The 44,253-nt window shown below is 69.0% G+C and carries 30 protein-coding genes and 1 pseudogene; 12 read left to right on the forward strand and 19 right to left on the reverse strand.

The features are described 5' to 3' along the window. Positions 1 to 49: 49 nt before the first annotated feature. From H9X80_RS07265 to H9X80_RS07280, 4 genes are all read right to left on the reverse strand, one after another. Complete coding sequence (locus H9X80_RS07265; protein ID WP_204793684.1) at positions 50 to 3,166, reverse strand: ABC transporter permease; 3,117 nt, start codon at positions 3,164 to 3,166, stop codon at positions 50 to 52. A 5-nt stretch (positions 3,167 to 3,171) separates the two neighbouring features. Next, positions 3,172 to 3,852 (reverse strand): ABC transporter ATP-binding protein, encoded by a 681-nt coding sequence (locus H9X80_RS07270; RefSeq protein ID WP_204793685.1) that lies wholly within the window; start codon positions 3,850 to 3,852, stop codon positions 3,172 to 3,174. A 638-nt stretch (positions 3,853 to 4,490) separates the two neighbouring features. Beyond that, on the reverse strand, positions 4,491 to 5,543 hold the full coding sequence (locus H9X80_RS07275) for an ATP-binding protein (RefSeq protein ID WP_204793686.1): 1,053 nt from the start codon (positions 5,541 to 5,543) through the stop codon (positions 4,491 to 4,493). 15 nt (positions 5,544 to 5,558) lie between these two features. Continuing rightward, entirely contained in the window at positions 5,559 to 6,248 is a 690-nt protein-coding gene (locus H9X80_RS07280) for a response regulator transcription factor (RefSeq protein WP_204793687.1), read from the reverse strand. 269 nt (positions 6,249 to 6,517) lie between these two features. Between H9X80_RS07280 and H9X80_RS07285 the strand changes: the two genes are divergently transcribed. Beyond that, a complete protein-coding gene (locus H9X80_RS07285; protein WP_204793688.1) occupies positions 6,518 to 8,329 on the forward strand; it encodes a carbon starvation CstA family protein in 1,812 nt (603 codons plus the stop codon). A gap of 261 nt (positions 8,330 to 8,590) precedes the next feature. Here the strand turns inward: H9X80_RS07285 and H9X80_RS07290 are convergent, their stop codons facing one another. The 3 genes from H9X80_RS07290 to H9X80_RS07300 form a co-directional block, all read right to left on the reverse strand. Beyond that, entirely contained in the window at positions 8,591 to 10,018 is a 1,428-nt protein-coding gene (locus H9X80_RS07290) for a TrpB-like pyridoxal phosphate-dependent enzyme (protein WP_204793689.1), read from the reverse strand. 304 nt (positions 10,019 to 10,322) lie between these two features. Next, positions 10,323 to 10,988, reverse strand: coding sequence for a M48 family metallopeptidase (locus H9X80_RS07295; protein WP_204793690.1), 666 nt, complete (start codon positions 10,986 to 10,988; stop codon positions 10,323 to 10,325). A gap of 22 nt (positions 10,989 to 11,010) precedes the next feature. Next, on the reverse strand, positions 11,011 to 12,186 hold the full coding sequence (locus tag H9X80_RS07300) for an amidohydrolase (RefSeq protein WP_204793691.1): 1,176 nt from the start codon (positions 12,184 to 12,186) through the stop codon (positions 11,011 to 11,013). Between the two features lie 199 nt (positions 12,187 to 12,385). On the opposite strand from H9X80_RS07300, the gene H9X80_RS07305 reads away from it, so the two are divergent. Continuing rightward, a complete protein-coding gene (locus tag H9X80_RS07305) occupies positions 12,386 to 13,816 on the forward strand; it encodes an FtsX-like permease family protein (protein WP_204793692.1) in 1,431 nt (476 codons plus the stop codon). Here the strand turns inward: H9X80_RS07305 and H9X80_RS07310 are convergent. The 6 genes from H9X80_RS07310 to H9X80_RS09380 form a co-directional block, all read right to left on the reverse strand. Then, positions 13,794 to 14,114: a YbjQ family protein gene (locus H9X80_RS07310; RefSeq protein WP_204793693.1), complete on the reverse strand. Its 321-nt coding sequence runs from the start codon at positions 14,112 to 14,114 to the stop codon at positions 13,794 to 13,796. The two genes, H9X80_RS07305 and H9X80_RS07310, sit on opposite strands and share 23 nt — an antisense overlap. A gap of 29 nt (positions 14,115 to 14,143) precedes the next feature. Further along, positions 14,144 to 15,229 carry a sensor histidine kinase gene (locus H9X80_RS07315; RefSeq protein ID WP_239471795.1) on the reverse strand — a complete coding sequence of 362 codons (1,086 nt, stop codon included), beginning with the start codon at positions 15,227 to 15,229 and terminating at the stop codon, positions 14,144 to 14,146. Then, on the reverse strand, positions 15,226 to 16,056 hold the full coding sequence (locus H9X80_RS07320; RefSeq protein ID WP_204793694.1) for a hypothetical protein: 831 nt from the start codon (positions 16,054 to 16,056) through the stop codon (positions 15,226 to 15,228). Before H9X80_RS07320 ends, H9X80_RS07315 begins: the two co-directional genes overlap by 4 nt. Then, positions 16,053 to 16,850: a hypothetical protein gene (locus H9X80_RS07325; protein ID WP_204793695.1), complete on the reverse strand. Its 798-nt coding sequence runs from the start codon at positions 16,848 to 16,850 to the stop codon at positions 16,053 to 16,055. Before H9X80_RS07325 ends, H9X80_RS07320 begins: the two co-directional genes overlap by 4 nt. Further along, entirely contained in the window at positions 16,850 to 17,824 is a 975-nt protein-coding gene (locus H9X80_RS07330) for an ATP-binding cassette domain-containing protein (RefSeq protein ID WP_204793696.1), read from the reverse strand. Before H9X80_RS07330 ends, H9X80_RS07325 begins: the two co-directional genes overlap by 1 nt. A 216-nt stretch (positions 17,825 to 18,040) precedes the next feature. Further along, complete coding sequence (locus H9X80_RS09380) at positions 18,041 to 18,754, reverse strand: response regulator (protein WP_204793697.1); 714 nt, start codon at positions 18,752 to 18,754, stop codon at positions 18,041 to 18,043. Positions 18,755 to 19,300: 546 nt separating this feature from the next. Between H9X80_RS09380 and H9X80_RS07340 the strand changes: the two genes are divergently transcribed. The 6 genes and pseudogenes from H9X80_RS07340 (at position 19,301) to H9X80_RS07360 (ending at position 30,328) form a co-directional block, all read left to right on the forward strand. Further along, positions 19,301 to 22,558, forward strand: a complete 3,258-nt coding sequence (locus H9X80_RS07340; RefSeq protein ID WP_204793698.1) for an ABC transporter ATP-binding protein/permease — start codon at positions 19,301 to 19,303, stop codon at positions 22,556 to 22,558. A 1-nt stretch (position 22,559) separates the two neighbouring features. Continuing rightward, entirely contained in the window at positions 22,560 to 26,054 is a 3,495-nt protein-coding gene (locus H9X80_RS09385) for an FtsX-like permease family protein (RefSeq protein WP_204793699.1), read from the forward strand. Positions 26,055 to 26,173: 119 nt separating this feature from the next. After that, positions 26,174 to 26,295: pseudogene (locus H9X80_RS09280) on the forward strand (recombinase family protein); the annotation flags it as partial. Positions 26,296 to 26,325: 30 nt separating this feature from the next. Next, a complete protein-coding gene (locus H9X80_RS09160; protein WP_342590892.1) occupies positions 26,326 to 26,574 on the forward strand; it encodes a hypothetical protein in 249 nt (82 codons plus the stop codon). Between the two features lie 409 nt (positions 26,575 to 26,983). Then, complete coding sequence (locus tag H9X80_RS07355) at positions 26,984 to 29,641, forward strand: InlB B-repeat-containing protein (protein WP_204793700.1); 2,658 nt, start codon at positions 26,984 to 26,986, stop codon at positions 29,639 to 29,641. Between the two features lie 243 nt (positions 29,642 to 29,884). Then, the gene (locus tag H9X80_RS07360) at positions 29,885 to 30,328 is read left to right on the forward strand and encodes a hypothetical protein (protein ID WP_204793701.1); all 444 of its coding nucleotides are present in this window, start codon (positions 29,885 to 29,887) and stop codon (positions 30,326 to 30,328) included. Positions 30,329 to 30,356: 28 nt separating this feature from the next. Here H9X80_RS07360 and H9X80_RS07365 read toward each other — a convergent pair whose 3' ends face one another. The 3 genes from H9X80_RS07365 to H9X80_RS07375 all read right to left on the reverse strand — a co-directional run bounded on the left by H9X80_RS07365 (position 30,357) and on the right by H9X80_RS07375 (position 34,820). Continuing rightward, positions 30,357 to 31,052, reverse strand: a complete 696-nt coding sequence (locus H9X80_RS07365) for an HAD family hydrolase (RefSeq protein ID WP_204793702.1) — start codon at positions 31,050 to 31,052, stop codon at positions 30,357 to 30,359. Next, on the reverse strand, positions 31,049 to 33,457 hold the full coding sequence (locus H9X80_RS07370) for a tetratricopeptide repeat protein (protein ID WP_204793703.1): 2,409 nt from the start codon (positions 33,455 to 33,457) through the stop codon (positions 31,049 to 31,051). Before H9X80_RS07370 ends, H9X80_RS07365 begins: the two co-directional genes overlap by 4 nt. A gap of 70 nt (positions 33,458 to 33,527) precedes the next feature. Continuing rightward, complete coding sequence (locus tag H9X80_RS07375; protein WP_204793704.1) at positions 33,528 to 34,820, reverse strand: DUF1015 domain-containing protein; 1,293 nt, start codon at positions 34,818 to 34,820, stop codon at positions 33,528 to 33,530. Between the two features lie 567 nt (positions 34,821 to 35,387). Between H9X80_RS07375 and H9X80_RS07380 the strand changes: the two genes are divergently transcribed. From H9X80_RS07380 to H9X80_RS07395, 4 genes are all read left to right on the forward strand, one after another. Continuing rightward, entirely contained in the window at positions 35,388 to 36,059 is a 672-nt protein-coding gene (locus H9X80_RS07380; RefSeq protein WP_204793705.1) for an HAD family hydrolase, read from the forward strand. A gap of 151 nt (positions 36,060 to 36,210) precedes the next feature. Continuing rightward, positions 36,211 to 36,570 carry a phasin family protein gene (locus H9X80_RS07385; protein WP_204793706.1) on the forward strand — a complete coding sequence of 120 codons (360 nt, stop codon included), beginning with the start codon at positions 36,211 to 36,213 and terminating at the stop codon, positions 36,568 to 36,570. A gap of 9 nt (positions 36,571 to 36,579) precedes the next feature. Then, complete coding sequence (locus tag H9X80_RS07390) at positions 36,580 to 38,460, forward strand: ABC1 kinase family protein (protein WP_342590894.1); 1,881 nt, start codon at positions 36,580 to 36,582, stop codon at positions 38,458 to 38,460. Positions 38,461 to 38,707: 247 nt separating this feature from the next. Further along, complete coding sequence (locus H9X80_RS07395) at positions 38,708 to 39,301, forward strand: HdeD family acid-resistance protein (RefSeq protein ID WP_204793707.1); 594 nt, start codon at positions 38,708 to 38,710, stop codon at positions 39,299 to 39,301. A gap of 253 nt (positions 39,302 to 39,554) precedes the next feature. Here the strand turns inward: H9X80_RS07395 and H9X80_RS07400 are convergent, their stop codons facing one another. From H9X80_RS07400 to H9X80_RS07410, 3 genes are read right to left on the reverse strand one after another with little or no spacing between them, the layout of a single operon-like run. Continuing rightward, positions 39,555 to 41,489, reverse strand: a complete 1,935-nt coding sequence (locus H9X80_RS07400) for an ABC transporter ATP-binding protein (RefSeq protein ID WP_204793708.1) — start codon at positions 41,487 to 41,489, stop codon at positions 39,555 to 39,557. Continuing rightward, positions 41,479 to 43,254: an ABC transporter ATP-binding protein gene (locus H9X80_RS07405; RefSeq protein WP_239471805.1), complete on the reverse strand. Its 1,776-nt coding sequence runs from the start codon at positions 43,252 to 43,254 to the stop codon at positions 41,479 to 41,481. The genes H9X80_RS07400 and H9X80_RS07405 overlap by 11 nt, the downstream gene beginning before the upstream one ends. A 53-nt stretch (positions 43,255 to 43,307) precedes the next feature. Continuing rightward, the gene (locus tag H9X80_RS07410) at positions 43,308 to 43,805 is read right to left on the reverse strand and encodes a MarR family winged helix-turn-helix transcriptional regulator (protein WP_204793710.1); all 498 of its coding nucleotides are present in this window, start codon (positions 43,803 to 43,805) and stop codon (positions 43,308 to 43,310) included. Positions 43,806 to 44,253 lie beyond the last annotated feature (448 nt).

The following is a 44,253-nucleotide window of genomic DNA, read 5'->3' on the forward strand; positions in this document are numbered from 1 at the left end:
GCCCGGGGCGGGTCAAGGGGTGCCCGAGGGACGAGCCCCTGGCCTTGACTCACAATGCCTCGGTGCGCAGGGCCTCCACAAGGTTGAGCGCATGCGTCTTGTGGAGCGCGTATCCGGCGCTCGCGGCGAGCACGGCAACCACCACGGCAAACGCGAGCGCCACGTGCCCCCACGGCATGTCGAGGACGAGCGTCGAGAAGGACGAGCTCAGCGCCCAGAAGAGCCCAACGTTCACCACGGCAGCCAGCGCCACGCCGCCCAAAAGGCCCTTCACCGCGAAGTCTGCGCACTCGAGGAAGATCATGCGGCGAAACGCCCGCCGCCCCATGCCGGCCGACTGCAGCGCCGCGAACTCGCGCGTGCGCAGCATGAGGCCGGACGCGATGGTGTTGAAGACGTTGGCCACCGCGATCGCCATCGTGATCGCGACGAAGCAGTAGAGGAAGACGCGCACGGTGAAGTCCATCGCGCGTGCCTGGCGCGTGCTCTCGGCGATGTTGTTGCTGCCACCGAGCTCGAGGTCGTCCCGCGCGTCGATGATGGCCTCGGCCGCCTCGACCGTCGCCTCCTCGTCGGCATCCGCCGCGAAGCTCGCGAGGTAGCGCGTGTAGCCGTTTGCGGTGAGGGCGGCGCAGGCGTCGTCTGAGGCCAGCACCGCGGCGAGCGGCATCACGAGCACGAGGCGGTTGGTGTCGCCCATCTCGCGCGTACCGAGGGGGAAGTCGTCGCCGAGCTCGTCGGTCGCGGCTGCCACCGGCACCTCCAGGCTGGCGAGCCCCGCCTCCTCCGCCGGCTTGAAGCCCTCATCGCCGGTCTCGGGGTCGAGCGTGATGATGCCGAGGCCTCGCTCGGCGTCCCAGTCGAGCCACTGGTCGTCGGTGAGGTCCGCAGGTGGGGCGAGTAGCTCGAGCGAACCCGGCGCACCCGTGAGGGGCGCCACGCTGCCGTAGCTTCCCGACGTGGTGACGCTCGCCCGGTTGAGGACCACGCAGGCGAGGCTTGCGGGGTCGGCCTCCGCGCCGGTGAACCCCAGCCGCCCGGCGAGCGCGGCCCAGGTCCCGTCATCTACGAGGCAGACGAGCGCGGAGCCCCAGCCGTCCCGCCCGAGCGCGAAGCCGCCCATCGAGCCGCGCATCGACTCGTCGAAGGCGTCGATGCCGTCCCAGTTGACGCATGCCGGGTCAAGACGGACGCTTGCGCCCACCTGAGACGTGCCGTAGGCCCGCGCAACGCCGCTCACGCCCGAGAGCTCGTCGACCACGTCCTGCAGCTCGTCGGTGAGGGGGTTCTCGCGCAGGTCGGCGAGGTCGCGCCCGGCACTCGTACCGGAGGCGAGGCTCGCGTAGAGCTCGAGGTCCGCCGCGCCGCCGGTGTTGAGGTAGCTCGTGGCGCCGGTGAGGTAGTCGGAGACGAGCCCGGCGGTCACGAGCAGCGCGATCGATACCGCGAGCGATACCACGGCCACGCGGCTCTTGCTCGCCGAGACGGCGAGCGTGCGGCGGGCGAGAAACGCGGGCATGCCGCCGAGCCGTGCCGCCAGGCCGCGCGGGCGGCGCCCGTCGGCGGAGAGATCGTCCATCGCGTCGCGGCGGTGCCGGAACACGCGGCGAAGCCGTCTGCTTGGGCGTACGTCGCGCGCGCCGCGGATGGCGTCTACGGCAGAGACGCGCCCCGCGCGCACCGCGGGCACGAAGGCGCTGAGCAGGAGCGTGAGCGCCGTGAGGACGACGGCGAGCACGAGGTCGCTCGCGCGCAGCGCGAGCCCCACGCTGACGCCCGCGCCCACGATGGCGCTCCAGCCGTCGGCCGTGAGCGCAAAGACCGCGGCGGCCCCGCCCACGCCGAGCACGAGCCCCAGGGGTATGCCGAGCGCGCCGAGCACGGCGGCCTCGGTGTAGACGGTGCGCCTGAGCTGGCGGCGACTCGCGCCGAGCGAGGACAGCAGGCCGAACTGCCGCGTGCGCTCCGAGATGGAGATCGTGAACGCGTTGGAGATGAGCGAGACGGCCGCCACGACGATCACGGCGGCGAGCACGGCCGCGAACTGCCCGAGGCTGTCGAAGATTGCGCGGCTGTTGTCGAGGCCCTGGTACATGAGCAGGCTGTCGTTGGTGCGGTAGCCGTCCACGCCGATGCCCGCGAGCATGTCGGCGATCTCGGAGGTGCTCGCGAAGCCGGTGGTCGAGAAGAACGCGGTGCTGATCTCGTCGCCGGAGGCGGTGGCCGCCGGCTCGTCCGGGCAGACCAGGGCGGCGTCTCCCAGGTTGTAGGTGATCTCGACGAAGCCGACCACGGTGTGGGTGCGCGGGGCGCCCACGTCGGCAAGGGACTCCGAGGCGTTGCTCACGGTCGCCCGGAAGACGCCGTCCTCGCCCTGCTCGTACTCGAGGTCGCCGGAGACGTAGGATCCCGAGGGGAGGGCGACTCCGCCCGTCGCGAGCGTCCGACGCCCGAGTGCGAGTGTGACGGTGCTCCCAAGCTCGAGATCGCCGTCCGAGCTCGCGCCGGCCGCCACGCCCGGCAGCGCCGAGTCCGCGTCCTGACCGAGCGTCCGCCCGCGCAGGTAGTCCGGCAGCGCGATCTCGCCGGGAGACTCCGGCAGGCGGCCCTCGGTCACCTCGGGCGTGCGCACGACATCGTAGGCGTCGTCGCCCGCCGCGTGCGCGGTACCGTCCTGCTCTTGGGGCAGCGTGAGCACGCCGAGAAAGACGCCGCTGTCCGCTGCGCTGTCGGCGGGGAGTGCCGCGGCGCCGAGGTCGCGCCACGTGGCCAGCCGGTCGAGCTTCTCGCCGGCTGCCGTGCGTAGCTCGTCGAGCTTCTTGGGGTCTGTGTAGTCAAAGCTCACCTGCCAGACGCCGTCCTGCGCCTGCCTCTGAGTGACGAGCGCGGAGCGCAGGCTCGTGACGCTGGCGAGCACGGCCGTGAGCAGCCCGCACGCGAGCGCCACGCCCACCACCGTGACCGTGGTGCGCACGCGGTTGGCCGCGAGCGAGCGCAGCGTGAAGCGGGTGAACACGTTGCCGCGGGGCACGGCGGCTGCGGGGGCGCCGGCCGTGCCGGCACGCGGGTCCTTCTCGCCGCGCGCGTGGCGCCCGCGGCCCTCGCGCCGGACCCCGTGGTCCTTCTCGCCGCGCGGGTTCTTCTCGTCGTGGAAGTGCCTGGCCATGCCGCTCACCTCGCCCTCGTGTCGGACGCCACGTGGCCGTCCTCGAGCGCGATCACGCGGTCGGCCGTGAGCGCGATCTCCTCGTCGTGCGTGATTACGACGAGCGTCTGACCGAGCTCCTTGTTGGAGCGGCGCAGGAGGGCCATGATGTCGGCGGAGTTTTTGGAGTCGAGGTTGCCGGTGGGCTCGTCGGCGAGCACCACGGCCGGCGCGTTCATGAGGGCGCGCCCGATGGCCACGCGCTGCTGCTGGCCGCCGGAGAGCTGGTTGGGCAGGTGGTGCTCGCGACCGGTGAGGCCGAGCGTGCGGATGAGGCCCGTGAGCCGGCGTTCGTTGACGGCGCGGCCGTCCATGAGCACGGGCAGGCACATGTTCTCCACCACGTCGAGCACCGGTACGAGGTTGTAGAACTGATACACGAGGCCGACCTCGCGGCGGCGGAAGACCGCAAGCTGCTCGTCGGTGCGCTGGAAGACGTCCTCCCCGTTGAGGTACACGGTGCCGGAGGTCGGCCGGTCCACGCCGCCAATCAGGTGCAAAAGTGTCGACTTGCCGGAGCCGGAGCTGCCGATGATGGCCAGGAACTCGCCGGCCGCCACGGTGAAGCTCACGTCGTCGAGCGCGCGGACGGCGGTGTCGCCCGCGCCGTAGGTCTTGGTCAGGTGCTCGATTCTCAGGATGTCCATGGTGCCTCCCTGAACGGGGCCTTCTCTCGATTCTATGGTGGGGGAGCGCCCCTGCGCGGACGTGACACGCGAGTGACGAATCTGTCAGGCGGGCGGGGCGGCGGCTGGGCGGCAACTCGCGCGAAGTTACGTTCTTCTCGCCGTTCTTGCTTTTCTCGCTTTTCGCGCCTGAAGCGTGATTTCCAGCGAGCCGCCAGCTGGCACCTCGCTCGAAGTCACGTTTTCCGTGCCAAAAGTGTGACTTCCAGCAAGCTCGCGAATGACGACTCGTCCGTTGTCACGCTTTCTGTGCCGAAATCGTGACAACCAGCGAGGCGATACGTGGCAGCTCGCTCAAAGTAACGCTCTTCTTGCCGGAAGCGTGACAACCAGCGAGCTGGCGAATGACGACTCGTCCGTTGTCACGCTTCCGCACCAAAAGCGTGACAATCAGCGAGGCGATACGTGGCAACTCTCTCGAAGTCACGTTTTTCTCGCCGGAAGCGTGATTTTCAGCGAGCCGACAGCTGGCAACTCGCGCAAAGTCACGTTTGGGAGGCGGAAAGCGTGACTTTGCGCGAGCCGGCGAGAAGAACCACACGGCGAGAAGCACCGTACGCCGAGAAGAACCACGCGCCAAGCCGAGCTCTCAGCCGCCGCTAGACCACCGCGCTGAAGAACGCGATGTCGAACCGCGCGCCGCCGTCGGGGGCGTTGCCCGCCCGGATCTGGCCGCCCTGCGCGGTGACGAGGCTCTGCGCGAGCGCCAGGCCGATTCCCACGCCGCCCGGGTCGACCTCGGACGCCGCCGTACCCGCCCCCGTCGCTCCGGCCGCCCCGCCGCGGTAGAACCGCTCGAAGACGTGCGGCAGGTCCTCGGGCGCGATGCCGCCGCCCGTGTCCTCCACGCGCACGCGGAAGGCGAGCGCGTCCTGCCACGCCCGCACGCGCACGCACCCGCCGGCCGGGGTGTGCTCCAGGCAGTTCTTGAGTACGTTCTCCAGCGCCTCGGCCGTCCAGGAGAGGTCCCCCTCGAAGCCGGCGCCCGCCTCCACGTCCCGCTTGAGCGTCACGTCCGCGAGGTCGAAGGCCACCGCCAGCGGCTCGGCGGCCCGCTCCACGAGCTCGCCGGCGTCCACGCGGGCGCGCGCGAAGCTCACCACGCCCGCGTCGATGCGCGCGAGCTTGAGCAGCGAGGCCACGAGCCACTCCACGCGTCCCTCGAGGCGCTCCATCGTGCGCAGCCGCGCAAGCTGGCCGTCGCGCCCTCCCTCGGCGGCAAGCTCGCGCCTCACGAGCGCCGTCATGAGCGCCAGGGAGGTGAGCGGGGTCTTGAGCTGGTGCGAGATGTCCGCCAGCGCGTCCGCCAGCGCGTTCTTCTCGCGCTCGAGGTCCTCGTTGGCAAGCGTCAGGCGGCTGCGCATCTTGTCGAGCTCGGAGGCCAGGATCGCGAGCTCGCCCTCGCGCATGCGCTCGAAGCTCACGTCGCGCGCCCCGTGCAGGACGTCGTCGATCTGCGCCGCGAGCCGCGCGAGCGCCCGGTAGCGCGCCCGGGTGAAGGCCAGCGCCACGAGCGCGCACGCCGCCGCCGTCAGCGCCACGGCCGCCGCCGCGGCGGGCCCCAGTGCAAGGCCGGACGCCAGCGCCCCGGCGGCCCCCACGGCGAGAAGCGCCAAGAGCTGCAGCCTGACCTCGCGGTTTCGCGTGAGCACGCCTCGCCTCGCCCCCTAGCCCTGCGCCCGGTAGCCCAGGCCCCGCACGGTCACGATGAGCGCGGGCGAGGCCGGGTCGTCCTCCAGCTTGTCGCGGAGGCGCTTGATGTAGACGGAGAGCGTGTTCTCCTCCACGTAGGCGCCGGCGTCGTCCCAGAGGGCCTCGCGCATCATGTCGCGCGTGACCAGACGGCCGCGGTTCTTGGCAAAGAGGAGGAGCAGCCGGTACTCGAGCGCGGAGAGCGCCACCTCGCGGCCGTCCTTCTCCACGTGGGCGCGGTCCGGGTCTATCTGCACGCTCCCTAGGCGCAGCACCGCGCGCTCCGGCCGGGCGCGGCGGATGGCGGCCCGCACGCGCGCCACGAGCTCGCGCGGGCGGAAGGGCTTGGCCACGTAGTCGTCCGCGCCCATGGCGAGCCCGGTCACGGTGTTGAGCTCGTCGTCGGCGGCAGTGAGGAAGATCACCGGGACCTCGGGCGTGGCGTGCTTGATGGCGTTGCAGACGGCAAAGCCGTTGCCCTCGGCCAGCGTAAGGTCCACGAGGGCGAGCGCGTAGTCGGCGTGCGGGGCGCAGGCCAGCTCGACGGCGCCGGCCTGGGTGGGGGAGGCGTCCACGACGAAGCCCTCGTTGGCCAGGAGCTCGGAGAGCCCCTCCACGATGAGCGGGTCGTCCTCCGCGAGTAGGATCCGCAGCATGGTCGGCATGGTCGCTCCTTTCCTTGTCCACGAGTATACGGGGCGCCGCCCGAGCCCGCCGTGACGCTTTCGTCACGCGGCGGCGCGCAGGCCGGACCGGCCGGCTGTCCCGTCCAGCCCCGCATATCCGTTGAACTCGGCGAGCGGACGGTTCTTCTCGGCAAAGGGGTAAACGGCGTGTTTCCACGCGGTTATCGGATGGCAACTGTGGCGATGCCGTGGAGCCAGGAGGCGCATTATGTCACCGTGTCAACATCTGACTGCAAGAAAGGATCGACATGAACGGAATCGTCATCGTGCTCTTCGCGGCCGTGGTGCTCGTGGCCGGGTACGCGCTCTACGGCCGCTGGCTGGCCAAGAGCTGGGGCGTGGACGCCGACGCCATCACCCCGGCGCGGCGCATGGAGGACGGCAAGAACTTCTCGCCGGCCTCGTGCTTCACCGCGTTCTCCCACCAGTTCAGCTCCATCTGCGGCGCGGGCCCCGTCACGGGCACCATCGCCGCAATGATGTTCGGCTGGCTGCCGGTGCTGCTGTGGGTGCTCGTGGGCGGCATCTTCTTCGGCGCCGTGCATGACTTCGGCGCGCTCTACGCCTCCGTCAAGAACAACGGCAAGTCGCTCGCCCAGCTCATCGAGAAGTACATCGGCCACACCGGCCGCAAGCTCTTCCTGATCTTCAGCTGGCTCTTCACGATCATCGTGATCGCTGCCTTCGTGGACATGGTCGCCGGCACCTTCCAGGCCACCTTCGGCGCCGACGGTGCCGTTGACGTGGCGAAGTCCTACGCCGGCGGCGCGGCGGGCACGATCTCGATCCTGTTCACCTTCGTGGCTATCGCCTTCGGCTGGGCGAGCCGCCGCTTCGGCCTCTCCGGCCTGCCGCAGCTGGTCCTGGCCGTGGTGCTCTTCGTGCTCATGTTTGCCGTGGGCATGCAGCTTCCGCTCTACCTGAGCAAGTACGGCTGGTTCGCCGTCATCGCCATCTACCTGCTCTTTGCCGCGGCCATGCCCATCCAGACCCTCAAGCAGCCGCGCGACTACCTCACCTCGATCATGATGATCGTGATGATCGTGTGCGCCGTGGTGGGCGTCTTCGTGCTCGGCGCCAACGGCCAGGCCCAGATGACCGCCCCGATGGTCGCCGACATCGGCGCGCTGGCCGACAAGGGCAGCTACATCTTCCCGCTGCTGTTCGTCTCCGTGGCGTGCGGCGCGCTCTCCGGCTTCCACAGCCTCGTCTCCACCAACACCTCCTCCAAGCAGGTGTCCAACGAGAAGGACATGCTGCCGGTGGGCTACGGCGCGATGGTCGCCGAGTCGTTCGTGGGCGTGCTGGCCATCGTCTTTGCCGCCATCATGTTCTCCGACCTCAACACCGCCGGCACCGGCGCGCTCAACAACGGCGTCGCCGCGACCCCGTTCCAGATCTTCTCGCAGGGCGTCGCCCGCGGCATGACCGCCTTTGGCGTCGACTCCACGCTGGCCACCGTGTTCATGACCATGTGCGTCTCCGCGCTGGCGCTCACCTCCGTGGACGCCGTGGCGCGCATCGGCCGCCTCTCCTTCCAGGAGTTCTTCGCCAAGGGTGACGACGCCGCCGAGGACGTCGAGTCCGAGAGCACCGGCGCCGCCAAGTTCTTCTCCAACACCTGGGTCGCCACCGTGGTGACGCTGCTTCTGGGCTTCGCGCTCGCCTTTGGCGGCTACAACAACATCTGGCCGCTCTTCGGCGCCTCCAACCAGCTGCTCGGCGGCATGACCATGATCGCGCTGGCCGTGTTCTGCAAGTGCACCGGCCGCAAGGGCTGGATGCTCTACGTGCCCGTGGCGTTCCTGCTGGTGTGCACCTTCACGTCCCTGGTGCAGAGCATCATCGGCTGCGTGAACGCGCTCGCGACGGGCGGCGCGGCGGTCATCGCCACCTCCGGCCTGCAGCTCGTCTTTGCGATTCTCATCGTGATCCTGGGCATCTTCGTGGCCTACCACTGCCTGCGCGAGCTCTTCACCAAGCAGTCCGGCTCCATCCCCGATGAGGAGCCCGAGTGGTCCGAGCTCGGCCGCGAGCACTGCGGCACCGAGGCCAAGTAGCTTCGCGGTCTCGTTCGTCTGATCGGCTTGGAAGGGCCGCCGCATCCCGAGGTGGGGTGCGGCGGCCCTTTGGTTTTCGAGGTTCTTCTCGCCGGCTTTGACGGGTCAGGCCCGGAGGTCGCGCACCGCTTCCGGACGGTTCATCAGCGGGAAGTGTCCAGAAACGGTGCGTGGGCAGACGGGCGCACCGTTTCCGGACGAACCTGGCGAGAAGAACGTCCGAAAACGGTGCGGCCCAACCCGAGTCGCGCCGCCCGCGCGCTACGCCAGCCCGCCGGCCTCCTGGATCCCCGGCACGGCGGGAATTGTGGCAAAGCCGCGCTCGAGCTCCTCGTCGGAGGGCACGTGGTCCTCCATCTCGCCGCGGTTGAACTTGTCGTAGGCCACCATGTCGAAGTAGCCGGTGCCCGTGAGGCCAAAGAGGATCGTCTTGGCCTCGCCGGTCTCGCGGCACTTCTCGGCCTCGCGCATGGCCACGAGGATCGCGTGTGCGCTCTCGGGCGCCGGCAGGATGGTCTCGAGCTTGGCGAAGCGCTCTGCCGCCGCAAAGACGTCGGTCTGCAGCACGGCCTCGGCGTCGAGGTAGCCGTCGTGGTGCAGCTTGGAGACGATCGGGCTCATGCCGTGGTAGCGGAGGCCGCCCGCGTGGTCGGGGCTCGGGATGAAGCCGTTGCCGAGGGTGTACATCTTGCAGAGCGGGCAGGTCTGGCCCGTGTCGGCGAAGTCGTAGGCGTAGCGCCCGCGCGTGAGCGAGGGGCAGCTCGCGGGCTCCACGGCGATGAAGCGCGTGTCGGGGTGCACCCCGGTAAGCTTGTCGCGCATGAAAGGCGCGATGAGGCCGCCGAGGTTGGAGCCGCCGCCCGCGCAGCCAATCACGATGTCCGGGTACTCGCCGAGCTCGCGCAGGGCCTCGTAGCTCTCAAGCCCGATGATCGACTGGTGCAGGACCACCTGGTTGAGGACGCTGCCCAGCTGGTAGCGGCCGCGGTTCTCCGGCACGTGCAGCGCGCGCTCCACGGCCTCCGAGATCGCGGTGCCGAGGGACCCGGACGCGTCCTCGGGGTGCTCGGCGAGCATGCGCCGGCCGACCTCGGTGGAGTCGCTCGGCGAGGGCGTCACGTTGGCGCCGAAGGTCTCCATGATGTTGCGGCGGAACGGCTTCTGCTCGTAGGAGCAGCGGACCATGAAGACGTCGAGGTCGAGGTGGTAGTGGGCGGCCGCCTCGGCGAGCGCGGTGCCCCACTGGCCCGCGCCCGTCTCGGTGGTGATCGTGGAGAGCCCCTGCTCGTGGGCGTAGTAGGCCTGCGCGAGCGCCGAGTTCAGCTTGTGTGAGCCGCTCGTGTTGTTGCCCTCGAACTTGTAGAAGATCTTGGCGGGCGTGCCCAGCGCGCGCTCGAGGTTGTACGCGCGGCAGAGCGGGCTCGGCCGGTAGACCTTGTACATCTCGAGCACCCCCGCCGGGATGTCGAAGTACGGCGTCTCGTCGTCGAGCTCCTGGTCGACAAGCTTGTCGGCAAAGACCGGCGCGAGGTCCGCATGCGTGGCCACGGCCCCGTTGGGCAGGCGGATGGGGTCGGGCTTCTCGGGCATGTCGGCGCGCAGGTTGTACCAACGCTTGGGGATCTGGTCCTCGTTGAGGTAGAGGCGGTAGGGCTCGGTGGCGTGCGTGGTGGTCTGAACGTCGCTCATGGCTTTTCCTTTCGTGGGCGGAGAGCGGACGGTCCGTGTCTGGGCGGGGGAGTGGCCGGGTCCCGCGCCCGCCGCCTGCGCGGCACAAGAAAAGGGCCCCCGGAACTGAGTCCGAGGGCCCGATGTGTGCACGTAGGTGGCCTGGTCAGTCCGGGATGAGGGTCGTCCTTGTCCACCACCACGCGCGAGCGCCGGCAAGCGCCGAGGCGCTGAGGGCTGCGATGCGCGGGCTGTAGGTCATGGGACAACTGCCTCCTTCTGGACTGGTTGCGCTGCACTCTACCGGGGAAACGTTTCCGGCATGTTACGAATCTGCTAAAGAACCGCTTGCCAGCGATTTGGGGTCCGCTCGCAGGAGGGCGCGCGCCCCGCGCTCGTCAGGGTAGGCGCCGGCGAGAAGAACGTGGAAGCGCGCGTTGTGGCTCGGCTCCCGGAGGTGCGTGAGCTCGTGGGCGACCACGTAGTCGAGACAGGTGGGCGGGTAGGCGGCCAGGCGCACGTTCACGCGGATGTGCCCGGTGGCCGGGGTGCACGACCCCCAGCGGGAGGACATGGCCCGCAGCTGCCAGGCACTCGCGTGCACGCCGAGCGCGGCCTCCATGCGGGCCGCGACCTCGGGGAGGCGGGCGGCGAGCTCGCGGCGGTAGAGCTCGTCGGGGGCGGCGCCGGCGGGGAGCTCCACGAGGCTGCCCCAGAGCGGCACGCGGCCGTCCGGCGCCGGGTCCGTTGCCGCCGCCCGCCGGCCTACGCGCTCGCGCAGCCAGGCCTCGTGCGCGTCCAGGAAGCGCTGCGCCTCGTCGAGCGGACAGCGAAGCGGCACGGAGAGGTGTGCCGAGCCGTCCGCGCGCACGCGCAGGTTGAGGCGGCGCACGTGCTTGCGCTCCGCCTCGACGGGCACGCCGTCGGGCCCGCCGGCAAGGAGGGTCCCGAGCGGCCGGCCGCCGCGCGCCGCACGTTCTTCTCGCCCCATCGACCGCACGTCTCGGGGGAGCCTACGCCTCGGCCACGCGCACGCCGTCGATGAACACGGCGCGCACCTCGGTCATGACCTCGAAGGGGCTTCCGTCGCAGATCACGAGGTCGGCGTCCTTGCCCACTTCGAGCGAGCCCACGCGCTCGGCCACGCCGATGTGCTCGGCCGGGTTGATCGTGATCGCGCGCAGCGCGGAGAACGGGTCCATGCCGGCCTTCACGGCCATGCCCGCGCACAGGGGCAGGTACTGCTGGGGGATGACGGAGTTGTCGGTGATGATGGAGACGTGGCAGCCCGCGCGGTCGAGCACGCCGGGGGTGGACCAGCTCTTGTTCTGCAGCTCGAACTTGCTCGCGTGGGTGAGCGTGGGACCCACGGCCATGGGGACGCCCTCCTCGGCGGCGAGCTCGTCGGCGATCAGGTGTCCTTCGGTGACGTGCTCGAGCGTGATGCGCACGCCGAACTCGTGGGCGATGCGCAGCGCGGTGAAGATGTCGTTGGCCTGGTGGGCGTGGGCCTTGAGCGGGATGGTCCCGTCGAGCACCGGCAGCAGGGCCTCCCACTTCTGGTTGTAGGCCGGCAGCTTGGAGGCGTCGCCCGCGGCGGCGCGCTTGCGCTCACCGTAGTCGCGGGCCGCGGCGAGCGCGCCGCGCAGGATGGCCGCGGTGGACATGCGCGTTGAGTCGCACTTCTCGCGGTAGACGCGCTTGGGGTTCTCGCCGAAGGCGCACTTCATGGCCACGGGGTCCCTGACCACCATGTCGTCCACGCGCTCGCCGACGGTCTTGAGCGCCACGAAGGTGCCGCCGAGCACGTTGGCGCTGCCCGGTCCGGTGCACACGCAGGTCACGCCCGCCGTGCGCGCCGCCGCAAAGCTCGGGTCGCGGGGGTTCACGCCGTCGATGCCGCGCAGCTGGGGGCTGCAGATGTCGTTCATCTCGTTGTAGTCGCGCCCCTCGTAGCCGATGCCGGAGCCGTCCAGGCCGATGTGGGTGTGGGCGTCCACGAAGCCAGGGTAGACCTCCAGGCCGGCCGCGTCGACGACCTCGCCGCCCTCGGGGGCGTCGAGGCCCTCCCCGATGGCGGCGATCTTGCCGTCGGCAAGCAGGACGTCGGCGACGTAGGGCTTGCGGTGGACGGCGTCGTGGACGAGACCGCCGCGGACGAGGACGGGTGCGGACTGGGTGCGCTTCATGGGCTCCTCCCTGGCTTGGCATGTGCGAACCGGCACCAGTGTAGCCCGATGATACGAAGGGGCAGTCCCTTTGTCTCACTTGCGAAATCCTTAGCTGGCGATAAGGACCTCCGATGGCACCGCGCCCGGCGACGCGCGACGATTTCTGTGTTCTTCTTGGCGCCCCGGGCGTCCGGGGCCTTACGGAAGGGGGCCTTACATGCACGTGCCGCTTGTCTTTCGCCTTGCGCTCGGCAACGTGAGCCGCTGCGCGCGCGACTATGCGGTCTACCTGGTCACGCTGGCGTTCTCCACCTGCCTGCTCTACGCGTTCAACGCCTCGGGCGACTACCTGACGGCACTGCCGCTCACCGCCGACCAGCTTGCCGTGCTCGCCAAGGCGCGCGACGTCGCCGGGGCGTTCTCGGTCTTCGTGGTGCTGGTCTTTGCCGTGCTCGTGGCGTACGCGAGCCGCTTCATCGTGCGGCGGCGGTCGCGGGAGTTCGGCCTCTACGCGCTGCTCGGCATGCGCACGCCCGTGCTGACCGTCGTGCTTGCCACGGAGGGGCTGCTCGCGGGCGTGGGCGGGCTCGCGGCGGGCCTTGCGCTCGGCGTGGCGGCGAGCCCTGCCTTCGGGGCGGTGGCGGCCTTCGTCTTTGGGGTGCCGTGGCGGCTCGCGTGGTCCTTCTCGCCGGGGGCGGCCCTTGCCACCTGCGGCTGGTTTGCCGTCATCGTGGGCGTGGCCGTCGTCTTGTCCATCGTGGACGTATGTCGCCGGCCGCTCGTGGAGCTCATGGGGCGCGACCGCGCGCCGGAGCGGCTGCTCCTTGTGGGCCGCGGCGCCACGCGTGCGCAGGCGGCGCTTGCCGTGGCGCTCCTGGCTGTGGTGTGGGGCTCGTGCGTGGTGCAGCCGGGGCTCTTCGTGCTGGCGATTCTGCCGATGGGGTGGGCCGCCTACGTGGCTACCTCGCTCGTGTTCCGTGTTGTGGCGGCGCGCGTCCCGGCGCTCGCGCGGCGCCGGGCAAGCTACTGGGAGGGGCTGCGCGCCTTCACACTGCGGCAGCTCGAGGGGCGCGTTTCGTCGAGCTGCCAGGTGCTGTCGTGCGCGTGCGTGCTCATGACGTGCGCGGTGTGCATGATCTGCGCGGGGCTCGCCTTCTCCGTGGGCCAGCGCGTGGCGGGCGGTGCCGCGTCGGAGGCGCTTGCGGAGGCGAGCCTCGCGCCGATCGGCTACGTGGGCATCTTCTACGGGGAGGCGTTTCTCGTGGCGGCCGCGGCGGTGCTCGCGCTGCGGCAGCTGAGCCAGGAGGCGGACGCCCGGCGCGCCTACGAGACCCTCCTCGAGCTGGGCGCGGACCCGCGCGAGGTGCGCAGGTCGGTCCGGGTGCAGGTGGGGGCGGCCTTTGCGCTGCCGGCCCTGCTGGCGGCGGCGCACGACCTCGCGGGGCTCACGCTGGTGCGCCAGCTCGCGCGCGGCGTGCCCGACGAGGTGTTCTGCGCGCTTGCGGTGGCCTCGCTTGCGGCCACGCTCGCGCTGCTGGGCGTCTGCTACCTGCTGGTGGTGAGGGGAAGCGGCCTGCGTGCGGAGGGCTCTCTCGCGGGCGGGCGGGCCACGCCGCCCGGCGCGCCTACGCCCGGCGCGCCAGCCTAACTGCCGTGCCCGAGCAGCAGGTCATGATCATTCCCTCAAAGGTCTCGTAGCCAAGGGAGGCGCCCACCACGGCGTCGGCGCCAAGGGCCGCGGCGCGCTGGGCCATCTCCGCGAGCACCTCCTCGCGGGCGCGCTGGAGCTCCTCCTCGTAGCCGGCGGAGCGGCCGCCGAAGACGTTGCGCAGCCCGGCGCCGATGTCCTTGAACATGTTGATGCCGCTCACGGCCTCCCCGGTGACGATGCCGAGGTACTCGCTAATCTGGTGGCCCTCGACGGAGTTGGTGGTGGTGACGATCATCGGTGCTCCTTCCTTACGTTGGGCTTGTGTCAGAGGGACCGTTCCCCTGAGCCGGCGGGGCCCTCTGGCAAAACGGATGATGCGAAGGGACTGTCCCCTCGTATCATTTCCAGGGTGACGACGAGGGTGGGGCCGTCGAGGCGCACGGAGAGCCCCATCCCCTGGGCGGCGGCAAGCTGGGCCGCCACCGCGAGCCCGAGGCCCGAGCCCTCCGTGGCGCGCGAGGCGTCCGCCTGGTAGAAGCGCTCGAACATACGGTCCACGTCAAGCGCGCCCGCGTCGGCGACGGGGTTCGCAAAGTCCACGGACACGCTCCCGGCGCCGTCCGCGCGCGCCGTCACCGCAAGGGCCCCCGAGCCGTGGCGCAGCGCGTTGACCACGAGGTTCTCCGTGATGCGCCCGAGTGCCTCCGCGTCGGCAAGGACGGTCTCGGCGTCCGCCCCCACGCTGAGCGCGGGCTCCCAGCCCCGCGCCTCGAACTCGGGGAAGTGGCCGAGAAGAACCTGCTCCAGAAGCGGCCTCAGCGCCACGTCGGCAAGCTCGAGCGGGGTGTCCGGGTCTGCCGCGCGGGCGTAGGAGAAGAGCTCGTCGAGGAGCCCCGACATCGCGGCGAGCCGTGCGTCGGCGGCCGCGAGCTGGGCGTCCTTGCGCGCCGGGTCCGTCTCCTCCCGAGCGAGCTGGAGGTAGCCGCGGGCGCCGGTGAGCGGGGTGCGCACGTCGTGGCTGAGCGCGGAGAGCCCGCGGGCGAACTCGTCTGAGGCGCGCAGGGCGCGTACGCGCTCGGCGTCGGCCGCGTCGAGCTCGGCGTTCACGGCGTCCACGAGCGCGACCATGCCCGGGAGGCGGCTCGCGCAGGTGAGCCGCGCGTTGCTCGCACGCTCACGGCGCGCGAGGAAGCGCGCCTGCCTCCCGAGCTCGCTCGAGTAGCACGCAACAACAGCGAGCGCCCCGAGCCCCAGTCCCACGACGAGCAGTGCCGCAAGCACGATTCCCTCGGCCATGCAATACCCTTCCAAGAGGTCGACCCACGTCTCCATGGTAGGGCTTGCGATCAGCCACTGGGCCACGGACCGCAGCCAGCGGTAAAGCGGCTCGAGGAGCGCGTCGACGCTCATGCGACGTCACGCCTTGCTCCGACGAGGGTGCCGAGTGCGGCGCACGCAAGGCAGAGCGGCACGCAGACGGCGAGCGTGTGCACGGCCGGGGACAGGCCGGCTGCGTCAACGGCGAGAAGAGCCTCGGCGCCCTGTATGATCACGCTGAGCGAGGAGACGGGCGCCCAGGCGAGCGCCGCCTCGATCGCGCCCTCCCAGCCCAGGCCGAGCGCGTCGCTCACGAGCAGCAGCCCCGAGAAGAGCGCCTGCTCCGCCAGGGCGCTCCCGAGGCCGAGGGCGGCGACGAACGCGAGTGCGCGGCTGCGGAAGAGCTGTCCCACGAGTAGCGTGACGAGCGCGTACGCGCAGCCGACGAGCCATGCCGCCCCCGCCCAGGCCGCGACCTGCCAGAGAGGCTCCACATTTGCCACAGGCCGCGCGGTCACGAGGACGCCGACGCCGCTGAACAGGAGGTAGGCGAGAAGGACCGCGAAGGAGAAGACTGCCACGAGGACGTACTTCTCGACGAGGTAGGGGACGCGCCCGCACAGCGAGGCGAGCAGTGTGCGGTCGTAGCCGCAGTCGGAGTCGGCGGTCGAGAGGTAGGCGGCCAGAAACGGCGCGACCATGGTGGCAAGCTGGATCGAGCAGCCGCGCCCGTCGAGGCGCAGCGCCCCCGCGCGTCCGGTGATCCCGTCGTAGACGAGGCCCGGCTCGAGCGGCAGCCAGATCGTGAGGACGGCGGTTCCGAGGGTGGCAAGCGCCACCAGCGCGAGCACGACCCACGGCCAGCGCGAGCGCGCGCAGCGCCAGAGGTCGGCGCGCAGGAGGTTGACGAAGGTGCTCATGCGACGTCCCTTCTCGAGGCGATGAGCGCGTCGGCGGCGCCGGCGGCCACGGTGAGCGGCAGACAGACAACGAGTGCGCGGACGGCCGGCGCCACGCCGACGGCGTTGTCCGCCGAGAGCAACGTGGCGGCGCCCTCGGCTATGGCGCCCACGACCTGCGACGGCAGCCACGGGGCGACGACCGCGGCAACCTCGAGGAAGCTCCCGCCGGCAAGCGCCCAGAGCGCGTCTATCCCCACGAGCAGGCCACCCTCGATGATGCCCGTGGGCGCGAGGACCGCAAAGCCCACGGTCACGACCTCGCTGCGGGTGAGGTGCCCCACGAGCACGGTGAGCACGGCGTAGACGCAGCAGACGAGCCACTCGCAGCCGAGCCAGGCCGCCACCTGCCAGGCGGGCTCGGGGTTGAGGACGGGCACGCCGGAGAGCGGCAGGGCAACGAGGCCGAACACAAGGGCCAGAAGCAGCGTCGCGCCGGCGAGAAGAACCGCGAACACGCACTTCTCGACGTGCCACGTGATGCGGGCGCGGTGGCTCAGGGACGAGAGGAGCGTGCGGCCAAAGCCGAGGTCGGCGCGGTCGCAGACCACGAGGGCCATCATGATGGAGACGAGGCTCTCCACCCCGCCGAGGCTGAGCGCCGACCCCGTGAGGCGATCGAAGGCGACGGGCCCCAGGTGGGTCCAGCGCATGAGCAGCACCGGCGCGAACGTCAGGAACGCCACGAGAGCGACGACGAACCAGGCCCAGTGCGACCGTGCGACGCGGTAGGCGTCCGAGCGCAGCAGGGCCATCATCGCTCGTCACCATCCCTCGGGCCACGCGGGGCGCCTGCGCGCGCGTCCTTCTCGACGTCCTTCTTGCCAGTGCCCATGAGCTCGACGAAGTACTCCTCGATGTCGCGTTCCTGCTGGGAGAGCTCGCGGACCTCGACGCCAGCCGAGAAGCACGCCGAGCTGACCTCGTCGAGCGAGGCGCCCGTCACCACGAGTGCCCCGTCCGGCTCGGCGCGGAAGGTCGCTGCCGGCAGCGCCTGTTCGAGCAGGGCGAGCGCGCGCTCGGGGGAGGCGGTGCGCAGGCGCACGGAGCTGCCGCAGCGCTCGTGGAGCTCCTCGTCGGTGAACTCGGTGACGAGCCGCCCCGCGGAGATGACGCCAAAGCGGGTGGCCACGCGGTCGAGCTGGTCGAGCACGTGGGAGGAGATCATGATCGTGACGCCGTGCTCGTGGTTGAGGCGCGTGAGCGCGAGGCGCATGGCGCGGGTGGCCTCGGGGTCCAGGCCGTTGAACGGCTCGTCAAGGAGCAGCAGGTCGGGGCTGCCCACGAGCGCGAGGGCAAGGCCGAGGCGCTGGCGCATGCCGAGCGAGTAGGCCTTCACGCGGCGGCGGTCGAGCGGGTCGAGGCCCACGAGGGCGAGCAGGTCGTCGGCGACCGCGCCGGCGTGCGTCATGCCAAGGGCGAGCGCCTTGGTCACGAGGTTGTCGCGCGCGGAGAGGCTCGCGAGCAGCCCCGGGCTCTCGATGAGGGCACCGATGCGCGAGAAGCCCTGCGGGGTGGCCCCGCCGCCCGTCGGGTCGCCGAAGAGGGTGACCTCGCCGGCGGTGGGCCGTGCGAGCCCGGCGACCATCTTCATCGTTGTCGACTTGCCCGAGCCGTTCTTGCCGACGAAGCCGTAGATCTCGCCGGCGGCCACGGTCATGTTAAGGTTGTCCACGGCCAGCTTGCGCCGGTAGCGCTTGGTGAGGCCGTGCGTCTCTATGACGTTCACGATCGCTCCTTTCCTGGGGGTGACTCCATCGTGGCGCGTCACCCTTCAGAAACCGTGAGCCAAGTCTTAAGAAAGTTTGAGGTTGAGACATTGGGGACAGGTTCGTTTGTCTCATTCGATGTGCCCGCAGTGCTGGCTTATGGGCAATGAGACAAACGAACCTGTCCCCCAGTGTCTCATCTGGGCAATGAGACAAACGAACCTGTCCCCAATGTCTCACGCGAGCTTGAAGCCCATGCCCCAGACGGTTCTGACGTAGTCGTCGGTGCCGGAGGCGCGCAGCTTGGCGCGGATGTTGGAGACGTGGACGGCGACGGTGGAGTCGTCACCGGCAAAGGGCTCGCCCCAGGCGAGCTCGAAGAGCTCCGCCTTGCTGAAGACCTTGTTGGGGCGGCGCACGAGGAGCTCGAGGATGTTGAACTCTATGCGCGTGAGCGCCACGGTGCCGCCCGGCTCCCCGTTCTCGCCGGGGGAGACCTCGAGCGTGCGGGCCTCGGGGTCGAGCGCCCAGCGCCGCCAACGCAGGGTGTCGTGCCTGCCAGCCGTCGGCGAGACGCCGCGGTGACGAAGCTGGACCTCCACGCGGACGACGAGCTCGTCGAGGTCGAAGGGCTTGGTGAGGTAGTCGTCGGCGCCGAGGCGCAGCAGCTCCACGCGGTCGGCGGGCGTCGTGCGCGCCGAGATGACCACGACGGGCGTCGTCGCGTCGCGCGAGCGGATGAGGCCGACGAGCTCCTCGCCGGTGACGCCGGGCAGCATGAGGTCGCAGACGACCACGTCGAACGCGGCCCGCCCGCCCGCGCCCTCCAGGAGCAGGCGGGCCTCCGAGCCGGAGAACGCCTGCGTGACGCGGTGCCCTGCGCGGCCGAGCGCCGTTGCGACCACGTCGTTGATCGCGGCGTCGTCCTCGATGACGAGTATGTCTGCCACCCTGCCCCCTCTGCTGTCCTCATGTGGCTCAGTGCTGCCGGCTCCGTGCTGCGGGCCATGCGTCGCCGCCGGCACGTCGCGGCCGTCTGCCGCGCCGCCCGCCGCAGGCGCGGCAAGCTGGCTTCATGGCCGGCACCTGCGCAGCGCCGCCTAGCGCCGCCCGCCGCAGGCGCGGCAAGCTGATTTGCAATTATGCGGTAAGTGTGACGCATTTTTTGGCTCTCACGAGTAGCGGCATCGCAAAGTCCCAGTTGAGACAATAAACTCTGGAATCAAAACGGGCCCTTGTCCCGAAAAGGCGTCACACTTATGAGCAAATTGCAAATTGAGAGGCCCCGATCTCACACTTATGGCACTTTTGCAAGAGACAAGGCTGGGCGTCCACATCAAGTGATACGAAGGGTGATACGAAGGGACTGCCCCTTCGTATCATCACGCAGTTTTGAACCGATTTCGAGAATCGGGACTTTCCACGGCGCCCTTTGGGTACGCTATCCAAGTTAGACATATCGCCACACGTTGATAGAACCTGCACCCGGAGGACCCATGCTCGAGCTCAACGGCATCTGCAAGCGCTACACCACCGCCTCCTTCACGCAGGTCGCGCTCGACCACGTCTCCGTGGCCTTCCGCGACAGCGAGTTCGTTGCGGTGCTGGGCCCGTCCGGCTCCGGCAAGACCACCATGCTCAACATCGTGGGCGGCCTCGACCACTTTGACGAGGGCGACCTCGTGATTGACGGCATCTCCACCCGCGAGTACCGCGACCGGGACTGGGACGCCTACCGCAACAACCGCATCGGCTTCGTCTTCCAGAGCTACAACCTCATCCCGCACCAGACGATCCTCGCCAACGTGGAGCTCGCCCTCACGCTCTCGGGCGTGGGTCGCGCCGAGCGCCGCCGCCGCGCGCTGGAGGCCCTGGCGCGCGTGGGTCTTGCCGACCACGTGAACAAGAAGCCGAGCCAGCTCTCCGGCGGCCAGATGCAGCGCGTGGCCATCGCCCGTGCCCTCATCAACGACCCCGAGATCCTCCTGGCCGACGAGCCCACCGGCGCCCTCGACTCGGAGACCTCCGTCCAGGTGATGGACCTACTCAAGGAGGTTGCGCAGGACCGCCTGGTGGTGATGGTCACCCACAACCCCGAGCTTGCGCGCCAGTACGCCACGCGCATCGTTGAGCTCCACGACGGCCACATCACCGCCGACTCCGACCCCTTCGACCCGGCGAGCGCCCCGCGCCGCGAGGCCAAGCCCGCCCGCCGCACGTCGATGAGCTTCCTCACCGCGCTCGGCCTCTCGTTCAACAACCTCATGACCAAGAAGGGCCGCACGATCATGACGGCCTTCGCCGGCTCGATCGGCATCATCGGCATCGCGGCCATCCTTGCTCTGGCCAACGGCGTCAACGGCTACATCGCGCGCGTGGAGGAGGACACGCTCTCCAGCTACCCGCTCTCCATCAGCAAGCAGAGCTACGACCTCTCCTCGATGCTCTCCGAGACCGGCGGCTCCTCTGACTCCGCCGACGCCTCGTCTGGCGAGAAGGACGGTGCCGCCTCCGACGTCGCCGCCTCCGACCCTGGCGCCACCACGATCCCCGAGTACACGATGCTCCAGGACATGTTCGCCTCGGTGGGCTCCAACGACCTCTCCGGCCTCAAGAGCTACCTCGACTCCGGTGAGGCCGGCATCGAGGACGACGTCAATGCCATCAAGTACGACTACGGCCTCACCCCGCTCGTCTTCTCCGCGGACACCTCCAACGGCGCGGTCCGGCTGAGCCCCAACGCGCTCGCCACCACCATGACCGGCGGCGCCTCCGGCACCGTGACGGCCGGTATGAGCGGCGGCGGGATGTCCGTCTACAACGAGATGATCGACGACCAGGAGCTCCTCGACTCGCAGTACGACGTCGTGGCCGGCCGCTGGGCGAGCGCGCCGGACGAGTGCGTGCTCGTGCTCACCCAGAGCGGCGGCATCAGCGACTACACCCTCTACGGCATCGGCGTGCTCGACCCCAGTGAGCTCGCGGAGATGGTCTCCTCCACGATGGGCGGCACCGCCGCCGAGACCGACATCTCTGACGCCGACGTCGACTTCACCTACGACGACGCCCTCTCCCTCTCCTTCAAGGTCGTGAGCCCCGCCGACACCTACCGCAGAAACGCCGAGACGGGCGGCTGGACCAGCATGGCCGACGACCCCGACTTCATGGCGCAGGCCGTCGAGAACGGCCTCGACCTGCACGTCGTGGGCGTGGTGCGCCCCAACGAGAGCACCGACGCCAAGGCGCTCTCGGCCGGCATTGCCTATACCCACGGCCTCACCGAGGAGCTCATGGAGCGCTCCACGAGCTCCGAGATCGTCCGGCAGCAGCTCGCCGACCCCGAGACCGACGTCTTCACTGGCGAGACCTTCGCCGACCTCCAGGAGCAGGCGCGCCAGGGCGTGAACCTCGAGGACCTCTTCACGGTCGACGAGGGAGCCCTGCGCTCCGCCTTCTCCTTCGACACGAGCGCGCTCGCCGCCGGGTTTGACCCGTCGGGCCTCGACCTCTCCGGCATCTCCGTGGACCTCTCGGGCGTGGCGAGCCAGGTCGACATCGACGCGCTCGTGGCCGGCGTGCCCGCGCCCGACTTCTCCGCCATCCTCGACGAGCAGCTTGCCGACCCGCCGCTCACCACCGACCAGCTCCAGCAGGTCGCGAACCTCGGCGGCCAGCTCACGCAGGACTTCGTGGTCTGGTGGGGCCAGAACGGCGGCGCGCTCGACCCCAACGACCCCGCCTTCGTCCAGAAGCTCGTGGACAACCTGGAGACCTACCTCGCCACCGACGACGCACAGGCCCTGCTCGCCCAGATCGATGCCGTAGCGGGCCAGCCCGTGCGCGACCGCGTGGAGGCCATCGTGCGCGACTACGTCTCGGGCAGCCTCGCCCCCTACCTGCAGAGCTTCCTGCAGTCCATGTCCTCCCAGATCGGCAGCGCCATCTCCGCGCAGCTCCAGTCCGCGATATCCTCGGTCCTCTCGCAGTACGCCGGCCAGGTGGCCGCGAGCCTCCAGAACCTGCAGACCGCCTTCCACGTGGACGCAGACGCCCTCGCCTCGGCCGTGCACTTCAACATGGACGCCGAGGACCTCGCCTCCCTCATGGAGAGCTACGCCAACGCAAGCCAGCTCACCTACGAGAACAACCTCACCACGCTCGGCTACGCCACCGAGGACGACCCGGCCGCCGTCCAGATCTACCCGCGCGACTTCGAGGCCAAGGAGCGCGTGCTCGACGCCATCGACCGCTACAACGACGAGCAGCGCGCCGCCGGCAACGACGAGGGCGTCATCACCTACACCGACTACATGGGCGTCATCATGGGCAGCGTGACCGACATCGTGAACATGATCTCGCTCGTGCTGGTGGCCTTCGTGAGCATCTCGCTCGTGGTGAGCTCCATCATGATCGGCATCATCACCTACATCAGCGTGCTCGAGCGCAAGAAGGAGATCGGCATCCTGCGCGCCATCGGCGCCTCCAAGAGAAACGTCGCCAATGTCTTCAACGCCGAGACCTTCATCGAGGGCCTCATCTCCGGCCTCTTCGCCATCGCCGTGGTGCTGGCGGTCTCGGTCCCCGTGAACTCCTGGGTCCTGCGCGAGTTCGCCGTCGAGAACATCATGAGCCTGCCGTGGGACTCCGCGGCCGTCCTCGTGGTCATCTCCGTGGCGCTCACCGTGATCGCGGGCCTGCTGCCCGCGCGCAAGGCCTCGCACGAGGACCCGGTCGAGGCCCTGAGAAGCGAATGACGTGAGGGCCTTCTCCCGGGGCATAGTCCGCGACGTCACCGGCTCGCTCGGACGCTTCCTCGCGATCCTCGGGATCTGCGCCCTCGGCTGCGGCTTCTTCGCCGGCCTGCGCATGGCCGGTCCCGACATGCGCGCCGCGGCCGACGCCTACTACGACCAGACCCGCCTCTGGGACCTGCGCGTGCTCTCGACGCAGGGCCTGGCAGACGCCGACCTCGACCGGCTCTCCCAGGTGGAGGGCGTCTCGGCCGTGGCCGGCTCGACCTTGGTCGACGTGATGGCCCGCTTTGGCTCGGAGCAAGTGGCGACCCGCGTGGCCACCCTGCCACCCGAGTACCTGCTCCCCGGCGACAAGAACGGCGAGAACGATGGCGAGAAGAACCCGGCCACCGACGCGTCCGCCCCCACCGACGAGCCCTCCCTCAACCGGTTGATCCTGCGTTCCGGCACCTGGCCCTCCGCGGCGGGGGAGTGCGTGGCCTCCGCCGACAACCCGGCCCTGCCCGTGGAGCCCGGCGACGTCATCGAGGTCCTCTACGAGGCCGGTGGCGGCGACGTGCTCGCCGCCACCGAGCTCACCGTCACGGGGACCGTGAGCTCGTCTGCCTACCCCTACACGGTGAGCTTCGGCTCCACTACGCTCGGCTCCGGCATGATCGACCAGTACCTCTTCGTCCCGGCGGACACCTTTGCGCAGGGCACCCCTTACACCGAGGCCTACCTGCGCGTGGACGGCGCGGACGCCTACCGGAGCGGCGGGGAGCAGTACCAGCAGGCCGTCGGCACGGTCGACTCCGCCCTCGAGTCCGCGTCCGGCGCGCTCGCCGGGGCGCGCACGGAGGACCTGCGCGCCGACGCCCAGGCCCAGGTGGACGAGTCCGCCGCCGAGCTCGCAGACCAGCGCGCCTCCGCGGCCTCCGAGCTCTCCGCCTCCCGCACCGAGCTTGACGCCGCCGCGGACCAGATCGCGGACGGCACCTCCCAGCTCCAGTCTGGCGAGAAGGACCTCGAGGCCGCCCGCGCCGAGCTCGCCGCCCGCCGTGAGGAGGCCGCCTCTGGGCTCGCCTCCGCCCAGGCAGGGCTCGACGACGCCCAGGCCCAGATAGACTCCCAGTCCGCCGCGCTCGACGCCCAGGCCGAGCAGGTCGAGTCAGCGCGCGCCTCCCTCGAGTCCGGCCTCCCGGCCCTTCTCGCCACGCTCGCCGACCAGGGCGTGACGGCCACCAACCTCCCCTCGGCGCGCACCGGTGTGGAGGAGGCCTCAGCACAGGTCGCCGACGCTCGCGCCGCCCTCGCGCCGGTGCTGGAGCAGCTCGGCGCGCTCGAGGCCGCGGGCGCCCTCACGCCCGAGCAGCAGACCCAGCTCGAGCAGGCCCGCGCCCAGGACGCCCAGCTCGCCGCACAGGCCGAGGCCCTGGGCGCGGCGCTCGCGCAGGTCTCCCGGCTCGAGCAGGCGCAGGCCGCCGTGGCCGCCTACGACGACGGGCGCGCCCAGCTCGCCTCCGCGCAGGCGGAGGTGGACTCCGGGCGGCAGGGGCTTCTCGCCAGCCAGCAGGAGGCGGACGCTCAGCTCGCCGACGCCCAGGCCCAGATAGACGCCTCGGCTGCCCAGCTCGAGCAGGCCCGCGCCGAGCTCGCCTCCGCGCAGGACGCCTACGACGAGGGAGAGGCCGCCTGGGAGGCCTCGCGCGCCGAGGCGGACGCCCAGCTCGCCGAGGCCCAGGCGGCGCTCGACGACGCCCAGGCCCAGGTCGACGCCATCGAGCCCGGCCAGCTCTACGTCCTCGACCGAACGCAGAGCGAGGGCATCGCCACCTACCAGGCCGACTCCGAGCGCATGGACACCATCGCGACGGTCTTCCCGTTCATGTTCTTCCTCGTGGCCGCGCTCGTCTCGCTCACCACGATGACGCGCATGGTGGAGGACGAGCGCGTGCAGATCGGCACGTACAAGGCGCTCGGCTACAGCACCGCGCGCATCGCCGGCAAGTACCTCGCCTACGCCGGTGCCGCCGCGCTCACGGGGGCCGTGCTCGGCGTGGCCGTGCTCACGCAGGTGCTGCCGTTCATTGTGTCCTCGGCCTACGGCATCATCTACGCGGTTCCGCAGCAGGGCTTCCCGCTGCCCATCGACCCGATGGTGGCGCTCACCTCCGGCGGCCTGGGCGTGGCCGTGACGCTGCTCGCCACCTGGGCCGCCGTGGTCTCCTCCCTGCGCGAGACCCCGGCCGCCCTCATGCAGCCCCGCGCCCCGCGTGCCGGTCGTCGCATCCTGCTGGAGCGCGTCCGCCCGCTCTGGCGCCGCCTCTCCTTCTCCTGGAAGGTCACCTGCCGAAACCTCTTCCGCTACAAGAAGCGCCTGCTCATGACCGTGGTGGGCATCTCGGGCTGCACCGCGCTGCTGCTGGTGGGCCTGGGCCTGCACGACGCCATCTGGGATATCATCGACAACCAGTTCGGGCCCATCGCCCACTACGACACCACGGTGAGCCTGGATGAGACGGCCACCGCCGCGGATGCCGACGCGGTGGACGCCCTGATCGGGTCGACGGACGGCTCCCGCGTGCTTGCGCGCGCCCAGCTCGTGAACGTGCAGGCGGGCTCCAACGCTGCGGACGGGACGATCTCGGTGCAGGTGGTGGTGCCTGAGGACCCGGGCAGCTTCGACGACGCGGTGAGCCTGCGCGAGCGCGTGTCCCAGAGGCCGCTCTCCCTCGTTGCCGACGGCAGCGGCATCATCCTGGGCGAGAAGACCGCCACCAAGCTCGGCGTTGCCGCGGGCGACACCGTGACCGTCTTTGGCCAGGACGCCGTGGGTACCGCGACGGGCACCGGGTGCACGCTCACCGTCTCTGGAATCGCCGAGAACTACGTGGGCTCGGTGGCCTACCTCGCGCCTGCGGCGTGGGAGACGCTCCGCGCCGGGGGCGTGGTGGACGCAGAGGAGCCGTCCTTCTCGACCATCTACGCCACCACGAGCCCGGACGCCGCCACGCGTAACGCGCTGACCGACGAGCTACAGGGCACCGGGCACGTCTCGACCGTCGCCTTCACCGACGAGACGGTGGCCATGTACCGGGAGATGCTCTCCGCGGTTGACCTCATCGTGGTGGTGCTCATCGTGTCCGCGGCGGCGCTTGCGTTCATCGTGCTCTACAACCTCACCAACATCAACATCGGCGAGCGCGTGCGCGAGATCGCCACGCTCAAGGTGCTTGGCTTCAAGCGCGGCGAGGTGGGCGCCTACATCTTCCGGGAGATCGCGCTGCTGGCGCTTCTGGGGGACGCGCTCGGCATGGTGCTCGGCACCTGGCTCGAGGGCTTCGTCATCGTGACGGCGGAGGTTGACGTGGTGATGTTCGGCCGCGTCATCCACCCGCTGAGCTATCTTGGCGCCTTTGCGCTCACGCTGGTCTTCTCGGCGCTCGTGATGCTGGCCATGCGCCGCCGGCTCGACGCCATCGACATGGTAGAGAGCCTGAAGTCGGTGGACTAGCCGTTGCGTGGGGAACGCCCTCGCCGGCCTAGCTCGAGAAGGAGCTGAGCCATATATATACCCCTCTCTAATTCTCTGATGATTGCTCCAAATGTTGAGCCATCGGAGAAGGGGGCAACATGACCAACTACGGCTATGCACGAGTCTCGACGCGCGATCAGAACGTCAACCGCCAGTTAGACGCCCTGCTGCTGTTTCCCATCCAGCGAAAGCACATCTATGTTGACCACTTCACCGGCGCGAGCTTCGAGAGGCCGACCTGGTGCTGCAGGTGCTTTCGTATGTCGCCCAGATCGAGCGCGAGAACATCCATCGCAGGCAGGCGGAGGGAATCGCGGCGGCCAAGGCGCGTGGAAAGCGCTTCGGGAGGCCAAAGAAGGAGCGTCCCCATCACTATAGGGAGGTCGTGCAGAGGTACGTGAGCGGGGAGCTCTCCAAGAACAAGCCGGCGACATGCCTGGGAGTTGCGCGGGGGACATTTGACCGCTGGATGCAAGAGGACGGTCTGGGGAAACCATGACGTATCAGTTGTGACGCTGATGTGCAAAATGGTTGGTTAACAAAAGATAACTTGTATTCACCAACGGCCGAAATGTGAAGCAAAGCGTAAGAAAGCTGTCAAAAAAGTAGACATTTCAGGAAGGGAGTGATAGGGTCAGAATACGTCATGGAACGTCTTCTTACGTGTGGTTCTGAACAGGAGCTCCTCGTCAGAAGGCAAAGTGGCGGCCTCCGGGAACCTCCCCGAAAGCCACCATGCGCAGCCAGGCAAAAGGGTCTGCTTTTTTGGCAGCCGGGAAGGAGAGGTGACGTAGAAGGGGACGGCTCGACGTGTGGATTGCCTCACGGCAGGGCACACGTCGGGCCGTCGGTCGTATCGAACGACGGCCCGAGTTGGCTGCGCAGTCAAAGAGAAAGGAAAGTTGGGAATGGATCTGAAGAAGAAAAGGAACGTGGCGATAACAGCCGGCTTGACAGCCGTGCTGGCGCTGAGCCCGGTCGTCGTGCCGGCCGCTACGGCGTTCGCCAACGAGGGCGCGCCGGAGACTACCAGCGCTCAAAGTGGCCAGATTGACGTGACGTTTGTCGCCGATGGCAAGGGAACCACAATTGCTATGGTTGCTGACGCTGATGGTCACGTTGATGCTGAGCACCTCAGGGCCGAACTCCCTGATTTCGACCAGATTGAGAGCTTCAGCTGGACTGACGCAAACGGCAGTGGTCACGAGTTTGGCACGGACCTGCTCGCGAACTACACCTTCACCGAGTCCTGCACGGTTACGGTGAACTACAAGGCCGCTAACTGGGTCACCATCCCGGTGAAGGACGAGCAGGGCACCCCCGTCGGCGAGCTCCAGGTCGTTGAGGGCAGCAAGTTCACCGACGGCTGGGCCGGTAACGTCGCCGTCCCCGAGGGCTGCGAGATCGACTACTTCGACGTCCAGGGCCAGCCCATCCGCGAGGGCGCCATCGTCCAGGACTGGTGGGGCGACGCGGGCCTGACCGTCCACTTCAAGCAGGTCGCGCAGGAGCCCGAGGTCAACTGGGTCACCATCCCGGTGAAGGACGAGCAGGGCACCCCCGTCGGCGAGCTCCAGGTCGTTGAGGGCAGCAAGTTCACCGACGGCTGGGCCGGTAACGTCGCCGTCCCCGAGGGCTGCGAGATCGACTACTTCGACGTCCAGGGCCAGCCCATCCGCGAGGGCGCCATCGTCCAGGACTGGTGGGGCGACACGGGCCTGACCGTCCACTTCAAGCAGGTCGCTCCGGTGGCCAAGTCCACCACCGTCTACTTCCAGGTTGGTGACGACACCTACACCATCACGCTGACCGGCACGGTGCCGTTCTGCTTCGATGATTTCGTCGACACCTTCCTCAAGACCTACGCCAGCAAGCTCGACGTCGAGGGCTATGAGTTCAAGGGCTGGATGGACGAGAACGGCAACAAGGTCGACCAGTGGCTCGTCCTTCCCGCCGGCTCCTCGATGACCATCAAGGCTGATTTCGAGAAGGCCCCCGAGCCCGTCGCGACCCACACCGTCACCTTCTACGACGGCGATGAGCGCATGGGCGCCGTGACGCGTGGCGGCGATCAGCTCCTCTCCACCTACCTCAACGACCTCTCCAACTTCAACGACCTCTCTCGTGAGGGCTATGCCCTGACGTGGGTCACCAAGAGCGGCGACGAGGTCAAGCCGAGCGACACCATCTCCGGCGACCTGACCCTCTATGCTCGCTGGGATGCCATCCACACCGTCAACTTCTTCGACAAGGACGGCAAGGGCCTCGGCACCATCGCCCTCGCCGGCGACCAGGAGCTCTCTGCCTACGTTGAGCGTCTTGAGCAGGGTGTCGACATCCCCTTCGTCGACGGCTACACCTTCGTCGGTTGGGCCACCAAGTCCGGTGACGCGGTTCTGTCCAACGACACCATCTCCGGTGACCTCAACCTCTACGCCCAGTACACCAAGAACCCGGCCACCTACACCGTCAACTTCTTCGACGAGAACGGCAGGGGCCTCTGCACGGTGGCGCTCTCTGGCAACCACACGCTGCAGGAGTACATCGACAGGCTCTACGAGAGCGTCGACGTGCCCTTCAAGGACGGCTGCTACATTGAGTGGACCACCAAGTCCGGCGACGTCGTGCTGTCCACCGACACCATCCAGGGCACGCTGAACCTCTACCTGAACTTCAGGCAGTCCCCGGCCACCCACACCGTCAACTTCTTTGACGCTGACGGAAACGGCCTCGCGACCATCGCCAAGTCGGGCGACCTGGCGTTCAGCGCCTACACCGACACGCTTGCCGAGAGCGGCATCGAGGCCCCGTACAAGGAGGGCTACACCTTCACCGGCTGGACCACCAAGTCCGGTGACGCCATCCTCTCCAGCGACGTCATCTCGGGCGACATCAACGTCTACGCCACCTATCAGAAGAACGCCGCCATCCACACGGTGAACTTCTTCGACGAGGACGGCAACGGTCTCTGCACCACCACCAACGCCGGTGACGTGGCCTTCTCCGAGTACGTTGCCAAGCTGCTCGAGGTCACCGAGATTCCGACCAAGGACGGCTACGTCTTCGCCGGCTGGGTGACCAAGTCTGGCGACAAGATCCTCAACACGGACGTCATCTCCGGCGACATCAACGTCTACGCCTCCTACGAGAAGGTCGTCGACCCCGTCGCCGAGACCCACAAGGTCACCTTCGACGACTGCCTCGAGAGCACCGAGAACACGGTTGCCGTCGTTGAGGACGGCCAGACCGTGGCCAAGCCGGCTGACCCGACCTGCGAGGGCTACACCTTCCTTGGTTGGTACACCGACACCGCCCTTACCCAGGAGTATGACTTCACCGCTCCCGTGACCTCCGACATGACCCTCTGGGCCAAGTGGGAGAAGAACGCCGACGCCACGGTGACCCCGGGCGAGAACGCGGAGACCCCGACCGATCCTGCCACCGAGCAGGCCGCCGAGGACGCCGTGCCCAACACCGGTGACGCCACCGTCGCCGTCTCCGGCATCGCCGGCCTCGGCGCCGCCCTCGCCGGCCTCGGCGCCTTCCTGAAGCGTCGTCGCTCCTAGTCTGAGGGTCTGGCTCTCAGGTCGAGGAGAGCGCTCAGTCCCGGCGCCCGTAAGGGCGCCGGGGTGCTCCAGGGAGCAACTGCCTCGCATGGCAGGAGATTCTCGACACAGAAGCGCCTAGCGAAGGGCGCGACCTCCCTGTGAGGTCGCGCCCTTTTTCTGCATCGGGGTTCTTCTCGCCGCTTCCGCTGTCTTGGGCGCAGGAGGGGAGCTATCCTAGGTAAGGCGTCGAGAGGAGCGCGTATGCTGCAGAGGGACTACGTCCTTGAGATTATCGGGCAGTTTGTGGAGGGCGTCAGAAGGTCGCTCCTGAGGGCCTTGGGCGGGGACCGGGAAGGCTTTGTCCAGACGGAGCAGCAGATAGGCGAGCTCCTCGACCTTGACTACCGTACGGCGCTCTCGCTGGCGCCCGATTCCCTTGTGACGATGATGGTGCTCTCCGGCATCGGCGATTCCGTGGCGGAGTACGTGTGCTATGCGCTGGAGCGGCTTGCCCGTCTCTATGAGCGCGCGGGCAACGAGGATGCCGCCGGCCTACGCCGTCTTCAGGCCAAGGCGGTGGGGGAGTCCTTTGGGTGCGACCCCGCCGCGGTGCCCGACGACTTTGCCGAGCTTGATTCAGAGGTCTTCTCGGACGGCTCGGGACGCACGGGAACCCCTGAAGGTGGAGGGCAGTCCGTTCAATAGATGCGTCAGGGTCTGTGCGGCCTGGGCCCTAGCCCCGTGAGGGGAGGATGCCCTCCCAGTCCTCGATCCAGAGGTTCGCGGCATGGCGCAGCTCGCTGACCGGCTGCCTTGGGTCCTCGCAGCGGACCGCGACCGTGGCCATGCCCGCTTGGGCGGCCGAGAGCGTCCCGGGCAGGATGTCCTCGAAGACCACGCTGTCCTGGGGAGGGACTCCCAGGCGTCGCGCGGCCTCCAGGTAGATGTCCGGGTGGTCCTTGCCATGCGCCACCTCACGTCCACACACCACCTCGTCAAAGAGACCGTAGACGTCCACGTTGCGCATCGCCCCGAGCACATGAGGGTCGTTGGTCGTCGCAAGCGCCAGGCAGACGCCCGCGCCTCGCAGCGCGCGGAGGTAGCGCTCGGCGCCCGGTCGCAGCTCGACCTCGTTCTCGTAGAGGGCCGCGCCTAGGCGGTTCCACTCGTCCACGATGTCTGACACCTCCTCGCGTAGGCGGTAGCGCTCCACGCACCACTGCGCCCCAGCGGCAAAGCCGAGCGTGGCAAGCGTGGAGGAGGCGCTTTCGTCAAACTCCAGCCCGCGCGACGAGAAGAAGATCTCGTCGACGTGCCGCCAGATGCGCCACGTCTCCGCAAGCGTCCCGTCAAAGTCGAATATCGCAGCCTGAAAGGTCGGCGGCCAGAGGCACAGCCCGTGCGACCCGGACGCCGTCACGTCCCTCATCGGTCCGGCTCGCCCTCGATGGAGTGCAGCACCCCGAGGCTCACGTCGTCCCGGAAGAGCGAGCAGAGCGATCTCATGAGGTCGCGCGCCACTGGGAAGACCTCTGCGTCCATGGCGGCCCGCGTTGCCTCGAGCAGCACCTCGCCCACCTCGCGCGTCGGGGCAAGCGGGATGCCGGCCCCTGCGAGCGTGCGCTCCACCTGCTCGTCGGTGAGGCTGCCGTCCGTGGCGTCGCCCACGTGGGCTATGAGCGCGACCACGGCGAGCCCCGCCACAAGAGCGGGCGTGGGGAGGTAGCGGCAGGCGCGCTGATAGCAGGCCTGCGCGGCAATCACGTGCCCGTCTCGCCACTGGAACTGGGACATGCGCAGGTAGCCAAGGCCGATGGACTCGGGGTCGTGCGCTAGGGAGAGCATGCGACAAAGCTCGTCGAACGCAGCGTCCGGGCTGCCGGCCGCCTCGAGGCACTGTGCGAGGTGCAGGCTCGTCTGGGAGGACATCGGTGCCAGCTCCACGGCGCTGCGGGCATGGGTCACGGCGTCGTCCATGCGCTCCGCGGCAAGGGCGGCCGCGGACGCGATGAGGTGCGCCTCCAGGTAGGCGGGCCTTACGAGCCTGCAGCGCTCCCCGGGTCGGGCGAGCAGGCGGTTGTAGAGCGCGCGCTCGCCATAGGAGCCAAAGCACCGGCGGACCTCGGCTGTCTTGGGCGCGTCGTCCCCGCCCGCGGCGGGCGCCAGCGTCGGTGCTTCCTCGGGGACGGCCGCATCGGCCGCCTCTCCTTGCGCCGCCTGCTCGAGCGCCCCCTCTGCCATTCGCCTCGCGTCCTCAAGGCTTCCGTGAGCGAGGAGCTCACGCGCCTGGGCGGCGGCGCGGCTCAGGGCGTCGCCCTCCACGAGCGACTCCTCCAGCGCCAGAGGGTCGTCCTCGAGCGTCCCGTCAATGAGCTCCTGCACGCAGCGCAGCGCCGCGGCGCGCACGTCTGGGGCGTCGTACTCGTCCAGGGCGGAGAGAATCTCACGGACGTTCTTCTCGGTTGACGACGTGAGGCGTCGGCTCAGGCTCGTGGCCAGGTGCTTGCGAGCTGCCGCCTCGTCTATCCCAAGGTCGCGCACGAGCTTACAGCCGAGGGCGCGGGCCTCGGAGGGCAGCAGCCGCCGCTCGGAGAGCTCCGGCGGGTCGTAGCGCCGAGCGGGGCAGAAGAGCTCGTCCTCGAGCGAGAAGCCCTGGCGGATTGGGGCGAGCTCGCGGTTGCCTGCGTCCATCGTGGCCCCTGCGGCACGCATGACCACGAACGGGTCGAGCGCGCCGTCCGCGTCGAGCTCCTCCACCAGGCCGCGCGTGAGGCGCGCGGAGTAGTAGCAGGTGTGGTCGTGCGCCGTGTCGAGCACGCCGGCAACCCACACCTCGGAGAGCTGAGGCGCCGCCCGGAACGCATAGGAGGCCAGGAGGATCCCGAGCCGCAGGTTGTAGTCTGACGCCGCCCGCCGGCGCATCTCCGTGGTGGCGCTCACCACGCCAAGGCCGTCCACGTAGACGCTTGCCGGCCATGCCGAAGGCGGCACGAGGTCAATCTCCATCGCGGCCGCCCCCGCCGCAACGTTCACACGGAACCGTGCCGTGAGCCTGAAGGGGAGCCGCAGGCGCTCGATCCCGGCGGAGAGGGCGTTGCGGACCGCCCACTCTCCGTATGCCGGCGCCTCCAGGCGGGCGGCGGCACGGCTGGCCTGGGAGACGATGGAGCGACAGACCCGCTGCTCGCAGCGCACGATCTCATCGAGTGAGGCGGCGTTTGCGTCCGGCAGCGCGTGCTCGGCGAGAAGCGCGCAGTTGAGCGCCGCCTCCACGCGCAGCAGGGCGACCTTCCGGCCCCAGGGCATCGAGTCGTCGAGGACGCGCAGGTAGAAGAGCCCGGAGGTGTGCGGTCGCACCACGGATACAGATGGCAGCGCGCACCCCCCGCCCCGTCCGGGCCTGATGCCCGCCTCCGTGAGGCGCGTGGCGAGGTAGAGCTCGAAGTCGCTCGGGGCGGGCCTGTCCGTGGCCGTGTCGGAGTCGGAGCGCTGGCGCACGTCGGCGACGAAGCTCCGAAGCTCGTCCTCCGGGTTGGCGGACCCCATGAGCCGGCGGGAGAGCGCCTCGATGTCAAGACGGGAGGTGGCGCGATCGTGCGCGGCGGCCGCCTCGGCGCTGCCGGAGTCCTCGGGGACGCTTCCCTGGGAGGCCGAGCCCGTGCCCTCGGGGAGTGCCGCAGCACGGCCTGCGGCCTCCGCCTCGTTGCTCACGAGTGCCGCGAAGAGCCTACCGAGGCGCCCCCGCGCCCCCGCGTCCGCGTCAGGGGCCTCGGGCGCTCCGGCGTCGTCTCGCGGGGCGGCGTCGGCCCCGCGTGCGTCGTCAACGTCTGCCATGGCACCTCCCTCGTTCTTCTCGCCTGCCTGTATTTGTACCCCGGCTTAGCACGCGCAAGACGCCCGGGCGCTACTCGGCCTCCTTCGCGTGGCGGCGCGCGCCGTCGATCAGGGACTCGCGGTGGTTGATACGCCGGATGAAGAGGCCGCTGCTGAGCTTGGGCTCGAACCACGTGGACTTGGGCGGCATCACCAGCCCGGCGTCGGCCACAGCCATGAGCTCGTCGACCGAGGTGGGGTAGAGCGTGAAGGCCACGCCCCTCTCGCCGGCCGCGCGCTCCAGCTCGTCCGTGGACGCGCTGCCGCCGACGAAGCTCATGCGCGGGTCCGTGCGCGGGTCGTCGATGCCGAGCACGCCGGAGAGGGCGCGCTCCTGCAGCACGGAGACATCGAGGCGGCCCACCGGGTCGTCCGGGGCGGGCGCGTCCGCGGGGGCGTGCAGCTCGCGCCAGGCGCCGAAGGCGTACATGCCGAAGGTGCCGCGCTCGGCGGGCATGACGGGCCCCTCCCGGCGCGCGCCCACGGCAAGGCCTGCCGCCTCGAGCGCGGCCACCAGGGCGTCCTCGTCAAGCCCCGCGGTGTCCGCCACCACGCGGTGGTAGGGCAGCACGGTGAGCTGGCTTGCCGGGAAGAGCACGCACAGCAGGTAGTTGTAGGCCTCGATGCCGGTGCAGCGGTTCTTCTCATCGGTGCGCATGTGCTGGCAGACGCGGGCCGCCGCTGCGGCGCGGTGGTGACCGTCGGCTATGTAGGCGCGCCCCACGTGCTCGAGCATCAGGCGCAGCGACTCTACGGCGGCCGGGCGGGCGATGCGCCACACGCTCTGGCGGACGCCCTGCTCGTCGCGGAAGTCGTAGAGAGGCTCGGCGGTCCGCGCGGCCTGCACGAGCGCCTCGAGCACCGGGTTGTCGCGGTAGGCCAGGAGCACCGGGCCGGTCTGGCAGCCCGTCGCCTCGATGTGGCGGACGCGGTCGGTCTCCTTGTCCTTGCGCGTGTGCTCGTGGCGGGCGATCACGCCGTTGTTGTAGTCGTCCACGGAGCACGCGGCCACGATGCCGGTCTGCTCGTGGTCACCCTGGCGCAGGCGGTAGAGGTAGTAGCAGGGCGTGCCGTCGCGCAGAAGCGTGCCGTCGGCCACGCGGGCGGCGAGGAGCTCGTGCGCCTTGGCGTAGACGTCGTCCGCGTAGGGGTCGTGACCGGGCTCGAAGGCGGTCTCCGGCCGGTCGATGGCCAGGAAGGAGCGCGGGTGCGCGGCCACGTAGGCAGCGGCCCCCGCGTCATCGAAGACGTCGTAGGGCGGCGCGGCGAACTCGCGGGCGCGGTCCGGGCGCGGGCGGTAGCAGGTGATGGGCTCGGCGTGCATGGGGCCTCCTTGGTCGCCTCGGCCGCCGGGGGCGGCCAGTTGCGGCAATCATAGCGCGTACGCGTTTCCGGGGCGTGTCAGGCTTCCAGGAGGCAGCTGCGTGACGCGACGTGTGGTGCGACGTGTGGTGCGACGTGCCAGGCCAACTCGCTCAAACTCACGCTTTCAGCGAGAAGAACGTGACTTCGAGCGAGCTGACGCTGACCGACTCGCTCAAACTCACGGTTTCGGCGAGAAGAACGTGACTTCGGACGAGCCGCAATTGCTGTCTCGCTCAGACTCACGGTTTGAGAGCTGGAAGCGTGACATAAAGCGAGTTGACGCCAACTGTCTCGCTCAAAGTCACGGTTTGAGAGCTAGAAACGTGACTTAGCGCGAGTTGACACCGGCTATCTCGCGCAAACTCACACTTCTGGCGAGAAGAACGTGACTTCGAGCGAGCCGCGCCAACCCACCGCGCCCGACCCACCGCGCCCGACCCGTGCCGCCCGACCCGCCGCGCGAGGTTCTTCTCGCCGCTTCGGGCGTGCTACGCTGTGGGGGCACCTTTACGGAAGGAGATGCGCAATGGCGCTGACGGGCGAGGACGTTACGGGCCGCGAGCTCGTGATCTTTGACTTTGACGGGACACTGGCCAACACCGTGCCGGGCATCGTGTCCACGGCTCGCACGGTGCTGCTGCGCCATGGCCTCACGGACGCCGACCTCGGCGACGTGCGGCGCCTGGTGGGCCCGCCGTTCCCGCAGGCTTACTCGCTCGTCTACGGGTTCTCTGAGGAGGAGGCCGCCCAGATCACGCGGGAGTACCGGGAGATTTACCACGGCCTGGGGCCCGCGGGCTGGCCGCTCTTCGACGGCGTGCGCGAGCTGCTGCAGGACCTGCGCGCGGCCGGCCGACGCCTCGCGGTGGCAAGCTCCAAGCGCTCCCAGATGGTGACTGACGCGCTCGCGGACAACGGGGTTGCGGACCTCTTTGACGTGGCGCTCGGTAAGCCCTCGGACGGCGTCGTCCGGAAGGCCGACACCATCCGTCGCGTGCTCGACGAGCTCGGCGAGACGCCCGGGCGTGCCGTCATGGTGGGGGACCGCTACCACGACGTGGAGGCCGCGACCGCCTGCGGGGTGCCGTGCGTGGGCGTGAGCTACGGCGGCACCGGGGACCTCGCGGAGTTCACGGAGGCCGGGGCGTGTGCCGTGGCCGCGAGCGTGGACGAGCTGCGCCACATCCTGCTGGGATGATACAAAGGGACTGTCCCTTCGTATCATTTCTTCGTGTCATTTGGCCGACCGCCTGCCCCTCCTGCCGAGAAAGACGTGCGCCGATGTGGGTAGAAGGGGGAGCATGAGAGGGGGGCGCGCGGTGCGTCCCGCGTAAAAGATGGGAGCAGACATGGCAGAGTTTGACCTGACCGAGGGCCTTCGCAAGCTCTTCCTCGCAAGCGTGGGAGCGGTGGCCATGGGTGCCGAGAAGTCCCAGGAGGTCGTCGAGGACCTCGTCAAGAAGGGCGAGCTGACGGTCGAGCAGGGCAAGACGCTCAACAAGGAGCTCACCCGCAAGGCAAAGGAGGTCCTTGACAACACCTCCGACAGCGCGCTGCGCGCCCACCTCGCGTCGATGACGCCGGAGGAGCGCGCCGCCTACGCGGCCAAGGTCGCCGAGATGTCCGCGGACCTCGACGCGGCCACGGTCAAGGTGGACGTCGAGGAGGGCTCCGAGGACAGCGCCCCGGCAGAGGACAGCGCCGAGTAGGGGAGCCGCGTGACCGAGGACCACAGCAAGAAGGGGCGCCCGGGCGCGGACGTCGCGGCCGACGTTGACGCCGCGGCGCCCGCCGACCCCGATGCGCCCGCGTCGCCCGTCGACCACGCCGGCCCCGCAGCGCCCGCCGAGCCCGCTCCCGCCCCCGAGGAGAGCAGCTTCGCCGCGGCGAGCCGCAGCGCCCAGGAGCTTCTCGACGCCTGGTACGAGAGCGTGCGGGACGGCTCCGTCGACGACCGCCAGACCATCGGGCTCTTCGGCGGGCGCGGCTCCGAGGACTACGTGCTCAGCCGCGGCTCCCGCCTGGCGCGCATCGGCGAGATGGTCGCCATCGTGCGGCGCTACGACATCTTTCACGGCCTCACCCCGCAGGGCCTGCGCCAGATGCTCGAGGAGCTGGGCCCCACCTTCGTCAAGGCCGGCCAGATCCTCTCCATGCGCTCGGAGATTTTGCCTCAGAGCTTCACACGCGAGCTCGGCAAGCTCCGCACGAACGTGGAGCCGATGGACCGCGACACCGTCCTCTCGGCCCTGCGTGCCGAGTACGACCGTCCCATCGAGGACATCTTCGACGCCATCGACGACTGCCCGCTCGGTTCCGCCTCGGTGGCCCAGGTCCACAAGGCGCGCCTGGTCACAGGCGAGCTCGTGGCCGTGAAGATCCAGCGCCCGCACGTGCAGGAGATCATGGCGCAGGACATCTCCATCATGCGGAGCCTCGCCCGCTACGCGAGCCGCTTCATGGGCGGCGAGCAGTTCCTCGACCTGCAGTCGGTGGTGGACGAGCTCTGGCAGTCCTTCCGCGAGGAGACGGACTTCCTCGTGGAGGCCCGAAGCCTCGAGGAGTTCCGCCGCAACAACGCCGACTGCGCCTTCGTGGACTGCCCCAAGCCCTACCCGGCGCTCTGCACGCGCCACGTGGTGGTCATGGACTACGTGGAGGGCATCCCCATAGACGACAAGCGCCGCCTCGTGCGGGAGGGCTACGACCTCTCTGAGATCGGCATCAAGCTCGTGGACAACTACACGAGCCAGATGCTCGACGATGGCTTCTTCCACGCCGACCCGCATCCCGGGAACCTCGTCATCCACGAGGGCAAGATTGTCTACCTCGACCTCGGCATCATGGGCCGGCTCTCCAGCCACGACCGCCGTGCGGTGCGCGACATGGTGTTCTCCGTGGCGCGCTGCGACTCGGCGGGCCTGGCCGACGGCCTCATGCGCTTCTCGGTCTCCGACACCGCGGGCGTCGACCAGGCGCACCTGCTCGCCGACCTCGACGCCATCGTGGCCGACTTCGGGCTCTCCGACCTCTCCGACCTGGACATCGGCTCGTTCCTGAACGCGCTCATCTCGATGGCGCAGAAGGACGGCATCGAGCTGCCCGGCACCGTGACCATGCTCGCCCGCTCGCTCGTGACGCTCGAGGGCGTGGCGCACGACCTGCTGCCGGAGACCTCCATCGTCGAGATCATCCAGAGCCACATCAAGGCCCACGTCAGCAGTGAGGAGCTCGCCCGGCGAGAAGTACGTCGGCTTGCGGACGAGACGATTGCTGCCACCCACAGCCTGCTCGGCGCGGCGGGGGAGGCCAAGCTCGCGATGCGCATGCTCACCCGCGGGCAGCTCCGTGTGAACCTCGACATGCCCGGTACGATGGACCCGCTTGAGGACCTCGCGCGCATCGCCAACCGCCTCACGATGAGCGTCATCGTGGCGGGCCTGTTCATCGGCTCGTCGGTGGTCTACTACGCCCGCATCCAGCCGGTCATCTTTGGCATCCCGATCATCGGGTTTCTCGGCTACCTCGCCGCCTTTGTGCTCGGCGTGTGGGTGGCGCTCGACATCATCCGCGAGAACCACCGGCGCCGCCGCCGCTAGTCGCCGGGCGAGAAGAACGACACGCGCCGCCCTCTGGCGTCGTGTGCCCCGACACCCTCGACGTCCTTCTCGCCGTCTTGGGGGCACGGGCATGGTGTGGCAGCTCTTGGCTGAATGTGCCCGTTTGGTGTGGGGGCTTCCCCGGGTTTGTTCCCGCGTTGGGTCGCTTCGTTTTGGGAAGGAATAAGGTATCCAACGGCCCCGGGACCGCTGAAGGTCTCGGGGCCACGTCATATGAGGTGATCTCATGCTCAACAGATACGACTTCGACTTTGACTACGCGGACGACTTCGCCCATCGCTGGAACGACGGCTACCGGCGCGTCCGCACCTGGCTGATCGTGGCGGGCGTGCTCTTGGTGCTCGTGGGCATCGCGAGCGCGTTCGACCCGTTCAGCATCTACGCGCTCGTGCAGGGCGTGGTCTCGGCGGTGCTCATCGTGGCCGGCGTCGGCGCGCTCGTCTCCTACGCGCGCACGCCCGAGCTGCTCCGCAGCCCCGGCATGCTCGTGATGGGCGTGCTGAACGCGCTGCTCGGCGTCATGCTGCTGGCGCTGCCGGCCTACCTCACAGCGGGGACCGTCACCTTCCTGCTGGCGTTTCTGTTCATCATTGCCGGTGCCGAGCGGATCACGTCTGCCCGCAGGATGCGCTACTTCGGCCTGCCGAGCTCCGGGCTCAACACGGCAGCCGGCGTCCTCAACATCGTCGCCGGCGTGGCGTTCCTGCTGCTGCCGGTGGCCTCGAGCGTGGTGCTCGGCTACGTCATGTCTGCCTACCTGGTGGTGGGCGGTGTGACCCTGCTGGCCCAGGCCGCCTCGATGCGGCCGATCGACCGCTAGACTGCGGCGACACCGCTGCCGACGATTTCCCGCCGGCGAGAAGTACCTTGAGGGCCCCGTGCCGTCTGGCGCGGGGCCCGTCTATGGGCGTCGGGGGAGTGCGGGCTTGCGGCCGCTGCTCTGCGTGCTCCGCGGATGCCGTCCCGCGGGCACGCGCGGCTGCCGCAAGCGCGCCGACCCAGCGGTCAGCCCCAACAACAAGGGCCCGCACGCTGGCTGCGTGCGGGCCCCTTTGGACGGTTCTTCTCGCCGGCTACTCGAGCTCGAAGGCGCCCGTGTAGAGCTGGTAGTAGGTGCCGCGCGCGGCGATGAGCTCCTCGTGCGTGCCACGCTCGATGATGCGGCCGTGGTCGAGCACGATGATGACGTCGGAGTTGCGCACGGTGCTCAGACGGTGGGCGATCACGAACGTGGTGCGCCCGGTCATGAGCGCGTCCATGCCGCGCTGGACGATGGCCTCGGTGCGCGTGTCAATCGAGCTCGTGGCCTCGTCGAGCACCATGACCGGCGGGTCGGCCACCGCGGCGCGCGCGATGGAGAGGAGCTGGCGCTGGCCCTGCGAGAGCGCGGCTCCGTTGTCCGTGAGCCAGGTGTCGTAGCCGTCCGGCAGGCGACGCACGAAGTCATCCGCGCCCGCCAGGCGCGCCGCGGCGATGCACTCCTCGTCGGTGGCGTCGAGCCGGCCGTAGCGGATGTTGTCCATGACGGTGCCGGTGAACAGGTTAACGTCCTGCAGCACCATGCCGAGCGAGCGCCGCAGGGCCGGCTTCTTGATCTTGTTGATGTTGATGCCGTCGTAGCGGATTTTGCCGTCTTCGATGTCGTAGAAGCGGTTCAGCAGGTTGGTGATCGTGGTCTTGCCCGCGCCCGTGGCGCCGACGAAGGCCACCTTCTGGCCCGGCTTGGCGTAGAGCGAGACGTCGTGCAGCACGGTGTGGCCGGGCACGTAGCCAAAGTCCACGTTGAAGAGGCGCACGTCGCCGGCAAGCGGGGTGTAGGTCACCGAGCCGTCGGCCTGGTGCGGGTGCTTCCAGGCCCACTGGCCCGCCCAGGAGCCGTCGCGGCGGTCGCACTCGACCACGGTGCCGTCCGGGGCGGTGCGGCACGCCACGAGCTCCACGTAGCCCTCGTCCTGCTCGATCTCCTCGTCCAGCAGCTCGAAGATGCGCTCGGCGCCGGCAAGGCCCATGACCACGGAGTTCACCTGGTTGGAGATCTGGCCGATCTGGTTGGCGAACTGCTTGGTCATGTTGAGGAACGGCACCGCCACGGCGATGGAGAGCGGCAGCCCGGAGATCGAGGGGTTGGGCGTGCCCAGCACCAGGAAGGCGCCGCTCGCCACTGCCACGATCACGTAGAGCAGGTTGCCCATGTTCATGAGGATCGGCATGAGCGTGTTGGCGTAGGAGTTCGCGGAGCGCGCCGCGGCCTCGAGCTCGTCGTTGAGCTCGTCGAAGGCGGCCTCGGTCTGGCGCTCGTGGCAGAACACCTTGACGACCTTCTCGCCGTTCATGACCTCCTCGACGTGGCCCTCCACGGTTGCCACCGCACGCTGGGTGCGCAGGAAGTTCCTGGCGGAGCGCGTGCCGAGCGCCTTGGCGAGAAGGGCCATGATCGCGGTGCCGGCCACCACCACGCAGGTGAGCGGCAGGCTGTAGAACACCATGATGCAGCCCACCGAGATGAGCATGAGGCACGTGAGGAACAGCTGCGGCAGCGACTGGGCGATCATCTGGCGCAGGGCGTCGACGTCGTTGGTGTAGTAGCTCATGATGTCGCCGTGCGGGTGCGTGTCGAAGTAGCGGATCGGCAGGTCCTGCATGTGGTCGAACATGAGGCAGCGGAACTTCTTGAGGGAGCCCTGCGTGAGGATGGCCATGCACTGCTGCCAGACGGCGTTGCAGATCAGGCTCGCCAGGTACAGGACGGCGAGAATGGCCGCGTTGGTGAAGATCTGCGGCTGGGCCGTCTCCCAGTCCCCGCTCTCCCAGAACTGGCCCACCACCGTGAGCGCGCGCTCCATGAAGACGTTGGGCATGGCCTGGACGATGCACTGAACAAGGATGCAGGCGGCCACGGCCGGCAGCATCACCGGGTAGAACTGGCGCAGCATCTTGAGGACGCGCAGCGCCGTCGTGCCCATGGAGCGCGGGGCCCGCCCGCGCGCGCCGGTTGCCTTAGCGCTCATCGGCGCTCACCTCCAGTTCGTCGAGGTTCTTCTCGTCGTGGCTCTGCTTGTTCTGCGAGAGGTAGACCTCGCGGTAGATCGCGTTGCGGCGCAGGAGCTCCTCGTGGGTGCCCACGTCGTTGATGCGGCCGGACTCCATGACCACGATGCGGTCGGCGTCCTCCACCGAGGAGGTGCGCTGCGCGATGATGATCTTGGTGGTCTCGGGCAGGTAGGTCTTGAGGCCCTCGCGAATCAGGCGGTCCGTCTTGGTGTCCACCGCGGAGGTGGAGTCATCAAGGATCAAGATCTTGGGCTTCTTGAGCAGGGCGCGGGCGATGCAGAGGCGCTGCTTCTGGCCGCCGGAGACGTTGGTGCCGCCCTGCTCGATGTAGGTGTCGTACTTGTCCGGGAAGCCCTGGACGAACTCGTCGGCCTGGGCGAGGCGCGCGGCCTCGAGGATCTCCTCGTCGGTGGCGTGCTCGTTGCCCCAGCGCAGGTTCTCGGCGATGGTGCCGCTGAACAGCACGTTCTTCTGAAGCACCATGGCCACGGAGTTGCGCAGGGAGTCGAGGTCGTACTCGCGCACGTCGCGGCCTCCCACCTTGACCGAGCCCTCCGTGACGTCATAGAGGCGCGGGATGAGCTGCACGAGGCTGGACTTCGAGGAGCCCGTCGAGCCGATCACGCCGATGACCTCGCCGTTCTTGATGTGCAGGTCGATGTCGCGCAGGGCCTCGTGGTTCTTATCGCCCTTGTAGGAGAAGCCAACGTGGTCGAAGTCGATCGAGCCGTCCGCGATGTCGTAGACGGGCTCGGCGGGCTGCTCGATCGTGGTGGTGGCCTCGAGGACCTCGTAGATGCGGCGCGCGTTCTCCTCGGACATGACCACCATCGCGAAGATCATCGAGAGCATCATGAGGCTCATGAGCATCATGAAGCCGTAGGTGATGAGCGACGAGAACTGGCCCACGTCCAGCAGGCCGCCGCGCGTGGAGATGATGGCGTAGGAGCCCGCGTAGATCACGAAGACGATGACGGTGTAGATGCAGAAGTTCATGATCGGCGCGTTCAGGGCCAGGATGCGCTCGGCGTAGGTGAAGTCGGCGCGGACCTCCTCGGAGGCGCGCTCGTACTTCTGCTTCTCGTAGTCCTCGCGCACGTAGCTCTTGACCACGCGAATACCGGAGAGGTTCTCCTCGGCGCGCTCGTTCAGGGCGTCGTACTTGCGGAAGATGCGCCGGAAGATCGGCGTGACCTTGCGCACCACGGCAAACAGCGCCAGCGCCAGTACCGGGATGATGATCACGAACACGAGCGCCAGCCAGCCCGCCATCAGGTAGGCCGCCCCGAAGGCGAGCACCAGCATGAAGGGGGAGCGGATGGCCGTGCGGATGAGCATCATGTAGGCCATCTGGACGTTGGTGACGTCGGTGGTGAGGCGCGTGACCAGAGACGAGCTGGAGAAGCGGTCGATCACGGCAAACGAGAAGGTCTGGATGTTGTAGAACATGTCCTTGCGCAGGTTCTTGGCAAAGCCGACCGACGCCTTGGCGCAGGTGAGGCCCGCCGCCGCGCCAAAGGCGAGCGAGATCACGGCCATGAGCGCCAGCACGGCGCCCGTCGAGGTGATCTGGCCGAGGTCGGCGCCCGCGCGGATGGCGTCGATGAGCTCGGCGGTGCGCAGCGGGATCATGACCTCAAAGACCACCTCGCCCAGCACGAGCAGCGGGGTGGCGATGGTGGCGCCCTTGTACTGCCGGATGCTCCTGGTGAGCCGGCGCATGACGCTCAGGTAGCCGATGTCAGGTGCGGTCTTCTCAAAGGCCTGGTCGGCGCCTAGTTCTTGCCGCATGCGGCCTCTCCCTTCTTTTTCGGGGCCTTCTCCTTCTCAAGCGCACGCCAGTGGTCGGCGAGCCGGTCGAGCTTGTCCGCGAGGTCGTCGACCTCCTCGGGCGTGAGGCACGAGACCGCGCACTGCTCGAACGCGCGCCGCGCCTCGACGACCTCGCGCGCCTTGGCCCTGCCGGGCTCCGTGAGCGCGATGGTCAGCTGCCGGCGGTCGGTCTGGGAGCGCAGGCGCGTGACGAGCCCCTCTCCCTCGAGCTTTGCCAGCAGCTCCGAGAGCGAGGCCGACGTGATGGGCGAGGACTCCTGGAGCTCGCGCTGCGCCATCGTGCCGCCGGCCGCGAGCAGCCGCACGAGGATGTGCTGCTTGCCGCTGCGCCCGCCGTGGTGCAGGTGCAGGAAGAACCCGAAGTACCCGAGGTCACGTAGGATTCGCTGCTCAGGGCTCCTTGCCTCGCAGCAGGGCTTTTGGGGATCGTTGCGTTCCATGTCTCCTCCGACTCTAGCGTGCCGCGCACCACTCTGAGCCGGAGGGGAGGAGATGTCAAGGTACCATGAGGTTTTTCAGGAGCCCTTCAAACAGCGGCGTCCCCGGCGAGAAGAACTTTGGCGAGAAGGACCTTCGGGCTGCGGGTTCTTCTCGCCGGGTACTGTTTCCGGACGTTTCGGACGGAGGAATCGTCCGAAAACGGTGCGTGCCCGGTGCACCTTCCAGCGGCGTACTGTTTCTGGACGTTCTGCCCGGGCAAACCGTCCAGAAACGGTGCGTGACCGGTACACCTCCCTGCGAAGTACCGTTTCCGGACGTTCTGGACGGGAAAACCGTCCGAAGCCGGTGCGTACCCGGTGCACCTCCCGCGACGCACCGTTCCCGGACGTTCTGGGTGGGGGAACCGTCCGAAAACGGTGCGTCGCGGGAGGTGCACCGGGTACGCAC

This window comes from Olsenella profusa, assembly GCF_016900315.1.
In the GTDB taxonomy this organism is placed as follows: Bacteria; Actinomycetota; Coriobacteriia; order Coriobacteriales; family Atopobiaceae; genus Thermophilibacter; species Thermophilibacter profusus_A.

What these genes read in the sequence shown, in the direction of transcription:
- H9X80_RS07405 (WP_239471805.1), bottom strand. Translation starts at nt 43,254, where the DNA reads ATGCGCCGGCTCACCAGGAGCATCCGGCAGTACAAGGGCGCCACCATC.
- H9X80_RS07395 (WP_204793707.1), top strand. Translation starts at nt 38,708, where the DNA reads ATGCTCAACAGATACGACTTCGACTTTGACTACGCGGACGACTTCGCC.
- H9X80_RS07295 (WP_204793690.1), bottom strand. Translation starts at nt 10,988, where the DNA reads ATGGGGCGAGAAGAACGTGCGGCGCGCGGCGGCCGGCCGCTCGGGACC.
- H9X80_RS07340 (WP_204793698.1), top strand. Translation starts at nt 19,301, where the DNA reads ATGCTCGAGCTCAACGGCATCTGCAAGCGCTACACCACCGCCTCCTTC.
- H9X80_RS07290 (WP_204793689.1), bottom strand. Translation starts at nt 10,018, where the DNA reads ATGAGCGACGTTCAGACCACCACGCACGCCACCGAGCCCTACCGCCTC.
- H9X80_RS07375 (WP_204793704.1), bottom strand. Translation starts at nt 34,820, where the DNA reads ATGCACGCCGAGCCCATCACCTGCTACCGCCCGCGCCCGGACCGCGCC.
- H9X80_RS07400 (WP_204793708.1), bottom strand. Translation starts at nt 41,489, where the DNA reads ATGAGCGCTAAGGCAACCGGCGCGCGCGGGCGGGCCCCGCGCTCCATG.
- H9X80_RS07370 (WP_204793703.1), bottom strand. Translation starts at nt 33,457, where the DNA reads ATGGCAGACGTTGACGACGCACGCGGGGCCGACGCCGCCCCGCGAGAC.
- H9X80_RS07280 (WP_204793687.1), bottom strand. Translation starts at nt 6,248, where the DNA reads ATGCCGACCATGCTGCGGATCCTACTCGCGGAGGACGACCCGCTCATC.
- H9X80_RS07285 (WP_204793688.1), top strand. Translation starts at nt 6,518, where the DNA reads ATGAACGGAATCGTCATCGTGCTCTTCGCGGCCGTGGTGCTCGTGGCC.
- H9X80_RS07265 (WP_204793684.1), bottom strand. Translation starts at nt 3,166, where the DNA reads ATGGCCAGGCACTTCCACGACGAGAAGAACCCGCGCGGCGAGAAGGAC.
- H9X80_RS07305 (WP_204793692.1), top strand. Translation starts at nt 12,386, where the DNA reads ATGCACGTGCCGCTTGTCTTTCGCCTTGCGCTCGGCAACGTGAGCCGC.
- H9X80_RS07385 (WP_204793706.1), top strand. Translation starts at nt 36,211, where the DNA reads ATGGCAGAGTTTGACCTGACCGAGGGCCTTCGCAAGCTCTTCCTCGCA.
- H9X80_RS07325 (WP_204793695.1), bottom strand. Translation starts at nt 16,850, where the DNA reads ATGGCCCTGCTGCGCTCGGACGCCTACCGCGTCGCACGGTCGCACTGG.
- H9X80_RS07310 (WP_204793693.1), bottom strand. Translation starts at nt 14,114, where the DNA reads ATGATCGTCACCACCACCAACTCCGTCGAGGGCCACCAGATTAGCGAG.
- H9X80_RS07360 (WP_204793701.1), top strand. Translation starts at nt 29,885, where the DNA reads ATGCTGCAGAGGGACTACGTCCTTGAGATTATCGGGCAGTTTGTGGAG.
- H9X80_RS07270 (WP_204793685.1), bottom strand. Translation starts at nt 3,852, where the DNA reads ATGGACATCCTGAGAATCGAGCACCTGACCAAGACCTACGGCGCGGGC.
- H9X80_RS07300 (WP_204793691.1), bottom strand. Translation starts at nt 12,186, where the DNA reads ATGAAGCGCACCCAGTCCGCACCCGTCCTCGTCCGCGGCGGTCTCGTC.
- H9X80_RS07315 (WP_239471795.1), bottom strand. Translation starts at nt 15,229, where the DNA reads ATGAGCGTCGACGCGCTCCTCGAGCCGCTTTACCGCTGGCTGCGGTCC.
- H9X80_RS07365 (WP_204793702.1), bottom strand. Translation starts at nt 31,052, where the DNA reads ATGAGGGACGTGACGGCGTCCGGGTCGCACGGGCTGTGCCTCTGGCCG.
- H9X80_RS07320 (WP_204793694.1), bottom strand. Translation starts at nt 16,056, where the DNA reads ATGAGCACCTTCGTCAACCTCCTGCGCGCCGACCTCTGGCGCTGCGCG.
- H9X80_RS07355 (WP_204793700.1), top strand. Translation starts at nt 26,984, where the DNA reads ATGGATCTGAAGAAGAAAAGGAACGTGGCGATAACAGCCGGCTTGACA.
- H9X80_RS07410 (WP_204793710.1), bottom strand. Translation starts at nt 43,805, where the DNA reads ATGGAACGCAACGATCCCCAAAAGCCCTGCTGCGAGGCAAGGAGCCCT.
- H9X80_RS07380 (WP_204793705.1), top strand. Translation starts at nt 35,388, where the DNA reads ATGGCGCTGACGGGCGAGGACGTTACGGGCCGCGAGCTCGTGATCTTT.